This is a genomic window from Streptomyces sp. NPDC018026, assembly GCF_044327745.1.
Classification (GTDB): Bacteria; Actinomycetota; Actinomycetes; order Streptomycetales; family Streptomycetaceae; genus Streptomyces; species Streptomyces rubrogriseus.
The window spans coordinates 1,267,310-1,322,731 of record NZ_JBIRFY010000001.1 but is presented as its reverse complement, the minus strand read 5'-3'; the positions used below and the strand labels follow the sequence as shown (position 1 = coordinate 1,322,731).

Annotated in this window: 49 protein-coding genes (2 of these 49 only partly in view); 21 read left to right on the top strand and 28 right to left on the bottom strand. The window is 72.5% G+C overall.

Translation table 11 applies throughout. From position 1 onward, the window contains the following. The 4 genes from ACH4D3_RS05470 to ACH4D3_RS05455 all read left to right on the top strand — a co-directional run. Window positions 1–159: the 3' end of a ferredoxin reductase gene (locus tag ACH4D3_RS05470; RefSeq protein WP_398316669.1), read on the top strand. 561 nt of this gene lie to the left of the window's left edge; 159 of the gene's 720 nt are visible here — the last part of the coding sequence; the start codon falls outside the window, past its left edge; it ends in the stop codon at window positions 157–159. Between the two features lie 151 nt (window positions 160–310). Continuing rightward, entirely contained in the window at window positions 311–895 is a 585-nt protein-coding gene (locus ACH4D3_RS05465; RefSeq protein WP_398316544.1) for a hypothetical protein, read from the top strand. Window positions 896–1,013: 118 nt separating this feature from the next. Next, a complete protein-coding gene (locus ACH4D3_RS05460) occupies window positions 1,014–1,982 on the top strand; it encodes an acetylxylan esterase (protein WP_398316542.1) in 969 nt (322 codons plus the stop codon). A gap of 124 nt (window positions 1,983–2,106) precedes the next feature. After that, window positions 2,107–2,868, top strand: coding sequence for a GntR family transcriptional regulator (locus ACH4D3_RS05455; RefSeq protein ID WP_398316541.1), 762 nt, complete (start codon window positions 2,107–2,109; stop codon window positions 2,866–2,868). 8 nt (window positions 2,869–2,876) lie between these two features. Here the strand turns inward: ACH4D3_RS05455 and ACH4D3_RS05450 are convergent, their stop codons facing one another. Together ACH4D3_RS05450 and ACH4D3_RS05445 are read right to left on the bottom strand one after the other, a co-directional pair. After that, entirely contained in the window at window positions 2,877–3,602 is a 726-nt protein-coding gene (locus ACH4D3_RS05450; protein ID WP_398316539.1) for a class I SAM-dependent methyltransferase, read from the bottom strand. A 4-nt stretch (window positions 3,603–3,606) separates the two neighbouring features. Continuing rightward, window positions 3,607–4,194 carry a PadR family transcriptional regulator gene (locus ACH4D3_RS05445; RefSeq protein ID WP_398316537.1) on the bottom strand — a complete coding sequence of 196 codons (588 nt, stop codon included), beginning with the start codon at window positions 4,192–4,194 and terminating at the stop codon, window positions 3,607–3,609. Between the two features lie 83 nt (window positions 4,195–4,277). Between ACH4D3_RS05445 and ACH4D3_RS05440 the strand changes: the two genes are divergently transcribed. The 3 genes from ACH4D3_RS05440 (at window position 4,278) to ACH4D3_RS05430 (ending at window position 7,523) form a co-directional block, all read left to right on the top strand. Beyond that, window positions 4,278–4,697, top strand: coding sequence for a nuclear transport factor 2 family protein (locus tag ACH4D3_RS05440; RefSeq protein ID WP_398316535.1), 420 nt, complete (start codon window positions 4,278–4,280; stop codon window positions 4,695–4,697). A 246-nt stretch (window positions 4,698–4,943) separates the two neighbouring features. After that, complete coding sequence (rho, locus tag ACH4D3_RS05435; protein WP_398316533.1) at window positions 4,944–6,194, top strand: transcription termination factor Rho; 1,251 nt, start codon at window positions 4,944–4,946, stop codon at window positions 6,192–6,194. Window positions 6,195–6,347: 153 nt separating this feature from the next. After that, window positions 6,348–7,523: a D-alanyl-D-alanine carboxypeptidase family protein gene (locus ACH4D3_RS05430; protein ID WP_398316531.1), complete on the top strand. Its 1,176-nt coding sequence runs from the start codon at window positions 6,348–6,350 to the stop codon at window positions 7,521–7,523. An 18-nt stretch (window positions 7,524–7,541) separates the two neighbouring features. Here the strand turns inward: ACH4D3_RS05430 and ACH4D3_RS05425 are convergent, their stop codons facing one another. Next, a complete protein-coding gene (locus ACH4D3_RS05425) occupies window positions 7,542–8,474 on the bottom strand; it encodes a glutaminase (protein WP_398316529.1) in 933 nt (310 codons plus the stop codon). Window positions 8,475–8,610: 136 nt separating this feature from the next. On the opposite strand from ACH4D3_RS05425, the gene ACH4D3_RS05420 reads away from it, so the two are divergent. Further along, complete coding sequence (locus tag ACH4D3_RS05420; protein WP_398316527.1) at window positions 8,611–9,669, top strand: fatty acid desaturase family protein; 1,059 nt, start codon at window positions 8,611–8,613, stop codon at window positions 9,667–9,669. A gap of 7 nt (window positions 9,670–9,676) precedes the next feature. Here the strand turns inward: ACH4D3_RS05420 and ACH4D3_RS05415 are convergent, their stop codons facing one another. The 5 genes from ACH4D3_RS05415 to ACH4D3_RS05395 all read right to left on the bottom strand — a co-directional run bounded on the left by ACH4D3_RS05415 (window position 9,677) and on the right by ACH4D3_RS05395 (window position 12,269). Continuing rightward, window positions 9,677–10,513 carry an undecaprenyl-diphosphate phosphatase gene (locus tag ACH4D3_RS05415; protein ID WP_398316525.1) on the bottom strand — a complete coding sequence of 279 codons (837 nt, stop codon included), beginning with the start codon at window positions 10,511–10,513 and terminating at the stop codon, window positions 9,677–9,679. 39 nt (window positions 10,514–10,552) lie between these two features. Further along, complete coding sequence (crcB, locus tag ACH4D3_RS05410) at window positions 10,553–10,927, bottom strand: fluoride efflux transporter CrcB (protein ID WP_398316524.1); 375 nt, start codon at window positions 10,925–10,927, stop codon at window positions 10,553–10,555. Beyond that, window positions 10,924–11,268 carry a DUF190 domain-containing protein gene (locus ACH4D3_RS05405; protein WP_398316522.1) on the bottom strand — a complete coding sequence of 115 codons (345 nt, stop codon included), beginning with the start codon at window positions 11,266–11,268 and terminating at the stop codon, window positions 10,924–10,926. The genes crcB (ACH4D3_RS05410) and ACH4D3_RS05405 overlap by 4 nt, the downstream gene beginning before the upstream one ends. After that, window positions 11,265–11,729, bottom strand: a complete 465-nt coding sequence (gene crcB / locus ACH4D3_RS05400; protein WP_398316520.1) for a fluoride efflux transporter CrcB — start codon at window positions 11,727–11,729, stop codon at window positions 11,265–11,267. Before crcB (ACH4D3_RS05400) ends, ACH4D3_RS05405 begins: the two co-directional genes overlap by 4 nt. A gap of 252 nt (window positions 11,730–11,981) precedes the next feature. Beyond that, on the bottom strand, window positions 11,982–12,269 hold the full coding sequence (locus tag ACH4D3_RS05395) for an ArsR family transcriptional regulator (RefSeq protein WP_398316518.1): 288 nt from the start codon (window positions 12,267–12,269) through the stop codon (window positions 11,982–11,984). 129 nt (window positions 12,270–12,398) lie between these two features. On the opposite strand from ACH4D3_RS05395, the gene ACH4D3_RS05390 reads away from it, so the two are divergent. Beyond that, window positions 12,399–12,809 (top strand): MarR family winged helix-turn-helix transcriptional regulator, encoded by a 411-nt coding sequence (locus tag ACH4D3_RS05390; RefSeq protein ID WP_398316516.1) that lies wholly within the window; start codon window positions 12,399–12,401, stop codon window positions 12,807–12,809. Window positions 12,810–12,842: 33 nt separating this feature from the next. On the opposite strand, the gene ACH4D3_RS05385 is transcribed toward ACH4D3_RS05390, so the two are convergent. Further along, window positions 12,843–13,262 (bottom strand): SseB family protein, encoded by a 420-nt coding sequence (locus ACH4D3_RS05385; RefSeq protein ID WP_398316514.1) that lies wholly within the window; start codon window positions 13,260–13,262, stop codon window positions 12,843–12,845. A gap of 211 nt (window positions 13,263–13,473) precedes the next feature. Here ACH4D3_RS05385 and ACH4D3_RS05380 point away from each other — a divergent pair, with 211 nt between their 5' ends. Further along, entirely contained in the window at window positions 13,474–14,928 is a 1,455-nt protein-coding gene (locus ACH4D3_RS05380) for a glyceraldehyde-3-phosphate dehydrogenase (RefSeq protein WP_398316512.1), read from the top strand. Between the two features lie 97 nt (window positions 14,929–15,025). On the opposite strand, the gene ACH4D3_RS05375 is transcribed toward ACH4D3_RS05380, so the two are convergent. The 6 genes from ACH4D3_RS05375 to ACH4D3_RS05350 all read right to left on the bottom strand — a co-directional run bounded on the left by ACH4D3_RS05375 (window position 15,026) and on the right by ACH4D3_RS05350 (window position 21,272). Next, a complete protein-coding gene (locus tag ACH4D3_RS05375; RefSeq protein WP_398316510.1) occupies window positions 15,026–15,730 on the bottom strand; it encodes an N-acetylmannosamine-6-phosphate 2-epimerase in 705 nt (234 codons plus the stop codon). After that, the gene (locus ACH4D3_RS05370; protein ID WP_398316508.1) at window positions 15,727–16,674 is read right to left on the bottom strand and encodes an ROK family protein; all 948 of its coding nucleotides are present in this window, start codon (window positions 16,672–16,674) and stop codon (window positions 15,727–15,729) included. The genes ACH4D3_RS05375 and ACH4D3_RS05370 overlap by 4 nt, the downstream gene beginning before the upstream one ends. Then, window positions 16,671–17,630: a dihydrodipicolinate synthase family protein gene (locus ACH4D3_RS05365; RefSeq protein ID WP_398316506.1), complete on the bottom strand. Its 960-nt coding sequence runs from the start codon at window positions 17,628–17,630 to the stop codon at window positions 16,671–16,673. The genes ACH4D3_RS05370 and ACH4D3_RS05365 overlap by 4 nt, the downstream gene beginning before the upstream one ends. 88 nt (window positions 17,631–17,718) lie before the next feature. Continuing rightward, entirely contained in the window at window positions 17,719–19,203 is a 1,485-nt protein-coding gene (locus ACH4D3_RS05360) for an exo-alpha-sialidase (protein ID WP_398316504.1), read from the bottom strand. A gap of 26 nt (window positions 19,204–19,229) precedes the next feature. Next, the gene (locus tag ACH4D3_RS05355) at window positions 19,230–20,252 is read right to left on the bottom strand and encodes an acetylxylan esterase (protein ID WP_398316502.1); all 1,023 of its coding nucleotides are present in this window, start codon (window positions 20,250–20,252) and stop codon (window positions 19,230–19,232) included. Between the two features lie 267 nt (window positions 20,253–20,519). After that, window positions 20,520–21,272 carry a FadR/GntR family transcriptional regulator gene (locus tag ACH4D3_RS05350; protein WP_398316500.1) on the bottom strand — a complete coding sequence of 251 codons (753 nt, stop codon included), beginning with the start codon at window positions 21,270–21,272 and terminating at the stop codon, window positions 20,520–20,522. A 186-nt stretch (window positions 21,273–21,458) separates the two neighbouring features. Between ACH4D3_RS05350 and ACH4D3_RS05345 the strand changes: the two genes are divergently transcribed. The 5 genes from ACH4D3_RS05345 (at window position 21,459) to ACH4D3_RS05325 (ending at window position 29,402) form a co-directional block, all read left to right on the top strand. Next, window positions 21,459–23,012: an ABC transporter substrate-binding protein gene (locus ACH4D3_RS05345; RefSeq protein ID WP_398316498.1), complete on the top strand. Its 1,554-nt coding sequence runs from the start codon at window positions 21,459–21,461 to the stop codon at window positions 23,010–23,012. Window positions 23,013–23,092: 80 nt separating this feature from the next. After that, window positions 23,093–24,043 carry an ABC transporter permease gene (locus ACH4D3_RS05340; protein WP_398316496.1) on the top strand — a complete coding sequence of 317 codons (951 nt, stop codon included), beginning with the start codon at window positions 23,093–23,095 and terminating at the stop codon, window positions 24,041–24,043. Then, entirely contained in the window at window positions 24,043–26,007 is a 1,965-nt protein-coding gene (locus tag ACH4D3_RS05335) for a dipeptide/oligopeptide/nickel ABC transporter permease/ATP-binding protein (protein WP_398316494.1), read from the top strand. Before ACH4D3_RS05340 ends, ACH4D3_RS05335 begins: the two co-directional genes overlap by 1 nt. Then, window positions 26,004–27,023, top strand: coding sequence for an oligopeptide/dipeptide ABC transporter ATP-binding protein (locus tag ACH4D3_RS05330; RefSeq protein ID WP_398316492.1), 1,020 nt, complete (start codon window positions 26,004–26,006; stop codon window positions 27,021–27,023). The genes ACH4D3_RS05335 and ACH4D3_RS05330 overlap by 4 nt, the downstream gene beginning before the upstream one ends. Before the next feature lie 96 nt (window positions 27,024–27,119). Beyond that, window positions 27,120–29,402 (top strand): hypothetical protein, encoded by a 2,283-nt coding sequence (locus tag ACH4D3_RS05325; RefSeq protein ID WP_398316490.1) that lies wholly within the window; start codon window positions 27,120–27,122, stop codon window positions 29,400–29,402. A gap of 49 nt (window positions 29,403–29,451) precedes the next feature. Here ACH4D3_RS05325 and ACH4D3_RS05320 read toward each other — a convergent pair whose 3' ends face one another. From ACH4D3_RS05320 to ACH4D3_RS05305, 4 genes are all read right to left on the bottom strand, one after another. Further along, a complete protein-coding gene (locus ACH4D3_RS05320; protein WP_398316488.1) occupies window positions 29,452–32,847 on the bottom strand; it encodes a CARDB domain-containing protein in 3,396 nt (1,131 codons plus the stop codon). A 394-nt stretch (window positions 32,848–33,241) separates the two neighbouring features. Further along, complete coding sequence (argG, locus tag ACH4D3_RS05315; protein WP_398316486.1) at window positions 33,242–34,687, bottom strand: argininosuccinate synthase; 1,446 nt, start codon at window positions 34,685–34,687, stop codon at window positions 33,242–33,244. Between the two features lie 45 nt (window positions 34,688–34,732). Continuing rightward, the gene (locus ACH4D3_RS05310) at window positions 34,733–36,172 is read right to left on the bottom strand and encodes an NAD-dependent succinate-semialdehyde dehydrogenase (RefSeq protein WP_398316484.1); all 1,440 of its coding nucleotides are present in this window, start codon (window positions 36,170–36,172) and stop codon (window positions 34,733–34,735) included. 67 nt (window positions 36,173–36,239) lie between these two features. Next, on the bottom strand, window positions 36,240–37,508 hold the full coding sequence (locus ACH4D3_RS05305; RefSeq protein ID WP_398316482.1) for an aspartate aminotransferase family protein: 1,269 nt from the start codon (window positions 37,506–37,508) through the stop codon (window positions 36,240–36,242). 151 nt (window positions 37,509–37,659) lie between these two features. Between ACH4D3_RS05305 and ACH4D3_RS05300 the strand changes: the two genes are divergently transcribed. Both ACH4D3_RS05300 and ACH4D3_RS05295 read left to right on the top strand, forming a co-directional pair. Beyond that, the gene (locus ACH4D3_RS05300) at window positions 37,660–39,327 is read left to right on the top strand and encodes a PucR family transcriptional regulator (RefSeq protein ID WP_398316480.1); all 1,668 of its coding nucleotides are present in this window, start codon (window positions 37,660–37,662) and stop codon (window positions 39,325–39,327) included. A gap of 64 nt (window positions 39,328–39,391) precedes the next feature. After that, window positions 39,392–39,964, top strand: a complete 573-nt coding sequence (locus tag ACH4D3_RS05295; RefSeq protein ID WP_398316478.1) for a dihydrofolate reductase family protein — start codon at window positions 39,392–39,394, stop codon at window positions 39,962–39,964. A 50-nt stretch (window positions 39,965–40,014) separates the two neighbouring features. Here the strand turns inward: ACH4D3_RS05295 and ACH4D3_RS05290 are convergent, their stop codons facing one another. From ACH4D3_RS05290 to ACH4D3_RS05275, 4 genes are read right to left on the bottom strand one after another with little or no spacing between them, the layout of a single operon-like run. Continuing rightward, complete coding sequence (locus tag ACH4D3_RS05290) at window positions 40,015–42,396, bottom strand: beta-glucosidase (RefSeq protein WP_398316476.1); 2,382 nt, start codon at window positions 42,394–42,396, stop codon at window positions 40,015–40,017. Continuing rightward, a complete protein-coding gene (locus ACH4D3_RS05285) occupies window positions 42,393–43,211 on the bottom strand; it encodes a carbohydrate ABC transporter permease (protein ID WP_398316474.1) in 819 nt (272 codons plus the stop codon). The genes ACH4D3_RS05290 and ACH4D3_RS05285 overlap by 4 nt, the downstream gene beginning before the upstream one ends. Continuing rightward, window positions 43,208–44,164 (bottom strand): carbohydrate ABC transporter permease, encoded by a 957-nt coding sequence (locus ACH4D3_RS05280; RefSeq protein WP_398316472.1) that lies wholly within the window; start codon window positions 44,162–44,164, stop codon window positions 43,208–43,210. Before ACH4D3_RS05280 ends, ACH4D3_RS05285 begins: the two co-directional genes overlap by 4 nt. 10 nt (window positions 44,165–44,174) lie before the next feature. Continuing rightward, window positions 44,175–45,479, bottom strand: coding sequence for an ABC transporter substrate-binding protein (locus tag ACH4D3_RS05275; RefSeq protein ID WP_398316470.1), 1,305 nt, complete (start codon window positions 45,477–45,479; stop codon window positions 44,175–44,177). 138 nt (window positions 45,480–45,617) lie between these two features. Here ACH4D3_RS05275 and ACH4D3_RS05270 point away from each other — a divergent pair, with 138 nt between their 5' ends. Beyond that, a complete protein-coding gene (locus tag ACH4D3_RS05270) occupies window positions 45,618–46,679 on the top strand; it encodes a LacI family DNA-binding transcriptional regulator (RefSeq protein WP_398316468.1) in 1,062 nt (353 codons plus the stop codon). Between the two features lie 19 nt (window positions 46,680–46,698). On the opposite strand, the gene ACH4D3_RS05265 is transcribed toward ACH4D3_RS05270, so the two are convergent. Continuing rightward, on the bottom strand, window positions 46,699–47,142 hold the full coding sequence (locus ACH4D3_RS05265; protein ID WP_398316467.1) for a tautomerase family protein: 444 nt from the start codon (window positions 47,140–47,142) through the stop codon (window positions 46,699–46,701). Window positions 47,143–47,213: 71 nt separating this feature from the next. On the opposite strand from ACH4D3_RS05265, the gene ACH4D3_RS05260 reads away from it, so the two are divergent. Both ACH4D3_RS05260 and ACH4D3_RS05255 read left to right on the top strand, forming a co-directional pair. Further along, entirely contained in the window at window positions 47,214–48,131 is a 918-nt protein-coding gene (locus tag ACH4D3_RS05260; protein ID WP_398316465.1) for a LysR family transcriptional regulator, read from the top strand. 134 nt (window positions 48,132–48,265) lie between these two features. Continuing rightward, the gene (locus ACH4D3_RS05255) at window positions 48,266–49,756 is read left to right on the top strand and encodes a serine/threonine-protein kinase (RefSeq protein ID WP_398316463.1); all 1,491 of its coding nucleotides are present in this window, start codon (window positions 48,266–48,268) and stop codon (window positions 49,754–49,756) included. A 27-nt stretch (window positions 49,757–49,783) separates the two neighbouring features. Here ACH4D3_RS05255 and ACH4D3_RS05250 read toward each other — a convergent pair whose 3' ends face one another. The 4 genes from ACH4D3_RS05250 to ACH4D3_RS05235 form a co-directional block, all read right to left on the bottom strand. Then, window positions 49,784–50,350 (bottom strand): GNAT family N-acetyltransferase, encoded by a 567-nt coding sequence (locus ACH4D3_RS05250; protein ID WP_398316461.1) that lies wholly within the window; start codon window positions 50,348–50,350, stop codon window positions 49,784–49,786. A gap of 49 nt (window positions 50,351–50,399) precedes the next feature. Continuing rightward, the gene (locus ACH4D3_RS05245; protein ID WP_398316459.1) at window positions 50,400–51,329 is read right to left on the bottom strand and encodes a hypothetical protein; all 930 of its coding nucleotides are present in this window, start codon (window positions 51,327–51,329) and stop codon (window positions 50,400–50,402) included. Window positions 51,330–51,333: 4 nt separating this feature from the next. Further along, window positions 51,334–52,443 (bottom strand): NlpC/P60 family protein, encoded by a 1,110-nt coding sequence (locus tag ACH4D3_RS05240; protein WP_398316457.1) that lies wholly within the window; start codon window positions 52,441–52,443, stop codon window positions 51,334–51,336. 181 nt (window positions 52,444–52,624) lie between these two features. Further along, window positions 52,625–54,349: a carbohydrate-binding module family 20 domain-containing protein gene (locus tag ACH4D3_RS05235; protein WP_398316455.1), complete on the bottom strand. Its 1,725-nt coding sequence runs from the start codon at window positions 54,347–54,349 to the stop codon at window positions 52,625–52,627. A 314-nt stretch (window positions 54,350–54,663) separates the two neighbouring features. Here ACH4D3_RS05235 and ACH4D3_RS05230 point away from each other — a divergent pair, with 314 nt between their 5' ends. Further along, window positions 54,664–55,422 carry the 5' end (the start) of a carbohydrate binding domain-containing protein gene (locus ACH4D3_RS05230; RefSeq protein ID WP_398316453.1) on the top strand. 2,244 nt of this gene lie beyond the right edge of the window, so the window shows 759 of its 3,003 coding nt (coding positions 1–759); its start codon is at window positions 54,664–54,666; its stop codon lies beyond the right edge, outside the window.

Genomic DNA, 55,422 nt, shown 5'->3' with positions numbered 1-55,422 from the left:
CTGGCGTCCGCGCACGTGGCGCCGCTCCTCGCCGAGCCGCCCGCCGGCGGCTGGGAGGCCTACGTGTGCGGGTCGAACGCGTTCGCGGAGCACGCGTCGCGGCTGCTGGTGGCGGCCGGACAGCCGGTGGACCGGATCCGGATCGAACGCTTCGGCTGATCCCGCCCGGTTCGTGAGCGAGGCCCGCAGGAGTGGGTACCAGTCCAGTGCGGGCACTCGCACACGTGGCGCGACTCGAAGGCGCGACGGCCCCCGCGCTCGACGGCCGTCCGTCCGCTCCTCCGGTCGCGGTGATCGCGGGGAGGTCGACATGCGAACCCGGGTACGCGGCCGGCCCCGGCGGCGCAATCCGCTGCGGCGCCGGTCGGACGTCGTCGAGGCGTGGACCAAGGTGGTCGTCGCCCTCCTGCTGTTCGTGGGCGCGCCGGTGCTCGGCGCCGCCACCGCGTGGTGGGGCTACGGGCAGGCGCAGGCGATCGTCGCGGAGCAGCGGGCCGAGCGGCACCAGGTCCGTGCCACGGTGGTGGACCGCACCCCCGGCACCCTGTCGACGGGACAGCTCGGCGGACAGCACTCCTACCGTGCGACCGTCCACTGGAAGGCACCGGACGGCACGGAGAAGAGCACCACGGCGCGGGTGCCGGCCGACACCCGGCACGGTGAGACCGTCGACGTGTGGCTGAACTCCCGCGGCCAGAGCGTGCCCCCGCCGTCGGACGGTGCGGAGATCTGGCAGCACAGCGCCACCATCGGCTCGTTCACGACCATCGGGACGGTGCTCACGGTGCTCCTGGCGCACCGTGCCGTACGCGCGGTGGCCCTGCGTCACCGCATGGCGGAGTGGGATCGCGACTGGGCGCTCACTGAGCCGCAGTGGACCCACCGCCGGGCCTGACGGCACCCCCGCCCGCGCGGTTCCCGAGGGCGGCCGGACCTGGCGTTTCCGCGTGCCGCTCACGTACCGTGCGATCACCCGTACGGTCTAGCGCGTCTCTCCGCAAAGGCGGTTCTCGATGGCCCTGTTCGATCTTCCGCTCGACGAGCTCCGCGCCTACCGCAGTGCGTCGGCCGAGCCCGAGGACTTCGACGCGTTCTGGAGCAAGACACTGGCCGAGGCCCGCGAGCACGAGCTGGACGCCCGTTTCGAACCGGTCGAGACGGGACTGTCCACGGTGCGGGTGTACGACGTGACGTTCGCCGGGTTCGGCGGCCACCCGGTGAAGGGCTGGCTGATCCTGCCGGCCGCGGCGACCGAGCCGTTGCCGCTGGTCGTGGAGTTCGTCGGGTACGGCGGCGGGCGCGGGCTGCCGCACGAGCACCTGCTGTGGGCGTCCACCGGGCGGGCCCACTTCGTGATGGACACCCGGGGTCAGGGCAGCGCCTGGGGCGGCGGTGGCGGCACCGCGGACCCCGTCGGCGGCACGCCCGCGTATCCGGGGTTCATGACCCGCGGTCTGGACGCTCCGGAGAACTACTACTACCGCCGGGTCTTCACCGACGCCGTGCGCGCGGTGGAGGCGGCCCGTTCGCATCCGCTGGCCGACCCGGCCCGCACGGTCGCGCTGGGCGCCAGCCAGGGCGGCGGCATCACGATAGCGGTGGGCGGCCTGGTGCCGGACCTGGTCGCCGTCGCGCCGGACGTGCCGTTCCTGTGCGACTTCCCGCGCGCGACCACGCTCACCGACCGGCACCCCTACCGCGAGGTCGGCCTGTATCTGAAGACCCACCGCGGCCGGACCGGGGACGCGCTGCGCACGCTGTCCTACTTCGACGGCGTGCACTTCGCGGCGCGGGGCCGGGCCCCGGCGCTGTTCTCGGCGGCCCTGGAGGACCAGACCTGCCCGCCGTCGACCGTTTTCGCCGCGTTCAACGCCTGGACGCACGAGGACCGGACGATCGAGGTGTACGACTTCAATGATCACGAGGGCGGCGGGCCGTACCAGGAGGCCGCGAAGCTGCGCTGGCTGAGCCGCCACACCTGAGGCCGGTGGGTGGGGTTTCGGCCGAACCGGCGGACCGGACTTCCCTGCTGGTTTAGACCAATGGTAGTTCTGGTGGCGCACCGAGCCCGCGTGGCTACCGTACGTCATCAACAGGAGGCGCGGCATGGCCCGCACCACCCCGCACGACCCGCCCCCCGCCGATCCGGCACCCGCCGACGCCCCGCCGCCCCTGTACCGGCGGGTGGCGGACCAACTGCTCGGCGGGTTGCGCGACGGGACCGTCCCCCCGGGCGAACGGCTGCCCGGCGAGCGCCGGCTGGCGGAGCACTTCGGAGTCAGCCGGGAGACCGTGCGGCAGGCCCTGGACGTGCTGCGCCGCGACGGTCTGCTCAGCACCGACCGGCGGGGCAGCCACGTCGCCCTGCCGGGGCCGCCGGCCGGAAGTGCGGCGCCCCTGGTCTTCCCGGTCGGCGCCCGGGCGGCGGAGCCGCGCACCGGCGACCGTGCCACCGTCGTCTGGGGGACGCCGCCACCGGAGCACGCCGCGGCGCTGGGGCTGGTGCCGGGCCGGCCGACCCTGATGCACCACTACACGTCGGCGGCGGCCGGAGGCAACGGCAGGCGGACCGCGGTGACATCGTTTTCCGCCGTGGCACTGGCCGAGGTCGAGGAACTGGCCCGCTATCGCGACCGGGCCGACGGGGTCGCCTGCGCGCAGTTGCGGCGGGCCTACGACTGGATGCGCCGCGCGGGCCTGACACTGCATCACCGGGACACCATCACGCTCCAGCCCGACACCGCGTCGGTCCGGGTCGTGCGGCGGGTGCACGACCAGTACGCGCGACCGCTGGAGATCACGGACCTGCTGGTGGACACCCGGCAGGATGCCCTGGTCTACGAGTTCACGCTGCCGGCGGCCGGCTGACGCGTCGCCTACGGGAGTCGGCGGGCGACGACCAGCCGGACCCGCGGGCTGCCGTCGGGGCGGTGTCCGAACTCGGGCAGGTCGTGCAGGTCCGTCCGGAAGCCGGCCCGCGACAGCTCGCGGCCCACGTCCCCGAGCCGGAACGTCCGGTAGTACATGACGAACGGCGGCCGCCACAGCGCGTTGCGCACCCGCATCGCCGCGTCGAAGCCGAGCAGCGTCCAGTACCCCGGGGAGCCGGGCCGGGGCGGGGCGACGACGGGGAAGGCGAAGCAGCCGTCCGGCCGGAGCACGGAGCGCACCTGGCCGAACAGGCCCGGCAGTTCGCGGGGCAGGAAGTGCCCGAACGCCCCGAAGCTCACCACGAGGTCGAAGGCGGGGCCGAAGGGCAGGGCGCGGGCGTCCGCGCGCACCCAGGAGACCGCCGGACCCGGTGGCAGGGTGCGCCCGCGCGCGACCTCCAGCATGCCCGCGCTGAAGTCCACCCCGGTCACGCCCCGTTGGCACACCCGGGCCAGCACCTCGACGCCCGCGCCGGTGCCGCAGCACAGGTCGAGTCCGGCGGCGAAGGGCCCCAGCGGCTCCAGTCCGCGGGCCACGGCGTCCAGCACCCGGTCCGGCGTCCGGTACGGGGTGTGGTCGAACTTCGGGGCGAGCAGGTCGTAGCCGCGCTCGACCGAGGACAGTGCCTGGACGGCGAGTTCGCGCAGGGTGGGACCTTCGGGGCTGAACATCCGGTCAGCCTAGGGCCTGTCCGGCGGGCCCCGCGGGAGCGCGGCGCTCGTCGAGCACGGCGAGTACGCGCTCGCACCAGCGGGCGTTCTCCCGCTCGAACGTGATGCCGGCGGCCAGGGTGAGGTAGGGCCCGACGCGGTCGGCGTCCCGGAGGTGTTCCTCCTCGGTGCGGCCGTCCAGGAGGCGTTCGCGCACCCGCTCGTAGCGGGCGAGTTTGCCCAGCGCCCAGGCCCTTCGCTCCTCGACCAGGGCGCGGACCGCCGCCGGGTCGACGCCGTCCATGGCCTGCATCTTGATCAGGAACTCGTCGCGGATGGCGGTGGGCCGCCGGGTCGGCGCGGCGGCGAATGCGCCGAGCTGCTCCCGGCCCGCCCCGGTGAGCGAGAACAGCCGCTTGGTGGGCCTGCGTTCCTGCGGCACGGTCCGGGCCTCGATGAGTCCGTCGCCCGCGAGGCGCTCCAGCTCCCGGTAGAGCTGCTGCGGCGTGGCGGGCCAGAAGTTGGCGAGCGACACGTCGAACACCTTGGACAGCTCGTAGCCCGAGGCCTCGCCCTCCAGCAGGGCGGCCAGGACGGCGTACTTGAGAGACATGTCGACACGCTAGCAAGCATGGAGGTGTCCGACTACTCTACTCCGCACCTATTCATATAGTTGAGTATCAAGGAGGAGTTGCGATGCGGGCATTCCGCACGGCGGTGGAGGCACACGACATGGCCGCCGTCGAAGCACTGCTGGCCGACGACGTGGTCTTCACCAGCCCCGTCGTCTTCAAGCCCTACCGGGGCAAGGCGATCACGGCGGCGATCCTGCGCGCGGTCGAGCGCGTCTTCGAGGACTTCCGCTACGAGCGGGTCATCGGCGAGGCGGACGGCCGCGACCACGCCCTGCTCTTCACTGCGCGGGTCGGCGACCGCGAGATCAGCGGCTGCGACTTCCTGCACCTGGACGCGTCCGGCCGCATCGACGAACTGACCGTGATGGTGCGTCCACTGTCGGGCGCCCAGGCCCTGCAGGCGGCCATGGCCGCGCAGTTCGAGCGGATCGCGCAGGAGACGCAGGAGACGCAGGAGACTCGGACGCGTTCGGCGGGCTGAGCCCGGCACGGACATCGCGGAAGACGGAACAGACCGCGCACCGGCCGCGTTGCGGCGGGTGGGACGTGACGCGTCCCACCCGCACCGCCACGGCACACCGTGGTATGGTGCAGTCAGCACTTGTGTACGCCCGCCTTGATCGGGCGCCGGTGCCAGTTTCCCTTCGGTTCGCAGACCCGCCCGTCCTGATGCGACCGGCGCGTCCGCTTCTCAGCACGACCTCGTGAGCGGGGCCCCGTCCCCACCATGTCCGAGGTGCTGTTCCCCGCCGTCCGCAGGCGTGTCGTCCGACCCCTCGCGCGGCTCTCCCCTTCCTTCCGCATGTCCCATGCCCGTGTCCTCGAAAGGACCGACCACATGACCACCACACTCGAACACCCCCCTGTACAGCACTCCCCGGCCGACATCACGAGCGGTGTCCTCGACATCGAAGCGGGCGGCAAGGGGCGCCTGCGCGGCGAGAACCTCCAGCCCGAGCCGACCGACCCCGCCCTCTCCCCCGCGCTGATCCGCCGGCACGGGCTGCGCAGGGGCGACCTCGTCGAGGGGGTGTGCGGCGACCGGCGCACCCTGACCGACGTCGTCCGCGTCAACGGGCGTACACCCGACCCGCGGGGCCGACGGCGGCACTTCGCCGACCTGACCCCGCTGCACCCGCACGAGCGGCTGCGGCTCGAACACCCCGCGGCCGGTCTCGCCGGACGCGTCGTCGATCTGATCGCCCCGGTCGGCAAGGGCCAGCGCGGACTGATCGTCGCCCCGCCGAAGACCGGCAAGACCGTCCTCCTCCAGCAGATCGCCGCCGCGGTGGCCGGCAACCACCCCGGGGCCCGGCTGATGGTGGTGCTGCTCGACGAACGCCCCGAGGAGGTCACCGACATGCGGCGCTCGGTGCGGGGCGAGGTGTACTCCTCGACCTTCGACCGGAGCGCCAAGCAGCACATCGCCCTCGCCGAGCTGGTGATCGAGCGGGCCAAGCGGCTCGTCGAGGCCGGGGAGGACGTCGTCATCCTCCTCGACTCCCTCACCCGGCTGTGCAGGGCGCACAACAACGCCGCCTCCTCCGGCGGCCGCACGCTCAGCGGCGGCGTCGACGCCGGGGCGCTGCTGGGTCCCAAGCGGTTCTTCGGCGCGGCCCGCAAGACGGAGGAGGGCGGTTCCCTCACCATCCTCGCCACCGCCCTGGTCGAGACCGGCTCGCGTGCCGACGACTTCTACTTCGAGGAGCTGAAGAGCACCGGCAACATGGAACTGCGGCTGAGCCGGGAGCCGGCCTCCCGCCGGGTCTTCCCCGCCGTCGAGCCGGTCGGCTCGGGCACCCGGCGCGAGGAGCTGCTGCTGTCCGCTGCCGAGACGAGTGCCGTGCGCGGGCTGCGGCGGGCCCTGCTGGCCCGGGACGGGCAGTCCGGCCTGGAGACCCTGCTGGAGCGGTTGCGCCGGACGCCGGACAACGCCACGTTCCTGCGGCAGGTCCAGCCGACGCTGCCCGCCGGCTGACACCCGCCGACGGCACCGGCCGCCGACGGGACCGGCCGCCGACGGGACCGGCCGACACCGCCGCTCGGCCCGCGCTACGGCATCCGGGTGGTTGCGGGGCGGACCCGGCCCGGTCAGCGTGGCGGTGTGAGGGGCCGTTCCTACGTTTGCGGTATGACTATCGGATTCTCATCCCGGGCGGTTCGATCCACCTGCCTGCTCTGCGCGGCAGGACTGCTGACACTCGTGCCCGCCACCGCGGCCGCCCGCGCGGCGCGGCCGGACCCCGGTCCGCCCGGTAGTGCGGCGGCGGCCCCGTCGTCGCCGCTGTACCGCTCCGGCACACAGGTCCGGCCGCACCCCGCGGCGCCCCGGGTTCCCGAAGTCTCCGCTCTGTCCTGGGTCGTGGCCGACGCCGGTACGGGCGACGTGCTGGCGGCGAACGACGCGCACCGCGAGCTGCCCCCGGCCAGCACCCTCAAGACGCTGTTCGCGCTCACGGTGCTGCCCGCGCTGCCGGGCGGCATCCGGCACGAGGTGGACCCCGAGGACCTGTCCGGCATCGGTCCGGGCAGCAGCCTGGTCGGTGTGGTCGAGGGCCAGACGTACCGCGTCTCCGACCTGTGGAACGGCGTGTTCCTCAACTCCGGGAACGACGCCGTGCACGTGCTCGCCTCGCTCACCGGCGGCTGGAGCGCCACGGCGGCCCGGATGCAGGCCGAGGCCCGCGCGCTCGGCGCCCTCGACACCCACGTCCGCTCGCCCGACGGGTACGACGCCCCGGGCCAGGTCTCCTCCGCGTACGACCTGGCCGTCTTCGGCCGGGAGGGGCTGCGGCGCCCCGACTTCGCGCGGTACTGCGCCAAGGTCGACGCGATGTTCCCCGGCCGCGACGGGAGTTCGTACGGGATCATGAACACCAACCGGCTGCTCACCGGGGCCGACGGCGTGGAGCCGTACCCGGGGCTGATCGGGGTGAAGAACGGCTACACCAGCAACGCGGGCAACACGCTCATCGCCGCCGCCCGCCGCGACGGACGGACCCTGGTCGTCACGGTGATGAACCCGCAGGAGGGCGGCGGCCACGCCGTCTACGAGGAGGCCCGGGCACTGCTCGACTGGGGCTTCGAGGCGGCCGGCGAGGTCGACCCGGTGGGCTCGCTGGTCCCCGGGGGCGACCGGCCCCGGCAGGGACCGCAGGCCGTCCCCGTGGCGGTGACCGCGGCGAAGCCGGCCGAGGACGCTCCGGGCTGGCCGGAGACGGGCGCGATCCTCGGTGTCGCGGCGCTCGGCGCGGGCGTCATGGCGCTCACCCTGCGGCTCAAGCTCGTCCGGGACGACGGAAGTTGACCAGAGCGCCGGGCACGTTCAGAACACCGACAGCCCCGTGAGCGTCGTGAAGCGGTCCAGGGCCGCCACCCCGGCCACCGAGTTGCCCCGCTCGTCCAGGCCGGGGCTCCACACGCACAGCGTGCAGTGCCCCGGCACCACCGCGATGATGCCGCCGCCGACCCCGCTCTTGCCCGGCAGACCCACCCGGTGCGCGAAGTCGCCGGCCGCGTCGTAGGTCCCGCAGGTCAGCATCACCGCGTTGATCTGCTTGGCCCGGCTGCGGCTGAGCAGCCGGGTGCCGTCGGCGCGGATGCCGTGCCGGGCCAGGAAGCCGGTGGCCAGGGCGAGGTCGGCGCAGGACGCGGCGACGGAGCACTGGCGGAAGTACTGGTCCAGGAGCACCGGCACCGGGTTGTCGATGTTGCCGTAGGACGCCATGAAGTGCGCCAGCGCGGCGTTCCGGTCGCCGTGCGCGGCCTCGGAGGCGGCGACCTCCTCGTCGTGGGTGAGGTCCGGGTTGCCGCTCTCGGCGCGCAGGAAGGCGAGCAGTTCGCCGGCCGCGTCACCGGTGCGGGTGTGCAGCCGGTCGGTGACGACGAGGGCGCCCGCGTTGATGAACGGGTTGCGCGGGATGCCGTTCTCGTACTCCAGCTGCACCAGGGAGTTGAACGGGTTGCCGGACGGCTCGCGGCCCACGTGCTCCCACAGGGCGTCGCCCTCCCTGGCCAGGTCGAGGGCGAGGGTGAAGACCTTGGTGAGGGACTGCGCGGAGAACGGCTCCCGCCAGTCCCCCACGCCGTAGACCGTGCCGTCCGGTTCGGCGACGGCCATGCCGAAGCGGCGCGGGTCGCGGGCGGCGAGGGCGGGGATGTAGTCGGCGGGCCGGCCGCTGCCCGGGGTCCGCTCGATCTCCTCGGCGATGCGCTCCAGGACCGGCCGGAAGGTCGTCGGTGTGTTCATGATCGCCATTGTCCCTCCGGGCCGGTCCGGGCGGCGGGAGGCCCACGGTGGGTGGACCCCCGCACCGGGGTGGTGCTGGCCACACCCCCACTTCGGGGGTAGCCGCCATCCCCCCGCCGGACGCGCAGCCCACATACTGTGGCGCATGGCCAACCCAACGGTGCTCGTCGAGAGCCTGCCCACGCCCGCACAGGAGAAGGATCGCGAAAGGGGAAGCGACTTTTCCGAACTCTCCCGGCGCATAGCCGGCGCGGGGCTGCTCCGGCGCCGCCCGCTGTACTACACCGTGCGCTTCGGCGCCGTCGCCCTCGCGCTCGCCGGCGGTGTCGCCGCGTTCGTCGCCCTGGGGGACAGCTGGAGCCAGCTGTTCGTCGCGGTGGCGCTCGCCGTCGTCTTCGGCCAGCTCGGACTGGCGGCCCACGACCTCGCCCACCGGCAGGTCTTCACGCGCCGGCGCCCCAGCGAGGCGGGCGGTCTGCTGGCGGCCAACCTGCTGCTCGGCATGAGCTACGGCTGGTGGATGAACAAGCACACCCGCCACCACGCGAACCCCAACCACGAGGAGAAGGACCCGGACGTCTCCCCCGACATCCTGGTGTGGTCACGGGGCCAGGCCAGCAGGGCGACCGGGCTCCCCCGGTTCATCGGCAAGCACCAGGCGGCCCTGTTCTTCCCGCTGTTGACGCTGGAGGGCCTGAACCTGAGCTTCAACAGCTTCAAGGCGCTGGGCAGCCGGGCCGTGAAGCGGCCGGTCCTGGAAGGCACGCTGCTCGTCGTCCACTTCGCCGTGTACTTCGGCGGTCTGTTCACCGTCCTCTCCCCGGGCAAGGCGCTGGTCTTCCTCGCCGTCCACCAGGGCCTGTTCGGGATCTACCTGGGCTCGGTCTTCGCCCCCAACCACAAGGGCATGCCGATGATCGAGGAGGGCATGCGGCTGGACTTCCTGCGCCGTCAGGTCCTGACCTCCCGCAACGTGCGGGGCGGTGCGCTGATCGACGCCTTCATGGGCGGCCTCAACTACCAGATCGAGCACCACCTCTTCCCCAGCATGCCGACCCCCGCCCTCGGCCGGGCCCAGGCCATCACCGAGGCGTACTGCGCCGAGTTGGGCGTGCCCTACCACCAGACGGGGCTGCTGGCGTCGCACCGCGAGGCCCTGCGGCACATGAGGAGCGTCGGGGAGCCGCTGCGCGCCGCGTCCTGATCGGCGGTCAGCTCTGCAGCACGCCGGTGCCGAGCAGCCCGAACAACAGGACGCCGACCGCGATCCGGTAGACGACGAACGCGTTGAAGGTGTGCTTGGCGACGAACTTCAGCAGCCAGGCGATGGACGCGTAGGCCACCACGAAGGAGACCAGGGTGCCGACCGCCAGGGGCGCGGCACCCGCTCCCGTGCCCAGGGCGTCCTTCAGCTCGTACAGTCCGGCTCCGGTCAGGGCCGGGATGCCGAGGAAGAAGGACAGCCGGGTGGCGGCGACCCGGTCCAGGTCGAGCATCAGGGCGGTGGACATGGTGGCACCGGAGCGGGAGAAGCCCGGGAAGAGCAGGGCGAGGATCTGGGAGCCGCCGACCAGCATCGCGTCCTTGAAGGACGTGTCGTCCTCGCCCCGCTTGTGCCGGCCGGTGCAGTCGGCCCACCACATCACGCCGCTGCCGACGATCAGCGAGCCGGCGACCACCCACAGCGAGGCGAGCGGGCCCTTGATCAGTGGCTTGGCGGCGAGGCCGACGAGGACGATGGGGACGGTGGCGAAGATGACCCACCAGGCGAACTTGTAGTCGTGGTGGTACCGCTCCTCGCGGTCGCGCAGCCCGCGTCCCCAGGCGGAGACGATCCGCGCGATGTCCTTGGAGAAGTAGACGAGCACGGCGGCGATCGCGCCGACCTGGATGACCGCGGAGAAGCCGATGACGGCGTCGTCGTCGACCGGGATGCCCATCAGCCCCTCGACGATCTTGAGGTGTCCGGTGGAGGAGACGGGCAGGAACTCGGTCACCCCCTCGACGGCTCCGAGGACGACGGCCTGACCGATGCTGATGGCACTCATGGCATCCAGTTCCTACTACACCGGGCTGTGTGCCCGGCGTCAGGTCCAGAGCGCGTCGGCCAGAGTCACCCCCGCGAACGCCGCCGCGAGGCCGGCCGCCACGCTTCCCCCGACGTTCACGGCGGCGTGCAGGCGCGCGCCGGTCTCGGTCAGCCGGAGCGTCTCGTAGGAGAAGGTCGAGTAGGTGGTGAGGGCGCCGCACAGCCCGGTGCCCAGCAGCAGCCGCAGCTCGGAGCCGACCGCTCCGGCCAGGGCGGCGCCGGTCAGCAGGCCGAGGACGACGCTGCCGATCACGTTCACCGTGAAGGTGCCCCAGGGGAAGACGGAGTCGTGCCGGGACTGCACGGCGCGGTCGGTGAGGTAGCGCAGCGGGGCGCCGATCATGCCGCCCGCGACGACGAGGAGCCAGTTCACGACTGCCTCCGGCCCTCGTACCTGACGACCTCGCACGGGTCGAGGGTGACCAGGCCCTCGGTGACGAGTTCGTCGAGCACCGGCAGGAAGCCCCGGACCCGGTCCTCGGTGTCGACGACGACGACGGCCACCGGCAGGTCCTCGCTCAGGGACAGCAGCCGGGTGGTGTGGATGAGCGAGGAGGCGCCGAAGCCCTCGACGCCGCGGAAGACGCTGGCACCGGCCAGGCCCGCGGCGTGCGCGCGGTGGACGATCTCCGAGTACAGGGGGCGGTGGTGCCAGGTGTCGTTCTCGCCGACGTACACGGTCAGGCGCAGGGCGCCGCCGGTCAGCCTCGTCATGACTGCCTCCACTTCAGGACCCGGCGGGCCGCCCATGCGGCGAGCCACACCGCCGTGAGTGCCGCGAGCGGGGTCGCGGCGAGGTAGGCCAGGCCGGTGGGGACCCGGCCGTCGGCGAACAGGGACCGGCTGTCGACGGCGTAGGTGGAGAAGGTGGTGAAGCCGCCGAGCACACCGGTGCCGAAGAAGGGCCGGACCAGGGGGTGGGCGGGCCGGAGCTCGGTGATGACCACCATGAAGACGCCGATCACGGCACAGCCGACGGCGTTGACCCCGAAGGTCGTCCAGGGGAAGCCCCCGGGCGGTGTCGGCCACCAGAGGGAGGCCGCGTAGCGGGCGGCTGCTCCGGTGCCTCCGCCGAGGGCCACGACCGCGACGACCGGTGCCTGGGTGCGCCACGCGGACCGTCTCGGGGTGGTGGCCCGGATGCCGCCGGGACGCCCGGTCTTCGGGACTGCCATGGTCGTACGTCTCCTACTCGCCGGGCAGGGGGATGCCCTCCTGCGCTGGTCAAGTAGGGACCGTTGGCGGCGCCGGCCGCGGTTCGGGTACGGCGGGCCCCACCGCCGCGCCGCGCCCCTCGGGCCGCGGCTGAATGCTCAGCGTAACGCCGGGGCGGCGCCCGGGTCACTCCGGGAGGGCGCCCGGGTCGCTCCGGGAGGCGCCCGGGTCCTGCCGGGAGGCGCCCGGGTCCTGCCGGGAGGCGTCGGCGCCTACCAGCCCTTCTCGAACATCCGGGCCACCTCGGCGATCCGCACCTCGTCGCGCCGGTAGTAGGTGCGGCGGCGGATCCGGGTGGTGCGGAGCAGGCCGAGGCGGGTGAGGAGCCCGAGGTGGGTCTCGGCCACCCGGCGGGAGACGCCCAGCCTCGCGGCGACGGAGCCCGCGTGGACACCGTGCTCCGCGGGGTCGACGTGACGCTGCGGCGGGAAGTGCGCGGCCGGGTCCCTCAGCCACTCCAGGATGTCGAGACGTGTGCCGTGCACGGGGGTCCTCGGCATCGCGTCCTCCCTCCGTGCGGGCCCGCCCGTACCGTGTCCCTCCACCTTCCCGCAGCCGGGGCCCGGTTGTCCGGCAACCGGGCCATTTGCACATTCAACCAATATCGGTTCCGGTGCTACCGTTCAGTCATGGGAGCCAGGACGGCCGGTGCGCGGCTCGAGGAACGGTGGCGGGACATCCTGTCGGTGCACGCACGCACGATGTGCGAGATCGACCGGGCGCTGCACCCGCACGGGCTGGGCGCGAGCGACTTCGAGGTGCTCGACCTCCTCGTGACCGGTGCGCCCGACGACGGCGACCGGTGCCGGGTGCAGAACCTGGTCGGCCGGGTCCACCTCAGCCAGAGCGCGCTGTCCCGGCTCATCGCCCGGCTGGAGAAGGACGGGCTGGTGCGGCGCTCCATGTGCGCGGAGGACCGGCGCGGCGTGTACGTCACGCCGACCTCCAGGGGCCGTGAGCTGCACGCCGAGATACTGCCGCTGCAGCGGGCCGCGCTGGCCCGCACGCTCGGCGACGACGACGAAGGCCCCCGCCCCTGACCCGGGACGCGGGCCTCCGCCCCGGCCTCGGCCTCAGGGACGGGCCAGCAGGGTGCGCACGCCGTCCGAGGTGAGGGTGAGGCGGTGCTCCGAGCCGGCGTCGATGGACAGCGACAGGTCGTCGGCCGGCCACTGCGCGGCGAGGGCGCCGAGCGGCACCATGCGGTAGCGGGAGACGTACGGCAGCAGGTCGGCCATCTCCAGTTCCGAGGTGAACACGGGCACCACCTGGCCGCCGCCCTGCTGTTCCAGGACCGGCAGTGCCAGCATCCCGGGGTCGGCGGCGTCCTGGTCGTTCGCGTCGTCGGGCACCGGCACGAGGACGTCGCTGCTCGCGAGCGTGTCGAGCGCCGCCGTGTTGTCGGCGGTCTCGCCGGTGTCGGTGGTCTCGGCGAGCGTGTCCAGTGCCCGCTGCGCGGGTGTCACGGGGTGGTCGTTGGCGGGTGTCTCCATGGCATTTTCCCTGGTAGCGGCGGCGTTACGGCCCGCACGGACGATCGGCGCGGACGCGGTCCAGCCTCGCGTACCCGGTCACCCACGGCGCAACCCTGTTCGAGCCACGTACACGATCCCGTACTCATCTGATCGGCGAGGGGCCCACTTGATCGATCGACAACGCGGTGGGGTTAGCATATGAGCGCCGCCTAGCTCGAAAGATAGAGACGTGACTGTCAACGACGACTCGTTCACCAACTGGAAGCACCGCGAAGAGACCGCGGAATCGATGATCCCGATGATCGGGAAGCTGCACCGGGAGCAGGACGTCACGATCCTGCTGCACAGCCGTTCCCTGGTGAACAAGTCGGTGGTCAGCATCCTCAAGACCCACCGCTTCGCCCGCCAGATCGCCGGGGCGGAGCTGTCGGTCACCGAGACGATGCCCTTCCTGCGCGCGCTCACCGCGCTGGACCTCGGCCCCTCGCAGATCGACATCGGCATGCTCGCCGCGACCTACCGCGGCGACGACCGGGGTCTGTCGGTGGAGGAGTTCACCGCCGAGGCCGTCGCCGGTGCCACCGGCGCCAACAAGATCGACCGGCGGGACGGCCGCGACGTCGTCCTGTACGGCTTCGGCCGCATCGGCCGGCTCGTCGCCCGCCTGCTCATCGAGAAGGCCGGGTCGGGCAACGGGCTCCGGCTGCGCGCCATCGTCGTCCGCGGGGGCGGGGAGCGGGCCGCCGAGGACATCGTCAAGCGCGCCTCGCTGCTGCGCCGCGACTCCGTGCACGGCCAGTTCCAGGGCACGATCACCGTCGACGAGGACAACAGCACGATCCTCGCCAACGGCAACGCCATCAAGGTGATCTACGCGGACGACCCGACGCAGGTCGACTACACGGCGTACGGCATCAAGGACGCCATCCTGATCGACAACACCGGCAAGTGGCGCGACCGCGAGGGCCTGTCGAAGCACCTGCGCCCGGGCATCGACAAGGTCGTGCTGACCGCGCCGGGCAAGGGCGACGTCCCGAACATCGTCCACGGCGTCAACCACGACACCATCAAGCCGGACGAGCGGATCCTGTCCTGCGCGTCCTGCACCACCAACGCGATCGTCCCGCCGCTGAAGGCGATGGAGGACGAGTACGGGGTGCTGCGCGGTCACGTGGAGACGGTGCACTCCTTCACCAACGACCAGAACCTGCTGGACAACTACCACAAGTCGGACCGCCGCGGCCGCAGCGCGCCGATGAACATGGTCCTCACGGAGACCGGCGCCGCCTCCGCGGTCGCCAAGGCGCTGCCCGACCTGAAGGCGCGGATCACCGGCAGCTCGATCCGGGTGCCCGTGCCGGACGTGTCGATCGCGATCCTCAACCTCCAGCTGGCCCGCGAGGCGAGCCGCGAAGAGGTCCTGGACCACCTGCGCGAGGTGTCGCTGACCTCGCCGCTCAAGCGCCAGATCGACTTCATCGGCGCGCCCGACGCCGTCTCCAGCGACTTCATCGGCTCGCGCCACGCCTCGATCGTGGACGCGGGCGCGCTGAAGGTCGAGGGCGACAACGCGATCCTCTACCTCTGGTACGACAACGAGTTCGGCTACTCCTGCCAGGTCGTCCGCGTCGTCCAGCACGTCTCCGGGGTGGAGTACCCCACGTACCCGGCTCCGGCAGTCTGATCGGATCAGATCCGGTCCGGTCCGGGCGACACGGAAGCGCGAGCGTGCGCGAGGGGCGGTGGGACACGGGTTCCCACCGCCCCTCGCACGTGCCGGTTCAGGGCGCCAGCGCGTCCGCGAAGAGCCGGGTCAGCGCGGTCGGTGCCGTGATGGCGGTGCCGACGACGACGCTGTGCGCACCCGCGGCGAGTGCCCGCGCGGCCTGCCCGGGAGTCGCGATACGGCCCTCGGCGATCACCGGGGTGTCCAGCGCACCGGCGAGGTCGGTCACGAGGGCCAGGTCGGGGGCGTCCTGCACCGGGGAGCCCGGCACGTAGCCGGACAGTGTGGTGCCGAGGAAGTCCGCCCCCTGGCCGGCTGCCGCGCGACCCTCGCCGAGCGTCGAGACGTCGGCCATGACCAGGACGCCCGCCGCGTGGACGGCCTCGACCAGGTCGGCGAAGGTGCTGCCGTCGGGCCGCGGACGCGCGGTGGCGTCGGCGGCGACGACCGCGGCCCCCGCCTCCACCAGGGCCAGCGCGTGGCGCACGGTCGGGGTGATGAAGACGCCGCTGTCGCCGTCCTTCCACAGACCGATCACCGGAAGGTCGACGGCCGCGACGGTGGCGGCGACGACCTCGGGGTCGTTGACGCGTACGGCCGCCGCGCCGCCGGAGCGCGCCGCCAGGGTCATGCGGACCAGGGTGTCGGTGTGGCGCATCGGATCGCCGGGAGGTGCCTGGCAGGACACGATCAGGCGGCCCTTGAGCCGCTCGGCCAGGGACGGAGGCGAGGTCGGGGGCGCGACCGGGGGCGGGGTCATGACGGGGCTCCGGTGGTGGGGGGCTGGTGCAGGGGCAGGGTGCGGGGCAGCGCGGCCGCCCCGAGGACCGCGGCGTCGGCGCCGCCCCGCGGCAGGCGCGGGCGCAGGCCGCGCAGCGGCGGCATGAGTTCGGCGCTGAAAGCCGCGCACAGGGCGTCCCAGTACAGGGCGCCGATGCGGGGCACGCCCCCGGCGACGACGACGCGGTGCGGGCCGAGCGCGTTGGCGAGGCCGCCGAGGACCCGGCCGGTGGCGCGGGCGCCGAGCGTGATGGCCGCCCTGGCGTGCGGGTCGCCCAGGGCGGCGCGTGCGGCGACGGTCTGGAGCCGGTCGGCCGGTTCTCCGCCGAGCCGTGCGCAGTGGGCGGTGATGGCGGGGCCCGCCGCGACCGCCTCCAGGTGGCCGGTGGCCCCGCAGGTGCAGGGCAGCCCGTCGGCCTCCGGGCTGGGCAGGTGCCCGAGGTGCCCCGCGATTCCGGCGGCTCCGTGCAGCATGCGGCCCGCGGCGGCGACCGCCCCGCCGACTCCGGTGCCGACGGCGGCGTAGAGGAGGGTGCCGTCGTCGTCCGGGCCGTACAGTTCCGTCGCGGCGGCGGCGCGTACGTCGTTGTCGCAGGCCACGGGCAGGCCGGTACGGGTGGCGAGACCGGCCGCGAGGGCGGTGCCGGCCCAGCCGCGGATGGTGTCGGTGGCGCTGGTGACGGTCCCGGTGACGGGGTCGATCACGCCGGCCGCGGCGACGCCGATCGCGGTGGTGCCATGGACCCGCACCGCGCGGGCGGCGATGGCCAGGGCGTCCAGCACCACCTCGGCGCCCTCCGTCGCCGGGGTGGGCAGGGTGTGCCGGGCGAGCACCGTGCCGTCGGTCCCGACGAGGGCGGCGGCGATCTTCGTACCGCCCAGGTCGAGGCCGATGACCGGCGCGTCGGGGTGCGGTGCGGTCATCGGACCGGCAGCAGCCCGGCGCCGCGCAGGTGCCGCTCGACGTGGGCGACGGAGTCCTCGCCCAGCTGGATCTGCGGCGCGGCGGTGGTGCCGTGGCTGAACACTCCGAGCAGCCGCAGGGCGTGCTTGAAGGCGCCGATGGCCGAGGAGTTGCGGCCCATCTCGCTCTCCGGGCCCGCGTCGACCAGGCCGAACAGCTCGACGAGCCGCTCCTGTTCCTTGGCCGCGCCGTCCAGGTCGCCGCCGCGCACGGCGTCGTAGAGGCGGACGTATCCGGCGGGGTCGACGTTGCCGAGGCCCGGGACCACGCCGTCGGCGCCGGCCAGCAGGGCGGCGTCCACGGTCAGTTCGGAACCGGTGAGGATGCTGAAGCAGGGGGCGGGGCCGTCGGCGCGACCGTGTCGTCCGCCCAGTTCGACGACGAGCCGGCGCAGGCCGCCCTCGTCGCCGCTGCTGTCCTTGAGCCCGGCCAGCGTGCCGTCCTCGGCAAGTTCGCGCACCAGGGCGGCGGAGAGCTTGCTGTGCACGGAGACGGGGAGGTCGTAGGCGTACAGGGGCAGGTCGACGGCGGAGCGGATCGCGCGGAAGTGGGCGGCGATCTCGCGCGGGTGGGTGCGGGCGTAGAAGGGGGCGGTGGCCACCAGGGCGTCGGCACCGGCCGCGCGGGCGGCCTCGGCGTGGACGAGTACCCGGGGGGTGGTCATGTCGATGACACCGGCGAGGACGGGGACGCGGCCCGCGACCGCCTCGACGACGGTGTCGAGGGCGGCGGCCCGCTGCCGGTCGGTGAGGAAGGCGGCCTCGCTGCTGGAGCCCAGGGCGAACAGCCCGTGCACTCCCCCGCCGACGAGGTGCTCGACGAGCCGGGTGAGCGAGGCGGTGTCGACTTCGCCCGACGCGTCCAGAGGAGTGCAGACGGGCGGCACGACGCCGCTCAGGGGCTGGGACGAGGACATGGTGTTTCTCCTGGGCTGTGCGGGTGGTGGAACGGGTGGAACGGGCCGCCGGGCGCCGGGGTGCCGGCGCCGGGCGGCCCGTGGCCGGCTACGGCTGGGTGACGGTGAACGTCGTGTCGCCGTAGGAGTGCCGGCCACCGCGGACCTCGTAGGCCGCGGTGGCCCGCACGTCGCCCGCGGTGGCGTTCGCGGGGACCGTGACGGGGATCTTCATGTTGGCGCCCTGCCCGGGGTTGAGGGCGGGCACGGTGGTCTCCGGGGCGCTCCAGCCGTCCGGCAGGTCGAGCGAGACCGTGCCGGCGGGGAGCGGTACGTCGTTCTGGCTGACGACGCGGACGGTGACGGTGGTGGTCCGCCCGGCGGGCAGGGAGGCGGGCGAGGTGACGGTGACCGGCGCGCAGACTCCGCCGAGCCACGTCAGGTCGAAGGAGGAGTAGGTGATGTGGTCGACGTTGCCCCGCTCCCACAGCAGGCCGATGCCCGGGTTGGGGCCCGTGCCGTCGCTGAGCGGGGTGAGTGTCGAGTAGGCGGCGGCGCCGGACTCGACGGTCCTGCGCACCGGCCAGGTCTGCCCGTTGTCGCAGGAGAGGCGGACGGTGAGGTTGCTGCGGCTGTCGGTCGTGGCGGTGTTGCTGAACAGCAGCCACGAGGCGCGCGGGTGCGAGGCGTCCACGTTGGGCGCGAACCGCGTGACGGAGCCGTTGTTGGCCGGGTCCGGCAGCTCGGTGTCCTGCTGGAAGGGGGTGTAGGTGACGCCGCCGTCGGTGGAGTGGGCGACCGTCCGGTAGGGCCTGGAGCGGTTGTTGAGCATGACGCGGCCGTCGGACAGCTCCACGGTCTTGTTCTCGTCGCCGCCGGGGCCGACGGGGGTGCCCATCCTCCAGGTGGCGCCGTGGTCGTCGCTGTAGGCGCTCACCGCGTAGTTGGCGCCGTCCTTGCGGATGGCGTACTGCTGGATCAGGCGGCCCTTGTAGGTGCCGTGGCGCAGCTGGATGCCCTCGCCGGAGGCGGCGAACAGGCCGGCCCAGGAGGGGTCCTTGATGTCGGCGGTGATCCGCTCGTGCTGCCAGGTGAGGCCGTCGTCGTCGGAGTAGCTGTAGTCGGCCTGGAGGACGTCGGGGTCGCTCTCGTCGTTGCCGGTGGCCGAGCCGAAGAAGCCCTGGTTCACGGAGGCCGCGTAGAAGAGGAAGACGCGGCCGGTCTCGCGGTCGACGAGGAGGCTGGGGTCGCCGTAGCCCTTGGGGGCGGCGTCCTTGCGCACGACCTGCTGGGGCTGCCAGGTGGTGCCGCCGTCGGTGCTGCGCCTGAGGACGACGCCGATGTTGCCGGGCAGGTCGCCGAGGGTGGGCCGGGCGTCGTAGGCGGCGAGCAGGGTGCCCTCGGTGGTCCGGGTCAGGGCGGGGATCCGGTAGTAGGGGGAGCCGGTGCCGGCGGTGGCGAGGTCCTGCGAGGTGAGGGTGCCGGCGGCCGCGGCGGCCCGGCGGGGGGAGTCGGCCGCGTGGGCGGCGGGGACGGTGGTGCCCAGGACGACCAGGGCGGCGGTGCCGACGGCCAGGGTGACTCTTCGCTGCATGAACAGGCCTCTTCTCGGGTGAGGGGTCAGGCGAGTCGGGGGTTGTGCAGTGCGGTCTGGACGGTGGGGGCCTCGGGGCGGGGAGCGGTGAACAGTTCGCGCACCCAGGCGAGTTGTTCGCGGCGGTGGTGGCCGCCGCCGCCCTCGTGGCCGTTGAACCCGTAGACGCGCAGGTCTTTCGGGCCGCCGTAGCGGTGGTAGGCCGCGAAGCTCGTCGAGGGCGGGCAGATGTCGTCCATCATCGCGATGGAGAAGAGCGACGGGGCCGTGGCGCGGGCGGCCAGCAGGGCGGCGTCGACGTAGGACAGGGTGGTGAAGACGGCCTCGGTGCGGTCGCGGTGCAGGCGCAGGTACTCGGCGACCTCGGTGTAGGGCGGCCGGGCCGCGATCGTCGCGCCGCGCCGGATGTCGCAGAGGAAGGGGACGTCGGGCATCACGCCCGCCAGGTCCGGCACGAGCCCGGCCACCGCGAGGGCGATGCCGCCGCCCTGGCTGACGCCGGTGACGACGACCTTGTCCGGGTCCACGGCGGGGTGGGCGAGGGCGGCCTCCACGAAGCGCACCGCGTCGGTGAACACCCGCCGGTAGTAGTGGTCGTGGGGGCTTTCGACGCCGCGGGTGAGGAAGCCGGGGACGGTGCCGTTCAGGGCGGCGGTGTCGGGGGTGTCGCCGCCCGCGGTGGACCAGCCCTGGCCGCGGGTGTCCATGATGAGGTGGGCGTAACCGGCGTTGGCCCAGAGCACCTGCTCGTGCGGCAGGCCGCGGCCGCGACCGTAGCCGAGGAACTCCACCACGCAGCCGAGCGGCCCGCTCGCCCGGGCGGGCAGGTGCAGCCAGCCCCGGACGGGCTCGCCGGCGAACCCCGGCACCGTGACGTCGTGCGTCGTCACCTCGGTCAGGCCGGTGTCCACCGGGGTGAAGCCGGATGCGCCGCCGGCGTCCCGGGCCTCGCGGAGGGTCTGCTCCCAGAAGGCGTCGAGGTCGGCGGGCTCGTCGAGGTCGGGCCGCAGTGCCAGGCACTGGGCGAGGGTGAGGTCCGTCAGTGGCATGGAGGGGCCCCGGTGGGTGAGGCGTGCGCGCGGCGCAGCGCGGAGGAACGGGAGGGACCGGCCGGGCCGGTCCCGACGAGGAGAGCGGTTCGCCGGAGCGATTCACTCTCGATCAGCAGACGTCTGATGTCTGCTGATCGAGGACATTAGAGATCCCGCAGACGACCGTCAAGTGCCCCGGTCCGCGGTCCGCGCGCCGGACCGCCCGGCTCCGGGCACGGCGAAGGCGCCCCCGTCGGGGGCGCCCGCACCGTCCGTGCGACCCGGTCAGCGCCGGGCGCGGGCCTCCTCGATCCGCAGCCGCACCGGCGCGTAGTGCTCGGCGAGGGCCGCCGCGAACTCGGCCGGGTCACGGTCGCGCACGGCGTCCACGATGCGCTGGTGGTTGGCGATGGTGGCGGCCTCGTGCTCGCGGGTGAACACGTCGAGATGCGGCGCGACGATGACGTAGACGTCCCAGAAGGCCGCGGAGAGCTGGCCGATGAGGTCGTTGCCGAGCGGGGCCAGGAGCAGCGTGTGGAAGGCCCGGTCCGCCTCGACGAACCCGTGCCCCTCCCCCGCGCCGGCCCTGCGCATCTCGTCGACGTGCGCCTCGAGCCGGCCGATCTGCTCCTCGTCCAGCGAGGCGACGAGCCGCTCGGCCATGCCCCGTTCGAACAGCTCCCGGACCTCGATGAGGTCGCTCATCACCTGGAAGTCGTCGTCGGGGCTGAGCAGGCCGCGGAAGGTGAGGCTCTCCACCAGGGCGGACAGGCTCAGCCTGCCGACGTAGGTGCCGTGCCCGTGCCGCACCTCGACGATGTCGAGCGCGGTCAGGATCCTGATCGCCTCCCGCACACTGGACCGGCTCGCGCCGAGCGCCTCGCACAGGGCGGGCTCGGTCGGCAGCGGATCCCCCGGACGCAGATCGTTGCGCAGGATGTAGGCCTTGATGCCGTCGACGACCTCCTGGCGCAACGGTTGTCGTGCCGTCTTGGGCTCCGGCTCCCTGTGCCGAATCGCCCTTTGCCCCACCGCCACCTCTTGACCCCTCTCACTTGCCCGGCTACGTTCCCACGTTATCAAGCATCAGACATCAGACGTCTGATGCACCGTCGGTGAGGCGCCGACCACACTCGCCTCCTCCACCTTGCTCGACTCTTCATCTCCCGCCTGGAGGACTCCTTGTCCGCGCGCAGTGCAGCCGGCGTCGATCGCCGCACGTTCATGAGATACACCAGTGCCATCGGTGTGGCGACCGCGGTCACCACGGGCCTGACGGCCTGCGGCGGTCCGGCCTCCAGCGGAGACGGCACCGGCGGCTCGGGCAGCGGCGGCGACACCATCGAGGCCGGGCTCTCCTACCCGCTCTCCACCGGCTTCGACCCGATGATCACTTCGGGCGCGACCCCGTACGCCGCGAACATGCACATCTTCGAGGGGCTGGTCGACCTCGACCCGGCCACGCTCGTGGCGCGGCCGGCGCTGGCGACCGGGATGCCCAAGAAGATCAACGCGACGACCTACCGGGCCACCCTGCGCGAGGGCGCGACCTTCCACGACGGCTCGGCGGTCACCGCGGACGACGTGGTGTTCAGCTTCGAGCGGGTGCTGGACGAGGCGAACGCCTCGCTGATGGCGCAGTTCGTCCCGTTCGTCGACCGGGTCACGGCCGTGGACAGGTCGACGGTGGAGTTCAAGCTGAAGTACGCCTTCGCGCTCTTCCCGTCCCGCATATCCGTGGTGCGGATCGTGCCGAAGAAGATCGCGGGCGCGGACGCCAAGTCCTTCGACGCCAGGCCGGTGGGCTCGGGCCCGTACAAGTTCGTCTCGGCGGTCCGCGAGGACAAGATCGTCATGGCGGCGTACGACAAGTACAACGGGCCGCACCCGGCCAAGGCCAAGAAGATGATCTGGCGGCTGATGTCCGACCCGTCCGCCCGGGTCAGCGCGCTCAAGTCGGGCCGTGTGCAGGCCATCGAGGACGTGCCCTACATCGACGTCAAGGGGTTCACCGGCCAGGACAAGGTGGAGTCGGTCCAGTCCTTCGGGCTGCTCTTCCTGATGTTCAACTGCGCCGACGAGCGGTTCAAGGACAAGCGGGTGCGCCAGGCGCTGCACTACGCCCTGGACACCGAGAAGATCATCTCCACCGCGCTGCTGGGCAACGCCGAGGCCGCCTCCGGCTACGTCCCGGCCACCCACCCGGACTACCACAAGGCCGCCACCGTCTACGCGCACGACCCGGCCAGGGCCAAGAAGCTGCTCGCCGAAGCGGGCGCGGACAAGCTCTCCTTCACGCTGATGCTCACCGACAACGGCTGGGTCAAGGACATCGCGCCGCTGATCAAGGAGAGCTGGGCCGCGGTCGGCGTCGACGCCAAGCTGGACATCCAGCAGTCCGCCGCGCAGTACGCCGAGATCGACCAGGGCAACTTCGACGCACTGGCGGCGCCGGGCGACCCGTCCGTCTTCGGCAACGACGCGGATCTGCTGCTGCGCTGGTTCTACTACGGCTTCTGGCCGGAGAACCGTTACGGCTGGCAGGGCAGCGACGCCTACAAGCAGACCAGGTCGCTGCTCGACAAGGCGGCGGCCGAGGCCGACGAGGCCAGGCGCAAGGAGCTGTGGGGCCAGGTGACCGACCTGGTCGCCGACGAGGCCGCCCTGTACCCGATCCTGCACCGCAAGCTGCCCACCGCCTGGCGGGAAGGGGCGCTGAGCGGGTTCAAGCCGCTGCCCACCACCGGACTGTCCTTCCTCGACGTCGGCCGGGGCTGACTCCGCACGCCCCCCGCCGTCGGGCCGCCGCCGCGCCACCACCGGCGGCGGCCCCCGCCCCAATCGCTAGGAACCTCACGATGGTTGCATTCCTCCGGCTCGCGCTGCGCCGCGTCGCGATGATGCCGGTGATGGTCCTCGGCATCGCGCTGCTGGTCTTCGTGGTCCTCCAGTTCTCGCCGACCGACCCCGCGTACAACGCGCTGGGCGAATCGGCGAGCCCGGAGGCGCGGGCGGCGTTCGCCGAGGCGAACGGACTCGACGACCCGCTGCCCGTGCGCTACTTCGCCTTCCTGGGCGACCTGCTGCGCGGGGACCTCGGCGTCACCATGTCGCCCAGTCAGCCCGTCACCGACCGGATCGCCACCGCGTTCCCGCTCACGCTGCAGCTTTCCCTGCTCGGCCTCGCGCTGGCCGTCGTGCTGGCGCTGGTCTTCGGCGTCCTCAGCGCCGTCTACCGCGACCGCTGGCCGGACCAGGTCTTCCGGGTGCTGTCGATGGCCGGCATCGCGCTGCCCTCGTTCTGGATCGGCGTCCTGCTCATCCAGCAGTTCTCGCTGAACATGCCGCTCTTCCCGACCGGCGGCTACGTCAACCCGGCCGACTCCTTCTCCGGCTGGATCGAGAGCATGACGCTGCCCGCGCTCTCCCTCGCCCTGCCGGTCGCCTCGTCGCTGGCCCGCCTCATCCGCACCTCGATGGTCGCCGAACTCGACCGCGACTACGTGCGCACCGCCAGGGGCAGCGGCCTGCCGCCGTTCCTGATCATCCGGTCGGTGCTGCGCAACGCCCTGGTCACCCCGCTGACCGTGCTGGGCGTCAAGGTCGGTTACATGCTCAGCGGCGCCGTCGTCATCGAGGCGATCTTCGACCTGCCCGGCATGGGCAAGCTGATCCTCGAAGGGGTCAACGGCGGCGACGTGGGACTGGTCCAGGGCACCGTGCTCACCATCGCGATCGCCTTCCTCGTGGTCAACGTCGTCGTCGACCTGCTCTACCTGCTCGTCAACCCGCGCATCAGGACGGTGTGATGTTCGCTCCACGCTCCCTCGCCGGGCACCTCGCCCGGCCCGGCACCCGCCTGCGCCGGCTGCCCGTCTCCTCCCGGATCGCCCTCGGGCTCCTCCTCGTGGTGGTGCTGGGCGCGGTGTTCGCCCCGCTGCTCACCCAGGACCCGCTCGCCACCGGCATTCCCGCCCGGGCCCCGGGCGCCGACCACTGGTTCGGCACCGACCGGGCCGGGCGCGACGTGTTCGCCCGCGTCGTGCACGGTGCGCGCTACTCCCTGGTCATCGGACTCGGCGCGACCCTGCTCGCCCTGGTCCTCGGCTCCGCCCTGGGCGCGCTGGCGGCCACCTCGCGCAGGCTCGCCGACGAGTCGGTGATGCGCACGCTCGACGTCGTCATGTCCTTCCCGCCGATCGCGCTGGCCGCCGTGCTCGTCGCGGTCTTCGGGCCCAGTGTGCCGGTCATCATCTTCACCATCGCGTTCGTCTACTCGCCCTCGCTCGCCCGCGTGGTGCGGGCCAACGTGCTGGAGCAGTACGGGGAGGACTACGTCGCCGCCGAGCGGGTCGTCGGCGCCCGCCGCGGCTACATCGTGGCCCGGCACGTCGCGATCAACTGCGCGGCGCCGGTGCTGGTGTTCGCGACGGTCATGGTGGCCGACTCCATCATCTTCGAGGCGAGCCTGTCCTTCATCGGCGCCGGTGTGCAGGATCCCGACCCGAGCTGGGGCAGCGTGCTGGCCTACGGCCGGCAGATCCTGCTGTCGGGCGGCTGGTGGGCGACCCTCTTCCCCGGTCTGTGCGTGCTGGTCACGGTGCTCGCGCTGAACGTGCTCTCCGAGGGCATGACCGACGCCGCCGCCTCCCCGGACCGCTCCCGCACCGGCGGCACCGACGCCGACGACAACACCGGCGCCGCCGCTCCCGCCGCGGACGAGGCCGAGGTGAACGCCGCGCTCGCCGAACTGGCGGCCCGGCTCGGGGCCGTGGAGCCCGCCGTGCCGCCGCTCGCCGAGGACGCGGCCGACCTGCTGGTCGTACGGGACCTGTCCATCCGCTTCCCGGACCGCTACGGCGACACCCGCGTCGTCGACGGCATCTCCTTCACCGTCCGCGAGGGCGAGACCCTCGGCCTGGTCGGCGAGTCGGGCTGCGGCAAGTCCGTCACCAGCCTCGCGATCATGGGCCTGCTGGCCCGCAACGCCGAGGCCGGGGGCGAGATCCGCTACCGGGGCCGAGACCTGCTGAAGCTGAGCCCGAAGGAGCGCCGGGCGCTGATGGGTCCGGAGATCGCGATGGTCTACCAGGACGCCATGTCGTCCCTGAACCCGTCCGTGCTGATCGGCACCCAGCTGAAGTGGCTCACCTCCCGCGGCGGCACCCGCACCCCCGCCGAGCTGCTCGAACTGGTCGGCCTCTCCCCCGAGCGCACCCTGCGCAGCTATCCGCACGAGCTGTCCGGCGGCCAGCGCCAGCGCGTGCTGATCGCGATGGCCCTGTCCCGCGGTCCGCGCCTGCTGATCGCCGACGAGCCGACCACCGCCCTCGACGTCACCGTGCAGGCCCAGGTCGTCGAGCTGCTGGTCCGGCTCCGCGACGAACTCGGCTTCGCGATGGTCCTCGTCTCCCACGACCTCGCCCTGGTCGGCGACCTCGCCCACCGGGTCGCGGTCATGTACGCCGGTCAGGTCGCCGAGGCCGGTGACACCCGCGCGCTGCTGACCGATCCGGCGCACCACTACAGCCGGGGGCTGCTCGGCTCGGTCGTCTCGCTGGAGTCGGGTGCCGAGCGGCTGCACCAGATCCGCGGCGTCGTACCGGCCCCGAAGGCCTTCGGCCCGGGCTGCCGGTTCGCCTCCCGCTGCGCCGCCGCCAGCGAACTCTGCGCCACCACGCCGCCGCCCGCCACCGACCGGGACACGGGCCCGGACCACCTCTTCGCCTGCCACCACCCCGCGCCCGCGAAGTCGCTGGAGGGTGCCCGATGACCGCCACCGAGGACCGCACCATGGACCCACTCGTCCGGCTCGACCGCATCCACGTACGGCACCGGGCCCGCAGCGGCGGCATCCTGCGCCGGGACGCCGTGCACGCCCTGACCGACACCTCGCTGGAAGTCCGGCCCGGCGAGATCCTCGGCCTGGTCGGCGAGTCGGGTTGCGGCAAGTCCACGCTGGCCCGCGTGGTCACCGGACTGCAGCGCCCCACCGAGGGACACGTGTACTTCCGGGGCCGGGACCTGTGGACGATGAGCGCCGCCGAGCGCCGCACCGGGTTCGGCGCCGCCGTAGGCGTGGTCTTCCAGGACGCCTCCACCGCGCTGAACCCGAGGCTGCCGGTGCGCCGGATCCTGCGTGACCCGCTGGACGTGCACCGGCGCGGCACGTGGGCCGGGCGGGAGGAACGGGTGGCGGAGCTGCTCGACCTGGTCGGGCTGCCCGGGCACACACTGGACGCGCTGCCGGGTCAGCTGTCCGGCGGCCAGCGCCAGCGGGTGGCCATCGCCCGCGCCCTGGCGCTGGAGCCTGAGCTGATCGTCGCCGACGAGCCCACCAGCGCCCTGGACGTGTCGGTGCGCGCCCAGATCCTCAACCTGCTGGTGGACCTGCGCGCCCGGCTGGGCCTCGGCATGGTGTTCATCTCGCACGACGTCCAGACGGTCCGGTACCTCGCGGACCGCATCGCGGTGCTGTACCTGGGCCGCGTGGTCGAGGAGGGCGGGGCCGCCGAGGTCTCCGGCGCCCCCCGGCACCCGTACACCGAGGCGCTGCTCTCCGCGACGCCGAGCCTGCTGGAACGCCCCGAGCGGATCGTGCTGCACGGCCCGGTGCCCTCGGCCACCCACCCGCCCTCCGGCTGCCCGTTCCGCACCCGCTGCTGGAAGGCGGACGACGCCTGCGCCACCGTCTTCCCGGCGGCGGCGCAGGGACCCGGGGCACATCGGTGGCACTGCGTCCATCCGCAGCGGAGCGACGCGCCGGACGGGGCGCCGGTCGGAGGCTGACGGGTATCGGCCGGCCCGGGCCGGGGCATGCGTGTGAGGGCACGCCCCGTCCGGGCGCCGTGCGGCACGACGGCATGCTGATACGAGAATGGTTCCATGAACGCACTGGTTCGGCGCTCGCCCTGGGTCGAGGTGCTGGTCTGGTGCGTGGCCGTGCTGAGCCTGACCGTCCTGGCCGCGGCGGCCGTCGTCCGCAGTACGGTGCTGGACCCCGGGTTCTACGGCCAGGTGCTGGAGGACGAGCACGCCTACCAGCGCTTCTACGACGAGGTGCTGGTGGACCCGCGCAGCACGCCGTTCACCAGCGACCTGCTGGAGCGGCTGCCCGTTCCGCAGTCGACCATCACCTCGAACCTCAAGGTGGTGGTCCCGCCCGAGACGCTGCGGACCATGGCCCAGGGCCAGATCACGGAAATGGTCCACTATCTGGAGGGCGACCGCGAGCGGCTGCGGATCACCGTCGACCTGGAGCCCGTCGTCGCGAACGTCGAACGGCTCAGCCAGGCGTACTTCGGTGATGCCGTCGCGGCGCTGCAGAAGCGGTCCGAACCGGACTTCCAGGCTTTCGTGCAGCACCTGAGTGAGCTGGTGGCGCGGGTGGTGGCCGGTGAGGCGCCGCTGGACGAGCTGCCGACGCTGCCGCTCTCGCACAGCCAGGCGGACGCGGCCACGGACGCGCTGATGCGGCTGGTGCCGGACGGCGCGACGCGCGACGGCGTCAGATCGACCGTGCTGACGGCCCTGAACCGGGGCGACGTGGCCTCCGCCCTGGCCGCGATCGCCCCGGTGGCCCTGACCGACCAGGTCCGGGCCACCGCCGAGGAGCTGTTGCGGGAGGCGAAGCAGGGCACGTGGGTGGTGACCGTCGACGTCGAGCCCGGGACCGAGGCGCTGGCTCCGCTGGACCGTGCCCGCAAGGTCACCCGGCTCTTCCAGGAGGTGGTGGAACCGGCGGCGGCGGTGCTGTGCGCCGCCGCGCTCACCCTGCTGTGGTTCCTGAGGCCGTCGCCCGCCAAGCGCCGGCTGATTCCGCTGGGCTGGGTGCCGGCCGCCGCCGCCTCGCTCATGGCGCTCACCGTGCTCGTGCTGCGGCTCACACTGGGCGACACGCTGTTCGGCACCCCGCCGTCCTGGCCGCCCACGGCCACGGGGCTGCTCGCCGACGTGCAGGCCGCGGCGCTCGACCGGCTGCTGACCACCGCCGTCGTGGTCGCGGTGATCCTGCTCGCCGCGGGCGCGCTGCTGATCACCGTCGGCTGGGTCTGGCAGACCCGGCCCAGCGTGCCGGTCCTCACCGATCCGCGGCACGTTCCGGCGCTGACCTTCACGGTCACCGCCGTCGCCCTCGTCGGGACGATGCTGGCGCCGGTGGCGATCAGCGGTTCCTCCCCGCGGATCTGCCAGGGCAGTGCCGAGCTGTGCGACGCCCGCTACGACGAGATCGCCCAGCTCGCGTCGCACAACGCGATGGCGACGACGGCCGACCGGTTCATCGGTCCGCTCCAGGATCCGGACATCGTCGGTCAGCTGGGCGCCGGGTCGCGGGTCCTGCTGCTCGACACCCACCGCTGGGAGCGGCCCGAGGAGGTCGCGGAGCGGCTGAGCACCTCCGACTTCTCCCCCGCCGAGCGCCGTCGGCTGACCGCGATCCTGCAACGGGTGAACCCGCCCCATCCGGGCCTGTGGCTGTGCCACTCGGTGTGCGGCGCCGGGGCCCTCGAACTGGAGCCGACGCTTCGGCAGATCGGCGAGTGGCTGCGCGACAACCCCACGGAGGTCGTCACGCTGATCCTCCAGGACGGCGTGGACGCGGTGACGACGCAGGACGCCTTCGTCCGGGCCGGTCTCTCGGACCTGCTGTACGAGCCGGACCGGGACCCGGACCGTCCGTGGCCGAAGCTCGGGGACATGATCGACAGCGGGCGGCGGCTGGTCGTCTTCGCGGAGAAGGCGGACGGACCCGCGCCCTGGTACCGGAACCTGTACCGGTACGCCATGGAGACGCCCTTCGCCTTCCGCAGCCCGGACGAGATGTCCTGCCTGCCCAACCGGGGCGGCTCGGACCAGCGGCTGTTCCTGCTGAACCACTTCGTCACGGCGGGCGGCGGGCTGCGCCTCGACGCCGGGGTCGTCAACTCCCGGCAGCGGGTGCTGGAGCGGGCGCACACCTGTGAGCGGCAGCGCGGCAGACCGGTCAACTTCATCGCGGTGGACTACGCGACGATCGGCGACGCGCTCGGCGCGGTCAACGAGCTCAACGCCGAACGCGTCGAGGACGACCCCCGCCTCCCGGTCGAGCGCACCCCCGGCCGGATTCCGGGCGCGGCGGAAGCCCGGCGACGCGGTGGTGCTCCGCGCCGCCGGGCGGTTTCCTGGTGACCGGCTGTTCCTGCCGGCCGCTCCTACCGGCCGGTTGCTGCCGGCCCGCCTACTGGTTGATCTTGAACTGGGAGCCGGGTTCGATCCGTACGTCCTCCTCGGCCGAGTTGGTGATCGTGACGTCGGTCAGGGTCGCGCTGCCGCGGGCGCCGCCCATCGCGAGGATGCCGGAGCCGTTGTTCGACTTGTCGATGCGGACGTTCTGGATCTTCACGTCGGGCATCGCGCCGCCTCCCGTCTTGAACTGGATGCCGTCGTAGGTGGAGTCGAGGATCTCGGTGTCCCGGATGGTCACGCCCGGGATGTCCTGGCCCTGCGCGAAGAGCGTGATGGCGCCGAACTCCTGGTCCTCGTTCCAGAACGCGCCGCCCGTGCGGTGCAGGGCGTTGCCCGCGATGAGGGTCTGCCCGGAGAAGGGCAGCGGGTCGTGGTCGGTGGCCAGCATGATGCCGGGGTAGTTCATGGTGTCGGAGACGACGTTGTTCTCGATGGTGTTGCCGTAACCGCCGTACACCGCGATGCCGTTGGCCCGCCACGGCAGCTGGATGGTGTTGTTGCGGAAGTGGTTGTCGTGGCCGATGTCCACCGACGGGTCCTTCACGTACTTGTTGGCCCAGACGGCGAGCGAGTCGTCGCCGGTGGTGCGGAAGGAGGAGTTGTAGACGGTGGAGTTGCGGGTGCCGTTGGAGAAGTTGATGCCGTCGGCGTAGGTGTCGCGGATGCGCATGCCGGTGAACTCCAGGCCGTCGGCGGGGCCCCACAGCTCGGGGATGTTCGAGTAGTCGCGGCCGACCCAGACGCCGACGTTGGCGTGTTCGATCCACACGTTGCTGATCTTGGTGTTCTTGCCGAAGCGGCCGTTGAGGCCGACGCCGCCCTCCGCGTTGCCGTCGCCGCCGCGGATGGTGCCCGAGCCGAAGATGGCGATGTCGGAGATCTGCGTGTTGTCGTCGATGTCGAAGCCGAAGTTGCCCTCGTGCGGGTGGTTGATGCCGCCGGCCTCCTGCGGCGGGGTCAGGGTGTAGAGCTGGGAGTGCCACATCCCGGCGCCCCGGACGGTGACGTCGCTGATGCCGACCTGGTTGTACTGGCCGCGGTCGAGCGGGTCGTCGGTGAGGATCTTCTGTTCCTGGCGCCACTGCCCGGCGGGGATCCACACGCAGTCGATCCTGCCGTTCTGGTCGTCGGTGACGGCGCGCTGGATGGCGTCGGTGTCGTCGAGTCCGTCGCCCGGGACGGCCCCGTACTCGGTGATGGAGGTGCACTCGGCGGGCTTGGCCTTGGCGGGCGCGACCTGCTCCAGGTCGATCAGGTCGATGACGTAGTAGGCGGCCGAGTCGCCGGAGTCGCGCTGGAGGCGGAACTCGGTGCCCTGCGGGAAGGTCTTCTCGAGGAGCGCGTGGGACTCGTCGAAGAGGCGCCGGGCGTCGCCGCCGGGCCGGTTGGTGAGGCCCTCCGGGTCGTCGGTGCTGCCGTAGAGCCAGCTGTGCTTGGACGACAGGTTGAGCTTCTGCACGAACTCGCCGTCGGCGTAGAGGCTGATGGTGGCCTCGGCTCCGCCGCCGCCGGGGGCGTCGGGGATGGAGTTGCGCACCACGATGGAGTTGGTGGGTGTGGTGGACGTGAACTCCACGTACTCGCCGGTGGAGTCGAGCCGGACGGATTCGCGGCCCGAGGACTCGGTGCCGAAGTTGGTGTGCCCGAAGGTCCGTTTGGCGTCGGTGGTGAGCAGGGTGCCGTCGTACCGGCCGTCCTCCGCCTCGTACTCGGTGTACGGCACGGCGGCGCCGCGTCCGACGACGAGGGACTTGGCGAGCACGTTGTTGTTCTCGTTGGTCTCGGCGACCCGTGCGGTGGCGTCGGCGGTGGCGGTGAGGGTGACCCCGCCGCTCGTCGCCTTCCAGGTGCCGTCGACCTGGACGTTCACCGTGGCGCCTGCCGCGACCTGCCCGGTGGTGCCGTCCAGGGTGGTGGAGCCGGCCTGGACCCGGGTCACCGAGCCCGCCTCGACGGCGCCGGTGCCGCGGTTGTGCACGGCGACGGTGAAGGAGACCTCGGCGCCCACCGCCGGGTTGGCCGGGTTGGTGGTGATGGAGCGCACCTCCAGGTCGGGGCCGGGTGCCCGGTCGACGACGAGGCGGTCGGTGGCGGAGCGGCTGTTGTTGGTGTCGTCCAGTTCGGCGACGGTGTCCTTCGGGTCGGCCACGGCGGCGACCGCGTAGCTGCCGGCCGCGTGGGTGCCGGTGGCGACGGCGACCTCGGCGGACTCGCCGGGTTCGAGCGCGGGGACCGCGGCGCTGCCGGCCGTGGTGCCCTCCACGGTGACCTCGGTGGTGGTCGCGGCCGAGGGCGCGGTGCCGGCGTTGCGGACCGTGGCGTCGACGGTGACCTCGTCGCGCTCGTTCGGCGCGGCGGGCGACCAGTCGAGGCCGGTGACCGTGAGGTCGGGCGCGGGTGCGGCGGTGCCGAGCACCTGGAACTCGGCGACCTGGCCGCCGGGTGCGCCGGTGTTGGAGAAGAACCGGAGCCGTACGTCGGAGACCCGGCCGCTGACCGGGATGGTCACCGCGTTGTCCTGGCCCGGGCTGAAGGCGTAGTCGGCGCGGTCGCGCAGCGAGGTGAAGTCGCTCTCGCCCTCGGCCCGTCCGAACACCTGGATGCTCTGGGTGCGGGCGGACCACACCGGGTCGGGGTTGAGCTTGACGACGACACCGCTGACGTCGGCGTCGGCGCCGAGCTTGACGGTGAGGTCGGCCGGATTGCCCGCGGCCTCCCAGTACGTGGCGGTGGAGTCGTCGGTGGCGTTGGCGGCGACGTAGTTCTGGGTGGTGGAGGTGGCCTCGGCGGGTTTGTTGCGGGCCAGGTTGGTGCCGGTGGGCGGCGGGCCGGTGTCGACGTCGTCGCCGTACACCTCCAGTTCGGCCAGTTGGGCGGCGTTCCAGCCGGTGTTGCCGGTGATGTCGACGCGGACGTAGCGGGCCTCGGAGGGGGTGTCGAGGTCGATGGTGACGGTGCCCGCCCGCTCCGGGCCGAACGCCCGTCCGTCGGAGGCGTCGAGACTGTGGAAGGTGGCGCCGTCGGTGCTGCCCCGCAGGGAGAGCGTCTGGGTCCGGTTCTCCCAGCCGGCGGGCAGTTTGAGGACCACCCGGTCGACGTCGCGGGCGGTGCCGAGGTCGACCTGGAGCCACTCGGGGAACGTGCCGGACGGTCCCTCCCAGTAGGTGGCCTGCTGTCCGTCGGTGGCGTTGCCGGCCGGGTAGGCGCCGTGCGAGCCGCCGGCTCTGGCGGGGCGGCCGAGGGCCAGGTTGACGTCGGCGGCGGCCGTCACCGGCTCCGTCGCCGCCTGCGCGGTGGCGGCGAGGGGCAGTGGCAGCAGCCCGAGGGCCATCAGCCCGGCGACGGCGGCGCCCGTGAGCGTCCGTCGGCCGAGAGATCTCCGTCTCATGGGGGTCCTCTGTTCCGTGGGGAGTCGGGGAGGGCGCGGCGGCCCGGCAGTTGGGGGGAAGCACCGAATCTGCGCGCCAATTGAGCAGGACAGTCGATTCTTTGCGGAAAGTGCGTCATCAGGTTTCTAGCGCGTCACCGGTTTGTCAACGGTCGCGGTTGGGGCGGGAATTGACACGTAAACGACTTGCGTTGCTTGCGACACGCTTGCGCAGCACTTGAACTGGCAACAAGGGAACCGCGAGCGGTGAACGGACTGTTCGAAGCCCGCAAGCCACGCAAGTCATGCACGAGGTGGAGCAACAGACGGGACAAGCACAAGGGCCGGCTCGACACCCTCGGGTGTCGAGCCGGCCCTTGCCGGTGCGGGGTCCCCGGTCGCGGGGACGGATGGATCAGTCCGTGCCGGACTCCATCGCGGCGCGGTCCAGCAGCTCGTCGTCGGCGGAGACCTCGCCGCGGGAGGCGATGGCCTGCGCGCCGCCCTCCGGCATGGCGCCGATCAGCCCGGTCGCGGCGGCCTGGGCGGCGCCGATGGCGGGGTTGGCGGTGCCGATGAGACCGAGACCGGCGTACTGCTCCAGCTTGGCGCGGGAGTCGGCGATGTCCAGGTTGCGCATGGTCAGCTGGCCGATCCGGTCCACCGGGCCGAACGCGGAGTCCTCGGTGCGCTCCATGGAGAGCTTGTCCGGGTGGTAGCTGAACGCCGGGCCCGTGGTGTCGAGGATCGAGTAGTCCTCGCCGCGCCGCAGCCTGAGGGTGACCTCGCCGGTGACCGCCGAGCCGACCCAGCGCTGCAGCGACTCCCGGATCATCAGCGACTGCGGGTCCAGCCAGCGGCCCTCGTACATCAGCCGCCCGAGCCGCCGCCCCTCGGTGTGATACTGGGCGAGCGTGTCCTCGTTGTGGATGGCGTTGACCAGGCGCTCGTAGGCGGCGTGCAGCAGGGCCATGCCCGGCGCCTCGTAGATGCCGCGGCTCTTGGCCTCGATGATCCGGTTCTCGATCTGGTCGGACATGCCCAGGCCGTGCCGGCCGCCGACGGCGTTGGCCTCCATGACCAGGTCGACGGCGGAGGCGAACTCCTTGCCGTTGATCGTCACCGGGCGGCCCTGGTCGAAGCCGATGGTGACGTCCTCGGGCGCGATCTCGACCGACGGGTCCCAGAACCGCACACCCATGATGGGCTCCACGGTCTCCACGCCGGTGTCGAGGTGCTCCAGGGTCTTGGCCTCGTGGGTGGCGCCCCAGATGTTGGCGTCGGTGGAGTACGCCTTCTCCGTGGAGTCCCGGTAGGGCAGGTCGTGGGCGACCAGCCACTCCGACATCTCCTTGCGGCCGCCGAGCTCCGTCACGAAGTCCGCGTCCAGCCAGGGCTTGTAGATCCTCAGCTGCGGGTTGGCGAGCAGCCCGTACCGGTAGAACCGCTCGATGTCGTTGCCCTTGAACGTGGAGCCGTCGCCCCAGATCTGGACGTTGTCCTCGAGCATCGCCCGGACCAGGAGGGTGCCCGTGACGGCACGGCCCAGCGGCGTGGTGTTGAAGTAGGCGCGCCCGCCCGAGCGGATGTGGAACGCCCCGCAGGTGAGCGCGGCCAGCCCCTCCTCGACCAGCGCCTCACGGCAGTCGACCAGGCGCGCGACCTCGGCGCCGTACGTCTTGGCACGGTCGGGCACCGAGGCGATGTCGGGCTCGTCGTACTGGCCGATGTCGGCGGTGTACGTGCAGGGGACGGCGCCCTTGTCACGCATCCACGCGACCGCGACCGAGGTGTCGAGGCCGCCCGAGAAGGCGATACCGACGCGCTCGCCGGTGGGGAGGGAGGTGAGGACCTTGGACATAGGAAGAGTATGCATGATTACGCATGACCATGCAAAGCCTCCCGGTCAGCGAGTGGGCAGCGCCACGTACTGGTACTCCAGGAACTCCTCGATCCCGACCCGGCCGCCCTCCCGTCCGAGACCCGACTGCTTGACGCCGCCGAAGGGCGCGGCGGGATTGGAGACCAGGCCGGTGTTGAGCCCGACCATGCCCACCTCCAGTCGCTCGCTGACCCGAAGGGCACGGTCCAGGCCCTCGGTGAAGACGTAGCCGACGAGCCCCCAGGGGGTGTCGTTGGCCCGGCGGACCACCTCGTCCTCGTCGTCGAAGGTGAGGATCGCCGCGACGGGGCCGAAGATCTCCGTCGTCGTCAGCCGGCTGTCCGGTGCGACGTCGGTGAGCACCGTGGGCGGGTAGAAGCAGCCGGGGCCCTCCGGCGTGGTGCCGCCGACCAGCACCCGGGCGCCGCGCTCCACCGCGTCGGCGACCAGGTCCTCGACCTTGGCGCGCCCCGCGGCGTCGATGAGCGGGCCGACGTCGACGCCGTCGTCCGTACCGGGGCCCACGACCAGTGCCCCCATCCGCCGGGCGAGCCGGCCGGCGAACTCCTGAGCCACCGAGCGGTGCACGAAGAAGCGGTTGGCGGCGGTGCAGGCCTCGCCCATGTTGCGCATCTTGGCGACCATCGCGCCGTCCACGGCGGCGTCGAGGTCCGCGTCGTCGAAGACGACGAACGGCGCGTTGCCGCCCAGTTCCATCGAGGTCCGCACGACGGTGTCCGCGCACTGTGCCAGGAGCAGCCGGCCGACGGCCGTCGAACCGGTGAAGGACAGCTTGCGGATCCGCCCGCCGCGCAGGAGCGGCTCGCACACCTGTCCCGCCCTGGAGGTGGTGACGACGTTCAGCACCCCGTCCGGCAGCCCCGCCTCCTTGAGGATCGCGGCGAGGGCCAGGCTGGAGAGCGGGGTCTGCGGGGCCGGCTTGAGCACCATGGTGCAGCCGGCCGCGATCGCCGGGCCGATCTTGCGGGTGCTCATGGCGAGCGGGAAGTTCCACGGGGTGATCAGCAGGCAGGGTCCGACCGGGCGCCGGGAGAGCAGCATGCGGTTGCGGCCGTCGGGCAGGACGCCGTGGCCGCCGTCGATCCGGACGGCCTCCTCGGAGAACCAGCGGAAGAACTCCGCGGCGTAGGCGACCTCGCCGCGGGCCTCGGCCAGCGGCTTGCCCATCTCGGAGGTCATCAGGCGGGCCAGTGCGTCCGTGCGCTCCAGGACGATCTCGTACGCGCGGCGCAGGATCTCGCTGCGCGCCCTCGGCGCCGTCCGGGCCCACTCCTCCTGCGCCTGGACCGCCGCCTCCTCGGCGAGCCGGGCGTCCTTGGGTCCCGCGTCGGCGACATGGGCCAGGATCTCGCCGGTCGCGGGGTCGTCCACGGGCATGACGGCGCCGTCCGCGGCGTCCGTCCAGGCACCGCCGAGGAACAGCTGCGTGGGGGTGTCGGTCATGGGGTCCCTCCTGATCGCCGGTGCGTCGTCCCCGCGGGGCGGGTCGGGAAGCGGTGTGCGGCGGCCGTCATCGTCCCGCCGCTCCCGACGTACCGGCCTCGACGGCGGCGGCCCACGCCCGCAGGCCCTCGTCGACGGCCGTCTCGTCGATCACCAGGGCCGGGATCATCCGCACCACCTGGTTCCAGGCCCCGCAGAGCAGCAGGAGCAGCCCCTCGTCGACCGCGGCCCGCTGCACCCGGGCGGCGGTCTCCGGGTCCGGCTCGCCGTCCTCGGTGACGAACTCGCTGGCCAGCATCAGCCCCATGCCCCGTACGTCGCCGACGGCAGGGTTCCGCGACGCCACCGCCTCCAGGCCGTGGCGGAGCCGGGCACCCATCGTCTCGGCGTTCTCGACGAGCTTCTCGTCGCGTACGACGTCCAGCGTGGCGCAGGCCGCCGCGCACGCGACCGCGTTGGCGCCGTACGTGCCGCCCTGCGAGCCCGCCCAGGCCTTGCGCATCAGCTCCTCGGGGGCGGCGATGGCGGAGAGCGGGAAGCCGCTGGCGAGGCCCTTGGCGGTGACGAGGATGTCGGGGCTGACGCCGAAGTGCTCGTGGCCCCAGAACCGGCCGGTGCGGCCCACACCGGTCTGCACCTCGTCGAGGATCAGCAGGAAGCCGTGCCGGTCGGCCCGCTCGCGCAGGCCCTGGACGAAGGCGCGGTTCGCGGGGACGTACCCGCCCTCGCCGAGCACCGGTTCGACGATCACGGCGGCGGTGTCGGCGGGTGAGGAGATCGTCTGGAGGGTGTAGTCGAGTTCCTTCAGGGCGAAGCGGGTGGCGGTCTCCTCGTCCCAGCCGTAGCGGAAGGCCGTCGGGAAGGGGGTGACGACCACGCCGCTCATCAGCGGCGAGAACCCGGACCGGAAGCGGGTGCCGGAGGTGGTCATGGAGGCGGCGGCGACCGTGCGGCCGTGGAAGCCGCCGTGGCAGACCAGCACGTTGGGCCGTCCGGTGGCCTGGCGGGCCAGGCGCAGCGCGGCCTCGACCGCCTCGCTGCCGGAGTTGGTGAAGAACAGACTGTCCAGGCCGTCCGGCAGTACCTCGCCGAGCCTGTCGACCAGGCGGCGCAGCGGCGGGTGCATGACGGTCGTGTACTGGCCGTGGACCAGGGTGGCGACCTGCTCCTGGGCGGCGGCCACGACCCTGGGGTGGCAGTGGCCGGTGCTGGTGACGCCGATGCCGGCGGTGAAGTCCAGATAGCGGCGGCCGTCCTCGCCGTCGAGGTGGACGCCCTCGCCCCGGACCGCCACCACGGGGGTGGCCTGGCGAAGGTGCGGCGACAGTGCGGTCATGCTCGTCTCCCGGCCTGTTCGTCGGTGTCCTGCGGTCCCCCGAGCCTTCCCTCCCCGGCGGGCGCGGCAACGCGTGATCTGTCCGGCCGGGGCAGCGTGTCCGGACGATGTGTCAGGCGTTCGGCGTAGCCTGGGTGCCCAGGGAGGCACCGTGAGCGAGAACCGGCAGCCCGGCCCGGCGGGCCGGCCGCCCACCGTGGCCGACGTGCTGGCCCTGCCGGTGCTGGCCGGCGGCGATCCGCGGGTGGTGGCGGGCGAGGAGCACCTGGACCGACCGGTCCGCTGGGTCCACATCACCGAACTGACGGACCCCGCCTCCTTCCTCAAGGGCGGCGAACTCGTCCTCACCACCGGCATGCCCCTGCCCGACGACTCCGCCGGGGTCCGCCGCTACGTCGACGAACTCGCCGCCGTCGGTGCCGCCGCCCTGGCGATGGAGCTGGTGCGCCGCTACCACCGGCCGCCCGACGCCCTGGTCCGGGCCTGCCGTGCGCGCGGCCTGCCCCTCGTCACGCTCGCCAGGGACGTCAACTTCCTGGAGGTGACCCAGGTCGTCCACACCCTGATCCTCGGCCACCAGGCGGACGCGATGCGCCGGACCCAGCGGGTCCACGAGGCGTTCACCGCGCTCACCCTGCGCGGCGCGGGCCCCGAGGAGGTGCTGCGCGCCGCGGCGGAGATGAGCGGCCGCACGGTCGTGCTGGAGAACCTGGTGCACCGGGCGCTGGCCTGCGAACCCTCCGGGACCCCGGCCCGGGCCGCGCTCACGGACTGGGAGCGGCGCTCACGCACCACCCCCGCCACCGACCGTGCGGAGGTCTCGGGTCCCGAAGGCTGGCTGGCGGCCCCGGTGGAGTACCAGGGCGAGCGGTGGGGGCGCGCCGTCATGCTCCCGGGCCCGTTCCCCGGCGCGCTCCCCGGCCGGGACTTCGGGCCCGAGGACGTCACGGTGCTGGAGCGGACCGCGATGGCCCTCACCATCGCCCGGCTCACCCGTTCCACGCCCTGGGAGCGCGCCGCCCACCGCAACGCCCTGCGCGACCTGGTTGAGCAGCGTCACCGCTCGCCCGCGGACGCACGGGCCCGCGTCGCGGCCCTGGGGCTGCCCTCGCACGACGTCCGCTTCGTCGCCGTCCTCGCCGATCTGCCGCCCGAGCGGGACGGGGAGGCCACCGAGTTCCGGCTCTCCGAGGAACTGACCAACACGGGCGTACCGGCCCTCGTGGGGCTCCTGTCCCCCGGCCGGCTCGGCGTGCTGCTGGCGCTGCGCCCGGCCCGGCCGTGGCGCGAGGCCGTCGAGCGGGTGAGCCGCGCCGTGCTGGACGCGGCCCCGGGCGCGACGGTGAGCGCGGGCGCGCCGGCCGGGGACCTCGCCGACGTGGCCCGCTCGTTCCGCGAGGCCGCCCGGGTGGCCGAGGCCACCGAGCCCGGCCGGCCCCTCCCGGCCGGCCGTTCCTTCCACGAGCGGGCCGACATCGGCCTGCGCCGCCTGCTGTACGCCCTGCGCGACGACCCGCGCGTCCAGGACTACGCGGAGCGGCGGCTGGGCCCGCTGCTCGACCACGACGCCCGGCACGGCACCGACCTGGTGACGACCCTGCGCGGCTATCTGGACGCCGCGGGCAACAAGACGGTCGCCGCCCGCTCGGCGGGGCTGTCCCGGGAGACCGTCTACCAGCGGCTGCGCACCATCGAGCGGTTGCTCGGCCGCGACCTCGAGTCCGGCGAGCAGCGCACCGAGCTCCACGCCGCCCTGCACGCCGTCGACGCGCTGCGGGCACCCCCTAGGGTCGACGGACCCCCGGCCGGGGACCGATGAGTTTTCCCCCGGCCCGCGGTCGTAGTGGTACACAGACCGGAAACGAAACGTTGAGGAACTCCGCATGCGTACTCTGATCAGCACCGCCTTCGTCTCGCTCGACGGTGTCGTGGAGGCACCGGGGGGCGAGCCCGGTTACCGGAACTCGGGGTGGACCTTCAAGCTCGTGGACTTCCTCCCCGAGGCGTACGAGATCAAGGGCCGGGAGCAGAGCGAGGCCGCGGCGCTGCTCCTCGGCCGGGCCAGCTACGAGGCGTTCAGCCCGGTGTGGCCGGACATGGCGGAGTTCCCCGAGTACCGGACGATGCCGAAGTACGTCGTCTCCACCACCCTCACCGAGGACGACCTGGTCACGAACTGGGGCGAGACGACGATCCTGCGCTCGCTCGACGAGGTCGCGGCGCTCAAGGAGGGCGAGGGCGGTCCGATCATCGTCCACGGCAGCGCGGCGCTGAACCGGAGCCTGTCGGACGCCGGGCTGATCGACCGCTACCACCTGCTGGTCTTCCCGCTCCTGCTCGGCGCGGGCAAGCGGCTGTTCAGCGACGCCGACAAGGACGCGCAGAAGCTGCGGCTCGTCGAGCACGAGGTGTACGCCAACGGCATCCAGAAGAACGTCTTCGACGTCGTGCGCTGAGCCGCCGGCGAGCGGTGGTGCCGCGACCACCGCTCGCCGCCGGTGGCGGCTCAGGCGCCCTCGACGGCCTCCTGGGCGAACCCGGCGTGCAGCCGCCGTGTGTGGTCCACCTGCCGCTCCGGCCCGGTGAGGGCGACCGTTGCGGTGAGCCGCGGCTCGGTGCTGGACGCGGCGAACCGCAGCTCCAGCTCGCCCGGTTCGACGATCCGGCGGCCGTCGCGGCCGGTGAAGGAGGCGAGGTCGGCGGGGACCTCGACGCGCACCCTGCGGGCCTCGCCGGGGGCCAGCGGCACCCGCGTGTAGCCGATGAGGCGCTGCACCGGCTGGACGACGGAGGCCACCGGGTCGTGCAGGTAGAGCTGCACCACCTCGGTGCCGTGCCGTTCGCCGGTGTTGCGGACGGTGAGGTCCAGTGCGAACGCGCCGTCGGTCGGCGCCTCCTCGCCGTGCACCACCAGGTCGCTCCAGGCGAAGGTGGTGTAGGTGAGCCCGTGCCCGAAGCCGAAGGCGGGTGTCGGATCGATGCTGGACACCTCGCTGGCGTGGGCGAGCCGCGCCCCGAGATAGGTGGTCGGCTGGGCGCCCGGGCCGCTGGGCACGCTGACGGGCAGCCTCCCGGAGGGACTGGTGCGCCCGCTGAGCACCCCGGCGATCGCCGCGGTGCCCTCTTCCCCGGGGAAGAACGACTGTACGATCGCGGCGGACTCGGCCGCGGCACGGCCCAGCGCGTAGGGCCGTCCGGCGAGCAGGACGGTGACGACCGGCGTGCCGGAGTCGAGCAGCGCGTCGAGGAGCCGCTGCTGGGCGCCGGGCAGGGTGAGGGACTCGGCGTCGCAGCCCTCGCCGCTGGTGCCCCGGCCGAACAGGCCCGCGCGGTCGCCGAGGACGGCGACGACGACGTCCGCGTCCCGGGCCGCGTCCACCGCCGCTCCGATGCCGGACACCTCGCCGTCGTCGACGCCGGTGCCGCGGGCGACGGTGATGTCGGCGTCGGGGAACTCGGCGGTCAGGGTGTCGCGCAGGGTGGGCAGGTCGATGCCGACCGGCACCTCCGGGTGCTGCACCCCGACGTGGCGCGGGAAGGAGTAGCAGCCGAGTACGGCGGTGGCCTCGGCGGCGTTGGGGCCGACCAGGGCGATGCGGCGGGGCCGGGCGAGCGGCAGGGTGCCGTCGTTGGAGAGCAGGACGACCGCCTTCTCGGCGACCTCGCGGGCCAGTTCCCGGTTCTCGGGCCGGTCCAGGTCGATCCGGCCGCGCAGCGCCTCCGGGTCCGAGAGGTCCACCCCGTCGAGCGCGGGCGGGACCGGGCTCCAGTCCGGGTCGAGCAGTCCGAGCAGCGCCTTCTGGCCGAGGACGCGGCGCAGCGCCCGGTCGACGAGCGCCTCGGGGACCCGGCCCTCGGTGACCGCCTCGACGAGGGGTGCGCCGAACGTCTTGACGGTGGGCAGTTCCACGTCGACGCCCGCGCCCAGCGCGGCGCCCGCGGCGTCGGCCCAGTCGGCGGCGATGCCGTGCAGGGTCTTGAGGAAGGCGATGCCGAAGTAGTCGGCGACGACCGTTCCCTCGAAGCCCCAGGTGTCGCGCAGCAGCCCGGTCAGCAGCGTCTCGTCGGCCGCGGCGGGTACGCCGTCGATGTCGGTGTAGGCGTGCATGACGGAGCGGGTGCCGCCCTCGCGGACCGCCATCTCGAACGGCGGCAGCAGGACGTCGGCCCGCTCGCGGGTGCCCACGGACGAGGGGGCGAGGTTGCGGCCGGCGCGGGAGGCGGAGTAGCCGACGAAGTGCTTGAGGGTGGCGACGATCCCGGCGGACTCCAGGCCCTGTACATAGGCGGTGCCGATGGTGCCGACGAGGTAGGGGTCCTCGCCGATGGTCTCCTCGACCCGGCCCCAGCGGGCGTCGCGGACCACGTCGAGGACGGGGGCGAGGCCCTGGTGGATGCCGACGGACCGCATGTCGCGGCCGATGGCGGCGGCCATCCGGCGCACCGTGTCCGGGTCGAAGGTGGCGCCCCAGGACAGCGGGACGGGGTAGGCCGTGGCGCCCCAGGCGGCGAAGCCGGCCAGGCACTCCTCGTGCGCCACGGCGGGGATGCCGAAGCGGTTGGCCGCGGTGATGCGGCGCTGGGTGCGCATGAGGGAGAGGGCACCGAGCGCGGGGTCGACGGGGACCGTGCCGAAGGGGCGGGTCAGCTGGCCCAGCCCGGCGGGCACGAGCGCGTCGAGGTCGACGGCCTCCTCCATGTCGTGCTGGTGGGGGGCGACTTCGCCGCCCTTGTCGGAGGCACCCACCCACACTCCGTACAGCTGGGCGATCTTCTCCTCGAGGGTCATCGCGGCGACGAGCGCGTCGACTCTGGTGGCGACGGGGTGGGTGGGGTCGTTCCAGAGGGGGATTTCGGGGGTGGTCTCTACGGCCACGTCGGCAGTCACTTTCCTCCGACACCCATCAGTCCCTGGACCAGGGCGCGACGGGCGAACAGGTAGACGAGCAGGATGGGCACCATGGACAGCACCACGGCGCCCAGCAGACCGGGGATGTCGATCCCGTGCGCGGTCTGGAAGTTGTACAGACCCAGGGTGACCACCTTGGTGGAGTCGGACTGGGTCAGGACCAGCGGGAACAGGAAGCCGTTCCACGCCTGGAGCGCGGAGAACACCACGATGGTGGACAGTCCCCCGCGGGACAGCGGCATGACGAGCTGGAAGAACATCCGCCGCGGGCTCGCGCCGTCCATCGCCATGGCCTCGTACAGCTCCGGGGAGATGTCGCGCATGGAGCCGCTGAGGATGAGCGCGGACATCGGCAGGCAGAACGCGGCCGTGGGCAGGATGACGCCGAGCAGGTTGTCGTACAGCCCGGCTTCGCTGATCAGGTAGAACATCGGCACGATCACGGCCTGGGCCGGGATGGCGAGGCCGAGCAGGAACAGCCGGAAGATCGCCGACGTGGCCCGGCCGCGGCTGCGGACGATGGCGTAGGCGAGCGGCGGCACCAGCAGCAGCACGATGCCGATCACGCAGGCGGTGACGACGAGCGTGTTGAAGAAGTACTGGCCGAAGCCGGAGTCGAAGGCACCGGTGAAGTTGTCCAGCGTGAAGCTGTCCGGGAGCGAGACCGGGCCGTTCTCGGCGTAGTCCTGGCGGGTGCGCAGGGTCGCGGCGAGCAGCACGAACAGCGGCAGTCCGACCACGAAGAGCCAGACGAGCGAGCCGACGCCGGCCACGTAGTTGGGTCGGCGCCTCATGACACACCCTCCATGGAGCTGCGCATCTTGTCGTAGCCGGAGACCCGGACGACGATCAGCGAGATGATCGTGGCCGCCACGACCAGGGCCAGGGCGATCGCGGAACCGATGCCGTAGTCGAAGCTCTTGAAGGCCTTGTCGTACATGTAGTAGGCGCTGATGGTGGTGTCGGTGCCGGGACCGCCCTGGGTCAGGATGAGGACCGTCTCGAACGTGGTCAGGCCACCGACGATCATCAGGATCATCGAGGTGATCATGGAGGTGCGCAGCTGCGGCAGGGTGATGTGGAAGAACTGCCGGTAGCGGCCCGCCCCGTCGATCTCCGCGGCCTGGTACAGCACCTGCGGGACGGCACGGGCGGCGCCCTGGTAGATCAGCGTGTGGAAGGGGGTGAACTGCCAGGTGCTGACGAAGGCCAGTACGCCGATGGCGGTGCTCTGTTCACCGAACAGGTTGCCGTCGCCGAAGAGCCAGGTCGCCTCCGCCGGGATGCCGAAGTTCGGGTCGAGCAGCGCCCGCCAGAGCACGGACACGGCCGTCGCGGACAGCAGCAGGGGGATGAAGTAGATGACGGACAGGACGGCGCGGTTGCGCTGGTGACCGGCGGCCCAGACGCCGAGCAGGATGCTCAGCGGGGTCTGGAGGACCACGCCGAGCACGGTGAGCAGCAGGGTCAGCCAGATGCTCTTGATCATCACCGGGTCGTCGATGAGGCGCGACCAGTTGTCCGTGCCGACGAACTCGGGCGAGCTGATCCCGTCCCAGCTCATGAAGGACAGCACCGCCACCATGATCAGCGGGACGATCGCGAAGAGGGCGAAGAACAGTGCGGCGGGCACCGCCCAGCCGAAGCTGGGGCGGCCCACCGTCGTCGCGGACGGCGCGGGCGGCCGCCGCCGGGACTCCTTGCGGGGTCCGGCGGCGGGCCGAGCGCTCGTGAGGTGTGTGGTCATGAGCCGTTCGTCACTCGGTCGGGAGGGCCTGCATGGCCTTGATGAAGCCGTCCGTGTCGAGCTGTCCGTTGAAGAACTGCTGGATGGCCTTGTGCAGGTCCGAGCTGGCCTTCTGCGGGTACGCCTGGTCCCAGGACAGCTGGAAGTTCGGGGCGTCGGAGACCAGGTCGTACTGGAAGCGCGAGTACTCGGGGGTGCCCGAGCTGTCGATGAACTTGTCGGTGTTGGTCGTGGTCGGCAGGTTGCCGATGTCCAGCTGCGCCTTGACGAACTCGTCGGAGTACATGAGCTTCAGGAACTCGGCGACGGCCTCGGGGTGCTTGGTCTTCTTCATCACCGAGTAGTAGTTGTTCGTGTTGCCGGCCACGTTGGCCGGGTCGCCCTTGCCGCCCGCGACGGCCGGGAAGGCGGTGTAGCCGAGGTCCTTCTCGGCGAACTCCTTGTGGTCCGTGAGCTGCTGGGAGTAGTACCAGGAGCCCATCAGCTCGAAGCCGGCCTTGCCGGAGGCGACCAGCTGGACCGAGCCGCCGTTGGTGTACTTGACGGAGTCGTAGTTCTTGCCGAAGGCTCCGGAGTCGACGAGCTCCTTGATCATGTCCAGGGCCTTCTTGCTGTCCGCGCTCTCCCAGGCGCTCTTGTCGCCGCCGACGGCCTTCGCGAACAGCTCCGGACCGGCTATGCGGTCGTAGAGGTACTGGAACCACATCTGGGTGGGCCAGATGTCGCCGCCGCCGAGTGCGATCGGCGTGACACCCGCGTCCTTGAGCTTGCCCACCGCGGCGAGCAGCTCGTCCCAGGTCTTCGGCGGCTGGACGCCCGCGTCCTCCAGGACCTTCTTGTTGTGGAAGAGCAGGACCGGCTGGGTGCCGCGCATCGGGATGCCGTACGGCTTGCCGTCGACGACGGCGCTGTTGAAGACGGACGGGAGGAACTTGTCCTTGAGGCCCGGGTCCTTCTTGATGAGGTCGTCGAGCGGCAGCAGCAGGTCCGCCTTGACGAACGGCTTGATGCTGCCTCCGCCCCAGTTGAAGAAGACGTCCGGGGCCTGGGGGGTGCTGATGATCGTCTGGAGCTTCGTCTGGTAGTCGGCACCGGGGATGGTGTCGAGCACCGCCTTGACGTCGGACGTCTTGTTGAAGGTGTCGACGATTCTCTGTTCGACCTTGTTGCTGGCGTCCCCGTAGACCAGGACATGGATCTTGCCGTCGTCCGACGACGCCCCGCCGTTCCCGTCACCGCAGGCCGACAGGCTCAGCGCCAGGGCGAGCGTCGCACCGGTGGCGACCAGTCTGGGCAAGCGCGCACGTGTCTTCATCGTTCGCCTTTCGAAAGTTTCGGCGCCATCACCGAAAGTCCATGCTGGTCGGACAGTAAAGTGAGACCGGATTTCTGGTCAATGGCCGTGCGCCTGCCGACTCAAAACGTTATCGACCGCATGGCCTATCCTTCCTGCATGCACGATGAAGTTGAGGTGGGCGCCCGGGTGACCCTGGCCGAGGTGGCGAAAGAGGCGGGGGTCTCTCCTCCGACAGTTTCGAAGGTCCTCAACGGTCGTTCGGATGTCTCCAGCACCACCAGGGCCAGGGTGGAGCGGCTTCTCGAGGTGCACGGCTACCGCCGGCGCAACGCGAGCCCGCCGCGCTCGCCGCTGGTCGAACTGGTCTTCCACGAGCTGGACAGCGTCTGGGCGATGGAACTCGTCCGGGGCGTGGAGGACGTCGCCAAGGCCAACCGGACCGAGGTCGTGCTCACCCGCAGCGGCACCCGGCACGCACCCGCGCCGGACTGGATCGAAGGCGTGCTCCGGCGCAGGCCGCTGGGCGTCGTGCTGGTCTTCTCCTCGCTTCCCGCGGAGGTCAAGCAGCGGCTGCGGTCCTGGAACATCCCCTTCGTCATCGTCGACCCGGCCGGCGACCCCGACCCCGACGTTCCGTCCGTCGGCTCCGCCAACTGGGCCGGCGGGCTGGCGGCCACCCGCCACCTCACCGACCACGGACACGAACGCGTCGCGATCATCACCGGGTTCGAGGACATGCTGTGCTCACTGGCCCGGCTCGACGGCTACCGCTCGGCGATGACCATGGCGGGCCTGCCGATCGATCCGGCCCTGGTCCGGTACGGCGCGTACAGCGTGGAGAGCGGCTTCGAGCACGGCATGGACCTGCTCGCGGGTCCCGACCGGCCGACGGCGGTCTTCGCGGGCAGCGACCTCCAGGCGCTCGGGGTGCTGGAGGCGGCCCGCGTCAGGGGCCTGAGGGTCCCTCAGGACCTCTCGGTCGTCGGTTACGACGACGTGCCGCTGGCCCAGTGGTCGAGCCCGCCGCTGACCACCGTCCACCAGCCGCTGCGGCACATGGCCGAGGAGGCCACCCGCATGCTCTTCCGGCCGGACGAGCCCGGCCGGGCCGGCCGCCGCATCGAGCTGGCGACCCATCTCGTCGTACGGCAGAGCACGGCGCCACCGGGCGGGTCACCGGACGGGGCCGGGGCGGCGCCCGGCGGCGCGGACACCTGACGAGGAACTGCCGCGGCTCCTACCGGCCCGGCCCCGCGGGCACGTCGGCCAGGCCGGGCACGTCGGTCATGCGCTCGTCGTAGCCGGTGGCGGGGTCGACGACGCGGCCGGCGGCCCACCAGTTCTCCCTGGCCGTCTCGAAGGCCACCAGCATGACGTCCTCCTCGGGGACGTCCGCGTACAGCCGGAGGTTGGCGACGATCGCCCGGAACAGTTCCGCCTTCTGCTCCGCGCCGCGCCGGTTGAACGACAGCTGGATGAACAGGGTGCGCGGGGTGCGCCGCAGGCCGAACACGACCGGCTGCATGACGAAGTTGTCGTCCGCGACCTCGTGGAAGACGTGGAACTGGTCGTCCTGCGGAATTCTCAGCACGTCGACCATGGACTTGTGCAGGGCCTCGGAGACGAGGCGGCGGTACTGGGGCGTGGTTCCCTGGCGCAGGGAAACGGTGATCAGAGGCATGCCGTCGACGCTAGGAGCCCGGGAGGCATTCCGACAGCGAATGTTCGGCATGGTGGATATGCTGCCGCCTCATGGGCATGGGGGATGTGACGCTGGCCGGGCTGCGGGTGCTGCGCGAGGTGGCCGAGCGCGGCACCTTCACCGCGGCCGCGCACAGCCTCGGCTACACGCAGTCGGCGGTCTCCCGGCAGATGGCCGCGCTGGAACAGGCGGTGGGGGCCCGTCTGTTCGACCGCTTCCCCGGCGGTGTGCGGCCGACCGGCGCGGGCCGCGCCCTGCTGCGCCACGCCGTCGCCGCGCTGGACGCCCTGGACGCGGCCGACCGGGAACTGCGCGGAGTGCGGGACGCCACCGGCCGGGTCCGGCTGGGGTACTTTCCCGCCGCCGGCGCGGTGCTCGTGGCCGACGCCCTGGCGGCACTGCGCCGGGAAAGCCCCCGCCCGCGGGTGACGACGCGGGAGGGGAGCACTCCCGCACTGGTGCGCGCGCTGCGCAGCGGCACCCTCGACCTGGCCGTCCTGACCTCCCGGCCGCCGCACCGCTCGCCCGACACGGACGCCCCTCCCCTGCACGTCGAACCCCTGCTGGAAACGCGCCTGGCCGTGGCCGTCGCGGCCGACAGCCGCTTCGCCGAACACGGCACCGCGGACGTCGCGGACATCGCCGCGCAGCCCTGGATCGCCGGTCCCGGCAGCGCGGACGAGCCGCTGCTCGGCGTCTGGCCGGGGCTGCCCGGACGGCCCCGCATCGCGCACACCGCCCGCGACTGGCTGACCAAGCTCCACCTGGTCGCGGCCGGGGCGGGCATCACCACGGCCTCACCGGCGCTGCTGCCCGTGATTCCGCGCGGTGTCCGCTTCGTCGACGTCACGGGCGTCGCGGAGGAAGTACGACGCATCGACCTGGTGTCGCTGCCCGGCCGGCTCGCGGCTCCGGCCGGGGCACTGGTCGACGCCCTGCGACGGCGCGCCGCCGACCTGGCCGACTGACACCCGGCCGACCGGACGTCAGGCCTGCCCGCAAGGCCGTAATCTCCGCCAGTCCGGGGCCGAAGGCCGCATCGGCCTGTGTATCGGGCCGGTGTCTGGGAAGATCTCCGGAGTCGGGCGACCAGGGGGGACCGATGGAAGCGCTGCAGCCGGGGGATCCGGACCGCATAGGCACCTACCGGCTCGTGGGCCGGCTCGGCGCGGGCGGGATGGGGCAGGTGTTCCTCGGACGGTCGGCGGGCGGAAGACCCGTGGCCGTCAAGGTGATTCGCCCGGAGTACGGGGCCGACGCCGGGTTCCGGCGCAGCTTCGCCCGGGAGGTCGAGGCGGCCCGGCGGGTCGGCGGGTTCTTCACCGCACAGGTCGTCGACGCCGACCCGAACGCGGAACGCCCCTGGCTGGTCAGTGCCTTCGTCCCGGGGCCCTCGCTGCACACGGTGGTGAGCGAGCACGGCACCCTGCCGACCCGGGCACTGCGGGTACTGGCGGCCGGTCTGGCCGAGGGGCTCGACGCCGTTCACCGGTGCGGCCTCGTGCACCGCGACCTCAAGCCGGGCAACGTCGTCCTGGCGGCCGACGGGCCCCGCGTCATCGACTTCGGCATCGCGCGGGCGCTGGAGGCCACGTCGCACACCGTCAGCGGGGTCGTCCCGGGCACCCCGGCCTACATGTCGCCCGAACAGGCGCGGGGGGACCGCGGGGTCGGTCCCGAAAGCGACGTGTTCGCCCTCGGGTCGGTGCTGGCGTTCGCCGCCACCGGTCACGCCCCGTTCGGTGACGGGCATCCCGCGGCGATGATGTACCGGATCGTTCAGGAAGAACCGGACCTCACCCTCGTCGATCACGAACTGCGCGGTCTGGTCGCCGCCTGTCTGGCCAAGGACCCCGACGCCCGCCCCACTCCGGCCGGCATTCTCGACTCCCTCTCGGACGAGGCGGTCACCGACGACTGGCTGCCGGCCGCGATCACCCGCCTGATCAGCGAGTTCGGGGCCGCACACGGCGTCGGCACGGCGACGGCCGACGGCGGCGCGACGCCGGTCGCCGACCACGCGGACGACCACGTGGACGACCACGCGGACCCCGACGCGACGCCGGTCCGCGAGACGCTCGCCGGCGACACGAAGGCCTACGGAACCGGAACCGGGCCCGAGGCCGCGGCCCCCGCTCCGCCCCGACGCCGCGGACTGGCACGGCTGTTCCCCACCCGCCGCAAGGACGGCCGCGGCACACCGGAAGACGCGGGCCCGGGCGACCCCGGCGCACGGTCCCTCGCGCAGAGCTGGAACGGTCTGCCCTGGGGAGCGAGCGTCGCCGATTTCCGGGCGAGGTTCCCGGGCGCGGCCCAGCAGAACGGCGAGTGGTGGGTCACGGGACTGGGCCCCGAGACGTTCTGCGGGGTCGCCATGGACACGCAGTACGCGTTCAACAGCCGCGGCAGGCTGTGCCTGATCGCCTTCTATCCCGAGCCCGGGGACCGGGAACGCCTTCCCGTGGCGGTCCTCGAGGTGCTGGGCGCGCCGGACGGCACCTCGACCAGGTGGACCAGGGGCAAGGTCGTCGTGGACGTGAAGGTGGCGGGGGTCGTGGCCACCATGACGCACCAGGGGTTCGCCGACCGCTGAGGCCGGGGCACGCTCGGCACCGCGGGGTCAGGCGCCGTCGTGGCGCCAGACCATGCTCCGTCCGGCCTCCGCGGCGGTCTGCGGCTCGTCCGGTTCGATGCGCAGCAACCGGTACCCGATCCGGGGCGGAATCCCGGCGCTTCGGGTATTGGCCTGGTCGCAGTGGATCTCCATGGCCCTGACACCGGGGAGCCCCAGGCCCTCCTCGGTCAGCGCGGCCGCGGCCCGGGTGGCGAGTCCGCGGCCGGTGGCCGGGGAACAGACCCAGTAGCCGATCTCCAGGACGCCCGCCTCGCCGTTCGGGAACATCGCGCCCCCGCCGAGCACCTGGTCGAGACGGTCCGGCGGGGTCAGCACGTAGACGAAGGACCGCCCGGCGTCCCAGTCCGCGTCCTGCTCGGCACGGAACCGCTCGGTCTCCTCGCGGGTGGGCGGATGCCGGGCCCAGCGAAGCCACTCACCCAGATGCCCGACGTCGGCGGCGACCGCGTCGATGAACGCGTCGTCGGAGACCAGGGAGCGCCGTCGCAGCACTGACCCGTCCGGCAGTTCGATGTTCTCTCGCGGAAGCCCGGAAGACGATCCCTCTGTCATGTCTGCATCCTGGCCCACCCGACCGGCTGCTTGAAGACCCGGGCGGCCCTCAGGCGGACTGCCCGGGGGTCCGGCCGGCCCGTCGGGTGAAGCGTCGCAGGCCGCGCCGGGCGGGCTTGAGGGGCTTGTCCTCGGGGGCGACGGGCGCGGGGGCCGGGCCGCTGCCCGCGGGCAGGGCCGCCGCGGTGGGCCCGGACTGCGACGGTACGGAACCCCCTTGGGACAGCCGGGTCCGCACGGCCTGGGCCATGGCGTGGTGGGACGCTTCCTGGAGCAGGCCGGCCGCGGACAACCGCTCCCACATGTGCAGCAGTTCCTGCCCCCGGGTGGCCACCTGGCCCTCGTCCCACAGCCGTTGCCATGCCGCGGTGGCGCGGGCCACGTCGGGGGCGGCCCGGTTCAGGTCGGTGCGGCAGCGGATGCGGGCGACGGTCAGCGCGAGGACGGTGGAGAGCATGTGGTCGCCGCGCAGGTAGGCGAGGTAGGCCTCGATCGCCCGTGCCTCCAGGGAGAGTTCGTCCTCGGCACCGCGGCGCAGGGTCAGGTGTTCACGCAGTGCGCTGGCGAGGACGAACGCGGCGTGCAGCTCCTCGCGTTGGGCGTGCTGGATGATGCGCTCGACGCGGGCGAGCGGCGGGAACGCCTCCTCCTCCGCGGCGGTGCGCTCCCGCCCGGGCGGCAGGTCGTCCTCGTCGGCGATGGTCCGGCTGGAGCCGTCGGGGTGGACCCGCAGGCGCGCCACCTGTTGCACGGTGCGGTCGATGACGGTGGCCGCGACCGGGGCACCCAGGGTGCGGGCGAACATGGCGACGGCGTCGAGGATCGCCTCGTTGGGCGGTCGCATGCCGCCCATCTCCAGCAGGTGGCCGTTGACCACCGTCGACCCGTCCTCGGCCACGTAGGCGTCGAGGCGGATCAGCGGCGGGGCGGCCGGCGCGGGCAGGTTCCCCTCGTCACGAGGGGTCAGCGAGTGGGTCATCCGGTCAGGCTCCGGGTCGTACGACGCCGAGGACGGGCATGGAGGCGGCCGGCGCGGTGGTGATGTTGCGGCCGGGCCGCGGTGCGTGGACGATCTGTCCGCCTCCGATGTACATGCCCACGTGGGTGGCGTCGTTGTAGTAGATGATCAGGTCTCCGGGGCGGGCCGAGGACAGGCCGACGCGGGTCAGGCCGCCCCACTGTGCCTGCGAGGTGCGGGGAATGGGGTGCCCGGCCGCCGCCCAGGCCGCCGAGGTGAGTCCGGAGCAGTCGTACGAGGACGGGCCCACCGCACCCCACACGTACGGTTTGCCGATCTGTGCCATCGCGAAGCCCACGGCCTTCCCGGCCGCTCCGCTCACCTGCGTCCCGCCGCCCGGTGCTTGCCCCTTGCCCTTGCCCTTGGCCTTGCCCGCCGAGCCGCCGGAGGAGCCGCCGGACTCCGTCCACCTGGCCTCGGCCTCCCGGGTGCGCTGCTCTTCCAACGCGGCCAGCCTGCGGGTCTGTTCCTCCTCCAGTCCGGCCTCGATCCGCTCGGCGGAGGCGATCTTCTTCTCGATCTTCTGCTTCGCCGCGGCCTTGTCCGCACGGCTGCTCTTCAGCTCCCGCAGTTCCTTCGAGGCGGCCTCGGTCTGCTTGGTCAGCGCCTCGCGCGCGGTCTTCTGGGTCTCGGAGACGTTGACCAGGCCGCGCATGGCCTGGCGGGCCTGGGACGCCTCGTCGAGGGCCTGCTCCGGGTGGTCCCCGAGCAGCAACTGGATGCCGGTGGCGGCGAGATCGCCCCCGCGGTACTGGGTCCGGGCGGCCGCGCCGGCGAGGTCACGCAGGTCCTTCACCCGCTTCTCGGCCCGGGTGAGGTCCTTGCGGAGGGTCGTCAGCCGCTTCTCCTGCTTGGCCGCCTTCTCGTTCGCGGCGTTGTAGGCCTCGGTGGCCACCTCCGCCTCGCGGTAGAGGCCGTCCAGTTCGTCGCGGATGTCCTCGATCGACTGGTCGGCGCGCGGGCCGGGGTCGCCCGGGGCCGCGTAGCCGGGGCCGGGCAGCAGGACGATCGCGCAGACGAGGGCCGCCGTGGCACCCCGGCTCCGTATCCGTCTGCCGCCGGTCGACACGTTCATGAACTCCACTCTCAGAGGTCGCGTGCGGGCGGACCGGACGGACGGCTGCCGCCGCGGTCGCCACCGCGGGTCGCGCGGTGGGCCGTTCGGGCCTTGAACACACTACCTTCCCCCGAACGGCCCACCCCGGTCTCCCCACGTGTGTCGGCTTGCTCACACGCAACTGTTCACCGGGCGGTACTCAGTTGCGCCAGGTGTCGTTGAGAGTGGTCTTCGCGGTGTTCACCGTCGCGGTGCGGTTGGCGCCGCTCTCCCAGGTCACGTTGCCCGCCCCGTCCTTGCGGAGGTACTTGTACTCGAAGGCCGTGCCCGCGGGGAGTTCGACGTCCCGCTTCCACACCGGGTAGGCGGCCGGGTCGAGTTCGAGGGCGTCGGCCGGGTTCCAGTTGCCCAGTTCCGGCCGGTTGCCGGTCACGTAGATGTTCTGGCCCCAGCTGGTGGTGGCGTCGACCGCGAAGGACACGCCGGAGGACACCGGGTCGGGATCGCCGGGATCGCCGCCGCCGTCACAGGTGCGGGCGCCGACGTGCAGGGCCAGGGCCGTGTCGGCACCCAGGGTGGCGGTGAACCGGCCTGCCCCGTCGACCGTGACGCCGTTGCCCGTCTGGACGTCGCAGTAGTCCCCCGCGGGCAGCGACGTCTGGAACGTACGGGTCAGCGAGGTGCCCTCGTGGTTGATGGCGACGTACGCCTTGGATCCGCGCCCGAAGGCGATCTGGTCGCCGCCGTTGTCCCACCAGTCGGTCACCCCCTGGCCGCGTGCGGTGTTGCGGAGGCCGACCATGGAGGAGATCTCGCGCCAGGCGTGCTGGCACTTCCAGCCGTCGCTGTAGCAGGCGTTCACCTGACCGCCGTTCGGCGGGCCCGCGTCGTGGTCGGTGAACTCGTAGCCGGAGTGGACGTCGGGGCTGCCGTACGGCCAGGCCAGCATGAAGACGTGCGCCAGGGTGTAGGTGGCACCGTCCTTGTAGGTGAGGGTCTCGCCGTTGCGCTCGGTGTCGTGGTTGGTGACGAAGACGGCGGCCTTGTCCGAGGGCAGGTGGCCCCAGGCCTCGCCGAAGTTCTTCAGGTAGGCGAGGTTCTCGCCGTTGAAGACGCGCTTGAGGTCGCGTGCGTAACGGAACTCCTGTACGTCGCCGCTGCCGACGTACTCGGCCGGGGACACGGCCTCGCCCGCGCCGTAGATCGCCTCGTGCTTCCAGTAGACGTCCGGGTTGCTGAGCCGGGACTTGATGTCGGCCAGGTCGGCGGCGGCCATGTGCTTGGCCGCGTCGATGCGGAAGCCGTCGACGCCGAGGGACAGCAGGTCGTTGAGGTATCCGGCGATCTTCCCCCGTACGTAGTCCTCGCCGGTGTCCAGGTCCGCGAGGCCGACCAGTTCGCACTCCTGGACGTTGAAGCGGTCGCCGTAGTTGTTGATCTGGGAGGTGCAGTTGTCGAGGTCGTTCGACGAGTAGAGGCCGGGATAGTTGTACTTGGTGTACGACGAGCCGCCGGTGCCCGTGCCGTCACCGGCCGACATGTGGTTGACGACCGAGTCGGCGACGACCTTCACCCCGGCCGCGTGGCAGGTGTCGACCATGCTCTTGAACTGGGCGCGGTCACCGAGGCGGCCCGCGATCCGGTAGCTCACCGGCTGGTACGAGGTCCACCACTGTCCGCCCTGGATGTGCTCCTGGGGCGGTGAGACCTGGACGTAGCCGTACCCGGCCGGGCCGAGGCTGTCGGTGCACGCCTGGGCGACGGAGGTGAACTTCCACTCGAACATCACCGCGGTGACGTCCTTGTCTCCCGGCGGGGACGCCTGGGCCGGTGCCGTGGTGGCGAGGAGGCTGCCGGCCACGCCGGCGGTGAGGGCGAGCGCGGTGGCGGTGATTCTTCGCGCTGGGGTGGTGTTCCCGTGCATGGAGTCTCCCGTGTGAGGGTGCGGGTGTCTCGGGGGGCATGGTGCGGACGGGTGCCCGGGGAGTCGGCACCCGCTTGCAATGCGTTGCAGAAGAAGCCTGCAAGAGGTTGCGACCGTGACCGTACGGGCGAGGTTCGACGAAGGTCAACCCTTCCCGCACCGCGGAAAGTTGAAGCACGACCCCTTTACGAAGCCGCCGCGTACGGGTAGCTTCCGGCTGCCGTAAGAGCTTTCTGCAACTTTCCGTTCTCTCTTTCAGGGCTTGGGTCTTCGACCTCCTGCGGCCACGCCGCCCCGCCTCTCTGGAGACACGTATGAGACGCACGAGACGCAGCCGCACGCGGTTGCTCGGACGGCCGTCGGCCGCGGCCCTCGTCGCCGGTGCCGTCCTCGCGGTGGTGCCCCCCGCACCACCCGCGCCCTCCCCCGCGCCCGTCCCCGCCGCTGCCACGGCGGATCACACGGCGACCGTCTTCTACTACACGAAGACGAAGGACTGGGACCGGTACAACCTGCACTACGCACCCGACGGCGGCTCCTGGACCGAGGTTCCCGGCGTGGCCATGGAGGCCGCGTGCACGGACTGGGTGAAGCGGACGGTCCCCCTGGGCAGCGCCGAGGGGCTGCGGGCCACCTTCAACAACGGCTCGGGCACCTGGGACAACAACGGGGGCGCGAACTACGCCCTCGGCACCGGCGCCATCACGGTCAAGGACGGCGTGATCGCGCACTCCGACCCCTGCGCCGGGGCCCAGGATCCCGGCCCGACGCCGGGGGACGGCAACCTGGCCACCGTCTACTACTCCACCCGCACCCTCGGCTGGACCACCGCCAACATCCACTACCGGCCCGCGGGCGGCTCCTGGACCGCCGTCCCCGGCGTCGGCATGCGGGCCGCATGCGCGGGCTGGTGGAAGCAGGACGTCGACCTGGGCGCGGCCACCTCGATGACGGCCGCCTTCAACAACGGCAACGGAGTGTGGGACAACAACAAGGGCGCCGACTACACCCTGCCGGCCGGCGTCACCACCGTCGCCGACGGCACAGTCACCGCCGACGCCGACGACCCGTGC

Excerpts from the sequence above, each read along its gene's own strand:
- ACH4D3_RS05465 (WP_398316544.1), top strand. The coding sequence starts at position 311 with ATGCGAACCCGGGTACGCGGCCGGCCCCGGCGGCGCAATCCGCTGCGG.
- ACH4D3_RS05460 (WP_398316542.1), top strand. The coding sequence starts at position 1,014 with ATGGCCCTGTTCGATCTTCCGCTCGACGAGCTCCGCGCCTACCGCAGT.
- ACH4D3_RS05455 (WP_398316541.1), top strand. The coding sequence starts at position 2,107 with ATGGCCCGCACCACCCCGCACGACCCGCCCCCCGCCGATCCGGCACCC.
- ACH4D3_RS05450 (WP_398316539.1), bottom strand. The coding sequence starts at position 3,602 with ATGTTCAGCCCCGAAGGTCCCACCCTGCGCGAACTCGCCGTCCAGGCA.
- ACH4D3_RS05445 (WP_398316537.1), bottom strand. The coding sequence starts at position 4,194 with ATGTCTCTCAAGTACGCCGTCCTGGCCGCCCTGCTGGAGGGCGAGGCC.
- ACH4D3_RS05440 (WP_398316535.1), top strand. The coding sequence starts at position 4,278 with ATGCGGGCATTCCGCACGGCGGTGGAGGCACACGACATGGCCGCCGTC.
- rho (WP_398316533.1), top strand. The coding sequence starts at position 4,944 with ATGTCCGAGGTGCTGTTCCCCGCCGTCCGCAGGCGTGTCGTCCGACCC.
- ACH4D3_RS05430 (WP_398316531.1), top strand. The coding sequence starts at position 6,348 with ATGACTATCGGATTCTCATCCCGGGCGGTTCGATCCACCTGCCTGCTC.
- ACH4D3_RS05425 (WP_398316529.1), bottom strand. The coding sequence starts at position 8,474 with ATGGCGATCATGAACACACCGACGACCTTCCGGCCGGTCCTGGAGCGC.
- ACH4D3_RS05420 (WP_398316527.1), top strand. The coding sequence starts at position 8,611 with ATGGCCAACCCAACGGTGCTCGTCGAGAGCCTGCCCACGCCCGCACAG.
- ACH4D3_RS05415 (WP_398316525.1), bottom strand. The coding sequence starts at position 10,513 with ATGAGTGCCATCAGCATCGGTCAGGCCGTCGTCCTCGGAGCCGTCGAG.
- ACH4D3_RS05405 (WP_398316522.1), bottom strand. The coding sequence starts at position 11,268 with ATGACGAGGCTGACCGGCGGCGCCCTGCGCCTGACCGTGTACGTCGGC.
- crcB (WP_398316520.1), bottom strand. The coding sequence starts at position 11,729 with ATGGCAGTCCCGAAGACCGGGCGTCCCGGCGGCATCCGGGCCACCACC.
- ACH4D3_RS05395 (WP_398316518.1), bottom strand. The coding sequence starts at position 12,269 with ATGCCGAGGACCCCCGTGCACGGCACACGTCTCGACATCCTGGAGTGG.
- ACH4D3_RS05390 (WP_398316516.1), top strand. The coding sequence starts at position 12,399 with ATGGGAGCCAGGACGGCCGGTGCGCGGCTCGAGGAACGGTGGCGGGAC.
- ACH4D3_RS05385 (WP_398316514.1), bottom strand. The coding sequence starts at position 13,262 with ATGGAGACACCCGCCAACGACCACCCCGTGACACCCGCGCAGCGGGCA.
- ACH4D3_RS05375 (WP_398316510.1), bottom strand. The coding sequence starts at position 15,730 with ATGACCCCGCCCCCGGTCGCGCCCCCGACCTCGCCTCCGTCCCTGGCC.
- ACH4D3_RS05370 (WP_398316508.1), bottom strand. The coding sequence starts at position 16,674 with ATGACCGCACCGCACCCCGACGCGCCGGTCATCGGCCTCGACCTGGGC.
- ACH4D3_RS05365 (WP_398316506.1), bottom strand. The coding sequence starts at position 17,630 with ATGTCCTCGTCCCAGCCCCTGAGCGGCGTCGTGCCGCCCGTCTGCACT.
- ACH4D3_RS05360 (WP_398316504.1), bottom strand. The coding sequence starts at position 19,203 with ATGCAGCGAAGAGTCACCCTGGCCGTCGGCACCGCCGCCCTGGTCGTC.
- ACH4D3_RS05355 (WP_398316502.1), bottom strand. The coding sequence starts at position 20,252 with ATGCCACTGACGGACCTCACCCTCGCCCAGTGCCTGGCACTGCGGCCC.
- ACH4D3_RS05345 (WP_398316498.1), top strand. The coding sequence starts at position 21,459 with ATGAGATACACCAGTGCCATCGGTGTGGCGACCGCGGTCACCACGGGC.
- ACH4D3_RS05340 (WP_398316496.1), top strand. The coding sequence starts at position 23,093 with ATGGTTGCATTCCTCCGGCTCGCGCTGCGCCGCGTCGCGATGATGCCG.
- ACH4D3_RS05335 (WP_398316494.1), top strand. The coding sequence starts at position 24,043 with ATGTTCGCTCCACGCTCCCTCGCCGGGCACCTCGCCCGGCCCGGCACC.
- ACH4D3_RS05330 (WP_398316492.1), top strand. The coding sequence starts at position 26,004 with ATGACCGCCACCGAGGACCGCACCATGGACCCACTCGTCCGGCTCGAC.
- ACH4D3_RS05325 (WP_398316490.1), top strand. The coding sequence starts at position 27,120 with ATGAACGCACTGGTTCGGCGCTCGCCCTGGGTCGAGGTGCTGGTCTGG.
- ACH4D3_RS05320 (WP_398316488.1), bottom strand. The coding sequence starts at position 32,847 with ATGAGACGGAGATCTCTCGGCCGACGGACGCTCACGGGCGCCGCCGTC.
- argG (WP_398316486.1), bottom strand. The coding sequence starts at position 34,687 with ATGTCCAAGGTCCTCACCTCCCTCCCCACCGGCGAGCGCGTCGGTATC.
- ACH4D3_RS05310 (WP_398316484.1), bottom strand. The coding sequence starts at position 36,172 with ATGACCGACACCCCCACGCAGCTGTTCCTCGGCGGTGCCTGGACGGAC.
- ACH4D3_RS05305 (WP_398316482.1), bottom strand. The coding sequence starts at position 37,508 with ATGACCGCACTGTCGCCGCACCTTCGCCAGGCCACCCCCGTGGTGGCG.
- ACH4D3_RS05295 (WP_398316478.1), top strand. The coding sequence starts at position 39,392 with ATGCGTACTCTGATCAGCACCGCCTTCGTCTCGCTCGACGGTGTCGTG.
- ACH4D3_RS05285 (WP_398316474.1), bottom strand. The coding sequence starts at position 43,211 with ATGAGGCGCCGACCCAACTACGTGGCCGGCGTCGGCTCGCTCGTCTGG.
- ACH4D3_RS05280 (WP_398316472.1), bottom strand. The coding sequence starts at position 44,164 with ATGACCACACACCTCACGAGCGCTCGGCCCGCCGCCGGACCCCGCAAG.
- ACH4D3_RS05275 (WP_398316470.1), bottom strand. The coding sequence starts at position 45,479 with ATGAAGACACGTGCGCGCTTGCCCAGACTGGTCGCCACCGGTGCGACG.
- ACH4D3_RS05270 (WP_398316468.1), top strand. The coding sequence starts at position 45,618 with ATGCACGATGAAGTTGAGGTGGGCGCCCGGGTGACCCTGGCCGAGGTG.
- ACH4D3_RS05265 (WP_398316467.1), bottom strand. The coding sequence starts at position 47,142 with ATGCCTCTGATCACCGTTTCCCTGCGCCAGGGAACCACGCCCCAGTAC.
- ACH4D3_RS05260 (WP_398316465.1), top strand. The coding sequence starts at position 47,214 with ATGGGCATGGGGGATGTGACGCTGGCCGGGCTGCGGGTGCTGCGCGAG.
- ACH4D3_RS05255 (WP_398316463.1), top strand. The coding sequence starts at position 48,266 with ATGGAAGCGCTGCAGCCGGGGGATCCGGACCGCATAGGCACCTACCGG.
- ACH4D3_RS05250 (WP_398316461.1), bottom strand. The coding sequence starts at position 50,350 with ATGACAGAGGGATCGTCTTCCGGGCTTCCGCGAGAGAACATCGAACTG.
- ACH4D3_RS05245 (WP_398316459.1), bottom strand. The coding sequence starts at position 51,329 with ATGACCCACTCGCTGACCCCTCGTGACGAGGGGAACCTGCCCGCGCCG.
- ACH4D3_RS05240 (WP_398316457.1), bottom strand. The coding sequence starts at position 52,443 with ATGAACGTGTCGACCGGCGGCAGACGGATACGGAGCCGGGGTGCCACG.
- ACH4D3_RS05235 (WP_398316455.1), bottom strand. The coding sequence starts at position 54,349 with ATGCACGGGAACACCACCCCAGCGCGAAGAATCACCGCCACCGCGCTC.